Annotated in this window: 40 protein-coding genes, 1 pseudogene and 1 riboswitch (1 of these 42 running past the window's edge); of the genes and pseudogenes, 24 read left to right on the top strand and 17 right to left on the bottom strand. The window is 72.0% G+C overall.

The window, feature by feature from the left end:
• The 4 genes from ACFYPA_RS21205 to ACFYPA_RS21190 form a co-directional block, all read left to right on the top strand.
• Window positions 1-806 carry the 3' portion of an alcohol dehydrogenase catalytic domain-containing protein gene (locus tag ACFYPA_RS21205; protein ID WP_359085696.1) on the top strand. The gene continues 379 nt to the left of window position 1, outside the view, so only the last 806 of its 1,185 coding nucleotides appear in the window; its start codon lies off the left edge, out of view; its stop codon occupies window positions 804-806.
• A 233-nt stretch (window positions 807-1,039) separates the two neighbouring features.
• Window positions 1,040-2,026 (top strand): hypothetical protein, encoded by a 987-nt coding sequence (locus tag ACFYPA_RS21200; protein ID WP_359085697.1) that lies wholly within the window; start codon window positions 1,040-1,042, stop codon window positions 2,024-2,026.
• Between the two features lie 56 nt (window positions 2,027-2,082).
• Window positions 2,083-3,930 (top strand): HSP90 family protein, encoded by a 1,848-nt coding sequence (locus ACFYPA_RS21195; RefSeq protein WP_359319958.1) that lies wholly within the window; start codon window positions 2,083-2,085, stop codon window positions 3,928-3,930.
• Between the two features lie 3 nt (window positions 3,931-3,933).
• Window positions 3,934-6,870 (top strand): hypothetical protein, encoded by a 2,937-nt coding sequence (locus ACFYPA_RS21190; RefSeq protein ID WP_359319957.1) that lies wholly within the window; start codon window positions 3,934-3,936, stop codon window positions 6,868-6,870.
• Between the two features lie 60 nt (window positions 6,871-6,930).
• Here the strand turns inward: ACFYPA_RS21190 and ACFYPA_RS21185 are convergent, their stop codons facing one another.
• The 3 genes from ACFYPA_RS21185 to ACFYPA_RS21175 form a co-directional block, all read right to left on the bottom strand.
• The gene (locus ACFYPA_RS21185) at window positions 6,931-8,493 is read right to left on the bottom strand and encodes a mucoidy inhibitor MuiA family protein (protein ID WP_359319955.1); all 1,563 of its coding nucleotides are present in this window, start codon (window positions 8,491-8,493) and stop codon (window positions 6,931-6,933) included.
• 8 nt (window positions 8,494-8,501) lie between these two features.
• Window positions 8,502-10,562, bottom strand: a complete 2,061-nt coding sequence (locus tag ACFYPA_RS21180; protein ID WP_389133489.1) for a DUF4139 domain-containing protein — start codon at window positions 10,560-10,562, stop codon at window positions 8,502-8,504.
• A gap of 68 nt (window positions 10,563-10,630) precedes the next feature.
• The gene (locus ACFYPA_RS21175) at window positions 10,631-11,047 is read right to left on the bottom strand and encodes a Fur family transcriptional regulator (RefSeq protein WP_359085702.1); all 417 of its coding nucleotides are present in this window, start codon (window positions 11,045-11,047) and stop codon (window positions 10,631-10,633) included.
• A 163-nt stretch (window positions 11,048-11,210) separates the two neighbouring features.
• On the opposite strand from ACFYPA_RS21175, the gene katG reads away from it, so the two are divergent.
• Both katG and ACFYPA_RS21165 read left to right on the top strand, forming a co-directional pair.
• Complete coding sequence (gene katG / locus ACFYPA_RS21170) at window positions 11,211-13,442, top strand: catalase/peroxidase HPI (RefSeq protein WP_359085703.1); 2,232 nt, start codon at window positions 11,211-11,213, stop codon at window positions 13,440-13,442.
• Between the two features lie 133 nt (window positions 13,443-13,575).
• The gene (locus ACFYPA_RS21165; protein ID WP_359085704.1) at window positions 13,576-14,130 is read left to right on the top strand and encodes an FABP family protein; all 555 of its coding nucleotides are present in this window, start codon (window positions 13,576-13,578) and stop codon (window positions 14,128-14,130) included.
• A gap of 24 nt (window positions 14,131-14,154) precedes the next feature.
• On the opposite strand, the gene ACFYPA_RS21160 is transcribed toward ACFYPA_RS21165, so the two are convergent.
• The gene (locus ACFYPA_RS21160) at window positions 14,155-16,365 is read right to left on the bottom strand and encodes a helicase (protein WP_359085711.1); all 2,211 of its coding nucleotides are present in this window, start codon (window positions 16,363-16,365) and stop codon (window positions 14,155-14,157) included.
• A gap of 364 nt (window positions 16,366-16,729) precedes the next feature.
• Between ACFYPA_RS21160 and ACFYPA_RS21155 the strand changes: the two genes are divergently transcribed.
• From ACFYPA_RS21155 to ACFYPA_RS21120, 8 genes are all read left to right on the top strand, one after another.
• Window positions 16,730-17,134, top strand: coding sequence for a VOC family protein (locus ACFYPA_RS21155; RefSeq protein ID WP_359320625.1), 405 nt, complete (start codon window positions 16,730-16,732; stop codon window positions 17,132-17,134).
• Between the two features lie 208 nt (window positions 17,135-17,342).
• On the top strand, window positions 17,343-17,912 hold the full coding sequence (locus ACFYPA_RS21150; RefSeq protein ID WP_359085705.1) for a PadR family transcriptional regulator: 570 nt from the start codon (window positions 17,343-17,345) through the stop codon (window positions 17,910-17,912).
• Window positions 17,899-18,681, top strand: coding sequence for an SGNH/GDSL hydrolase family protein (locus tag ACFYPA_RS21145; protein WP_359320616.1), 783 nt, complete (start codon window positions 17,899-17,901; stop codon window positions 18,679-18,681). Before ACFYPA_RS21150 ends, ACFYPA_RS21145 begins: the two co-directional genes overlap by 14 nt.
• A 222-nt stretch (window positions 18,682-18,903) precedes the next feature.
• Window positions 18,904-19,374, top strand: coding sequence for a hypothetical protein (locus ACFYPA_RS21140; protein WP_359320615.1), 471 nt, complete (start codon window positions 18,904-18,906; stop codon window positions 19,372-19,374).
• The gene (locus ACFYPA_RS21135) at window positions 19,374-20,762 is read left to right on the top strand and encodes a hypothetical protein (protein ID WP_389133817.1); all 1,389 of its coding nucleotides are present in this window, start codon (window positions 19,374-19,376) and stop codon (window positions 20,760-20,762) included. Before ACFYPA_RS21140 ends, ACFYPA_RS21135 begins: the two co-directional genes overlap by 1 nt.
• A complete protein-coding gene (locus ACFYPA_RS21130) occupies window positions 20,759-22,189 on the top strand; it encodes a VWA domain-containing protein (protein WP_359320612.1) in 1,431 nt (476 codons plus the stop codon). The genes ACFYPA_RS21135 and ACFYPA_RS21130 overlap by 4 nt, the downstream gene beginning before the upstream one ends.
• Before the next feature lie 12 nt (window positions 22,190-22,201).
• Window positions 22,202-23,314 (top strand): AAA family ATPase, encoded by a 1,113-nt coding sequence (locus ACFYPA_RS21125; RefSeq protein ID WP_359085709.1) that lies wholly within the window; start codon window positions 22,202-22,204, stop codon window positions 23,312-23,314.
• Window positions 23,311-26,121 (top strand): hypothetical protein, encoded by a 2,811-nt coding sequence (locus ACFYPA_RS21120; protein ID WP_359320607.1) that lies wholly within the window; start codon window positions 23,311-23,313, stop codon window positions 26,119-26,121. The genes ACFYPA_RS21125 and ACFYPA_RS21120 overlap by 4 nt, the downstream gene beginning before the upstream one ends.
• A gap of 148 nt (window positions 26,122-26,269) precedes the next feature.
• Here the strand turns inward: ACFYPA_RS21120 and ACFYPA_RS21115 are convergent, their stop codons facing one another.
• Window positions 26,270-27,331 (bottom strand): YncE family protein, encoded by a 1,062-nt coding sequence (locus ACFYPA_RS21115; protein ID WP_359320604.1) that lies wholly within the window; start codon window positions 27,329-27,331, stop codon window positions 26,270-26,272.
• Window positions 27,332-27,467: 136 nt separating this feature from the next.
• Entirely contained in the window at window positions 27,468-29,255 is a 1,788-nt protein-coding gene (locus tag ACFYPA_RS21110; RefSeq protein ID WP_359320601.1) for a hypothetical protein, read from the bottom strand.
• 248 nt (window positions 29,256-29,503) lie between these two features.
• Between ACFYPA_RS21110 and fes the strand changes: the two genes are divergently transcribed.
• Window positions 29,504-30,772, top strand: coding sequence for an enterochelin esterase (gene fes, locus ACFYPA_RS21105; protein WP_359320598.1), 1,269 nt, complete (start codon window positions 29,504-29,506; stop codon window positions 30,770-30,772).
• Window positions 30,773-30,804: 32 nt separating this feature from the next.
• Here fes and ACFYPA_RS21100 read toward each other — a convergent pair whose 3' ends face one another.
• From ACFYPA_RS21100 to ACFYPA_RS21070, 7 genes are all read right to left on the bottom strand, one after another.
• On the bottom strand, window positions 30,805-34,740 hold the full coding sequence (locus ACFYPA_RS21100; RefSeq protein WP_359320595.1) for an amino acid adenylation domain-containing protein: 3,936 nt from the start codon (window positions 34,738-34,740) through the stop codon (window positions 30,805-30,807).
• The gene (locus tag ACFYPA_RS21095; RefSeq protein WP_359086872.1) at window positions 34,737-34,964 is read right to left on the bottom strand and encodes a phosphopantetheine-binding protein; all 228 of its coding nucleotides are present in this window, start codon (window positions 34,962-34,964) and stop codon (window positions 34,737-34,739) included. Before ACFYPA_RS21095 ends, ACFYPA_RS21100 begins: the two co-directional genes overlap by 4 nt.
• A gap of 5 nt (window positions 34,965-34,969) precedes the next feature.
• Window positions 34,970-35,602 (bottom strand): isochorismatase family protein, encoded by a 633-nt coding sequence (locus ACFYPA_RS21090; RefSeq protein ID WP_359086871.1) that lies wholly within the window; start codon window positions 35,600-35,602, stop codon window positions 34,970-34,972.
• Between the two features lie 33 nt (window positions 35,603-35,635).
• On the bottom strand, window positions 35,636-37,285 hold the full coding sequence (locus ACFYPA_RS21085; RefSeq protein WP_359320592.1) for a (2,3-dihydroxybenzoyl)adenylate synthase: 1,650 nt from the start codon (window positions 37,283-37,285) through the stop codon (window positions 35,636-35,638).
• A complete protein-coding gene (gene dhbC / locus ACFYPA_RS21080; RefSeq protein WP_359320589.1) occupies window positions 37,282-38,499 on the bottom strand; it encodes an isochorismate synthase DhbC in 1,218 nt (405 codons plus the stop codon). Before dhbC ends, ACFYPA_RS21085 begins: the two co-directional genes overlap by 4 nt.
• Before the next feature lie 61 nt (window positions 38,500-38,560).
• Window positions 38,561-39,349: a 2,3-dihydro-2,3-dihydroxybenzoate dehydrogenase gene (locus ACFYPA_RS21075; RefSeq protein WP_359320587.1), complete on the bottom strand. Its 789-nt coding sequence runs from the start codon at window positions 39,347-39,349 to the stop codon at window positions 38,561-38,563.
• Window positions 39,346-40,341, bottom strand: a complete 996-nt coding sequence (locus tag ACFYPA_RS21070; RefSeq protein ID WP_359320584.1) for an iron-siderophore ABC transporter substrate-binding protein — start codon at window positions 40,339-40,341, stop codon at window positions 39,346-39,348. The genes ACFYPA_RS21075 and ACFYPA_RS21070 overlap by 4 nt, the downstream gene beginning before the upstream one ends.
• Window positions 40,342-40,503: 162 nt before the next feature.
• Here ACFYPA_RS21070 and ACFYPA_RS21065 point away from each other — a divergent pair, with 162 nt between their 5' ends.
• The 6 genes from ACFYPA_RS21065 to ACFYPA_RS21040 all read left to right on the top strand — a co-directional run bounded on the left by ACFYPA_RS21065 (window position 40,504) and on the right by ACFYPA_RS21040 (window position 46,646).
• A complete protein-coding gene (locus tag ACFYPA_RS21065) occupies window positions 40,504-41,586 on the top strand; it encodes an iron ABC transporter permease (RefSeq protein WP_359086863.1) in 1,083 nt (360 codons plus the stop codon).
• Window positions 41,583-42,632: a FecCD family ABC transporter permease gene (locus ACFYPA_RS21060; protein WP_389133477.1), complete on the top strand. Its 1,050-nt coding sequence runs from the start codon at window positions 41,583-41,585 to the stop codon at window positions 42,630-42,632. The genes ACFYPA_RS21065 and ACFYPA_RS21060 overlap by 4 nt, the downstream gene beginning before the upstream one ends.
• A 29-nt stretch (window positions 42,633-42,661) precedes the next feature.
• Complete coding sequence (locus ACFYPA_RS21055) at window positions 42,662-43,495, top strand: ABC transporter ATP-binding protein (RefSeq protein WP_389133474.1); 834 nt, start codon at window positions 42,662-42,664, stop codon at window positions 43,493-43,495.
• A 296-nt stretch (window positions 43,496-43,791) separates the two neighbouring features.
• Window positions 43,792-43,977: riboswitch (cyclic di-AMP (ydaO/yuaA leader) on the top strand.
• Between the two features lie 5 nt (window positions 43,978-43,982).
• Entirely contained in the window at window positions 43,983-44,864 is an 882-nt protein-coding gene (locus ACFYPA_RS21050) for a transglycosylase SLT domain-containing protein (RefSeq protein WP_359320579.1), read from the top strand.
• Window positions 44,865-45,090: 226 nt separating this feature from the next.
• Window positions 45,091-46,170, top strand: a complete 1,080-nt coding sequence (locus ACFYPA_RS21045; RefSeq protein WP_389133470.1) for a dihydrodipicolinate reductase — start codon at window positions 45,091-45,093, stop codon at window positions 46,168-46,170.
• On the top strand, window positions 46,167-46,646 hold the full coding sequence (locus ACFYPA_RS21040) for a carboxymuconolactone decarboxylase family protein (protein ID WP_359086856.1): 480 nt from the start codon (window positions 46,167-46,169) through the stop codon (window positions 46,644-46,646). The genes ACFYPA_RS21045 and ACFYPA_RS21040 overlap by 4 nt, the downstream gene beginning before the upstream one ends.
• 95 nt (window positions 46,647-46,741) lie before the next feature.
• Here ACFYPA_RS21040 and ACFYPA_RS21035 read toward each other — a convergent pair whose 3' ends face one another.
• The gene (locus tag ACFYPA_RS21035) at window positions 46,742-48,385 is read right to left on the bottom strand and encodes a GMC oxidoreductase (RefSeq protein ID WP_359086854.1); all 1,644 of its coding nucleotides are present in this window, start codon (window positions 48,383-48,385) and stop codon (window positions 46,742-46,744) included.
• A gap of 197 nt (window positions 48,386-48,582) precedes the next feature.
• On the opposite strand from ACFYPA_RS21035, the gene ACFYPA_RS21030 reads away from it, so the two are divergent.
• Entirely contained in the window at window positions 48,583-48,771 is a 189-nt protein-coding gene (locus tag ACFYPA_RS21030; RefSeq protein WP_359086852.1) for an antitoxin, read from the top strand.
• Between the two features lie 166 nt (window positions 48,772-48,937).
• Here ACFYPA_RS21030 and ACFYPA_RS21025 read toward each other — a convergent pair whose 3' ends face one another.
• Window positions 48,938-49,108, bottom strand: coding sequence for a hypothetical protein (locus ACFYPA_RS21025; RefSeq protein WP_359356060.1), 171 nt, complete (start codon window positions 49,106-49,108; stop codon window positions 48,938-48,940).
• 79 nt (window positions 49,109-49,187) lie between these two features.
• Between ACFYPA_RS21025 and ACFYPA_RS21020 the strand changes: the two genes are divergently transcribed.
• Entirely contained in the window at window positions 49,188-51,764 is a 2,577-nt protein-coding gene (locus tag ACFYPA_RS21020) for a SpoIIE family protein phosphatase (RefSeq protein WP_359086848.1), read from the top strand.
• Between the two features lie 55 nt (window positions 51,765-51,819).
• Here the strand turns inward: ACFYPA_RS21020 and ACFYPA_RS21015 are convergent, their stop codons facing one another.
• Window positions 51,820-53,145 (bottom strand): geranylgeranyl reductase family protein, encoded by a 1,326-nt coding sequence (locus tag ACFYPA_RS21015; protein ID WP_389133465.1) that lies wholly within the window; start codon window positions 53,143-53,145, stop codon window positions 51,820-51,822.
• A gap of 625 nt (window positions 53,146-53,770) precedes the next feature.
• Here ACFYPA_RS21015 and ACFYPA_RS21010 point away from each other — a divergent pair.
• Complete coding sequence (locus tag ACFYPA_RS21010; protein ID WP_389133814.1) at window positions 53,771-56,362, top strand: SpoIIE family protein phosphatase; 2,592 nt, start codon at window positions 53,771-53,773, stop codon at window positions 56,360-56,362.
• A gap of 70 nt (window positions 56,363-56,432) precedes the next feature.
• On the opposite strand, the pseudogene ACFYPA_RS21005 reads toward ACFYPA_RS21010, so the two are convergent.
• Window positions 56,433-57,671 (bottom strand): annotated as a pseudogene (locus tag ACFYPA_RS21005) (coagulation factor 5/8 type domain-containing protein); the annotation flags it as partial.

Raw genomic sequence — 57,671 nt, 5'->3', positions numbered from 1 at the left:
AGGTGCCCGGCGGACAGGCCGAGTACCTGCGGGTGCCGTTCGGTAACACCCTGCCCATCAAGGTGCCCGACGGGCCGTCCGACGACCGCTTCGTCTACCTCTCCGACGTGTTGCCGACCGCCTGGCAGGGCGTGGAGTACGCGGCGGTGCCGCCCGGTGGCTCGCTCACCGTGCTGGGGCTCGGCCCGATCGGCGACATGGCGACGCGCATCGCCCAGCACCGGGGCGCGGGTCTCGTGATCGGCGTGGACCTCGTCAACGAACGCCTCGACCGCGCCGCCGCTCACGGGGTGAAGTGCCTGGACCTGCGCCGTCACGGGAAGGACCTCGGCGACGCGGTCCGCGACCTGACCGACGGGCGGGGCACCGACGCGGTGATCGACGCCGTCGGCATGGAGGCGCACGGCAACCCGGTGACCAAGGCCGCCCAGTGGGCGACCGGGCTGCTGCCCGACGCGCTGGCGCAGCCCTTCATGCAGAAGGCCGGACTGGACCGCCTGGGCGCGCTCTACGCGGCGATCGATCTCGTACGGCGTGGCGGTACGGTCTCGCTCTCGGGGGTGTACGGCGGGGCCTTGGACCCCATGCCGTTGCTGCGCATGTTCGACAAGCAGCTCCAGTTCCGGATGGGCCAGGCGAACGTCCTGCACTGGGTGCCGGACATCCTGCCGCTGCTCACGGACGACGACCCCCTCGGCGTGGACGGCTTCGCCACGCACCACCTGCCGCTGGAGGACGCGCCCCAGGCGTACGCGGACTTCCAGGCGAAGCGGGACGGGATGATCAAGACTCTGCTCCGTCCCTGACGGTGCCGCGGGGGCCGGGACCTCACCTCCCGACGGACCGGCCCCCGGCCGCCCTGATCCCACCCGAGGCACCCGGCCCGCCGGTGTCGAGTGGCCCGGCGGCCGGTAAAGGACGTAGAGGGCGGGTTCAGTGCCGGTTTCATGAAACAGCCGTGAAAACCCTGTGGAGCCGATGTCGGTGCGGCGCCTTATGCTGCACCCGATGATCACGCGGGACCAGGGGAGGGCGCGGCATGTTCGGCAAGCTGTTCGGGAGGGGTGGCGACGGGCCGGCGGTGGGTCCGCACGCGCTTCCGGCCCCACGCAGACAGAAGAACGGGATGTACCGACTGCGCGCGCTCGGGGACGTGCGGGTGCTCGCGCTGGTGGAAGCGGCCGATGCGGGTGACTGGGAGGCGGTCAAGGCGGCACTGACACCCTTCGATCTCGGCAGGGATCACCAAGTCCTCAGCGAGCTGGGGGAATTGAGTGGCGTAGAGGAATGGATCGGCCGGGCGGTCGAGGAGGACGGGGAACACCGGGCGACAGCCCTGCTGATATCCGGGACGCGCTACGTCGACTGGGGCTGGGAAGCACGCACCGCCGACCGCGCCGTGAACGTCACCCGGGAGCAGTGGCGGATCTTCCACGAGCGGCTTCACATCGCCGAGGAGCAGCTGTTCGAGGCAGCCGAACTGCGGCCGGAATGGGTCACGCCGTGGCGCCGGCTCCTCACCTCCGGCCGTGGCATGTCGCTGGGGCTCGCCGTCAACGAGGCCCGGTTCGACGCCGCCCTGCGCCGCGCCCCGCTCGACATGGAGACCCATCTCGCGTGGCTCTCGCAGTTGCAGCCCCGTTGGGGAGGCGAGCCGGGCCGGGCCATGGAGTTCGCCCGTGACGCGTTCGCGCGCGCCCCGCAGGGGGACCCGCTCGGCTGCGTCATCGCCATGGCGCACATCGAGGACTGGGTCGAGTCGGACGACGCGGGATGCCTCAGAACGCCCGAGATACAGGCCGAGTTGCGCCGGGCGGCCGACCACAGCGTCCTCCACCCCGCCTACGCGCGGCGTCCGGGGTGGCAGCACGACTTCAACGTGTTCGCCATGGCCCTGTCGCTGGCCGGGGAACGGCAGACCGCGGGGCGCGTCTTCCAGGCGCTCGACGGCGCGTACACCAGTTGGCCCTGGACCTACTTCGCGGATCCCGAGAAGCAGTTCGCCCGCCACCATCGCCGCGCCTGAGCACGCCGGCCCCGGCACCGCCCCCATCCGTCGCCTCTCCCACACCGGACTGCCCGATGACTCTCCCCGACACCGCCTCGCACCCGAGCGCCGCCGACCGCACCTTCCAGGTGGATCTGCGCGGTCTCGTCGACCTCCTCTCCCACCACCTCTACTCCAGCCCCCGCGTCTACCTGCGTGAACTGCTGCAGAACGCGGTGGACGCGCTGACCGCCCGGCACAACCTCGAACCGGACGCTCCCGCCGACGTGTTCGGGATCCGGCTGTACGCCGACGGCTCGGTCGTACGCGTCGAGGACGACGGCGTCGGGCTCACCGAGGACGACGTCCACACCTTCCTCGCCACGATCGGACGGAGCAGCAAGCGTGCCGAACGGATAGCCGAGCAACGCGCCGACTTCATCGGCCAGTTCGGCATCGGTCTGCTCTCCTGCTTCCTGGTCGCCGACGAGATCCATGTGGTGAGCCGCAGCGCCCGTACTCCCGACGCGCCCGCCGTGGAGTGGCGGGGGCGCGGCGACGGCAGCTACACCGTCCGCACCCTGCCGGTCTCCGCGCGCCCCCGCCCCGGCACCACCGTGACCCTGACGCCACGCGCCGACGCCGGCGAGTGGACCCGCCCGGCACAGGTCCAGGCGCTGGCCCGGCAGTTCGGCTCCCTGCTGCGGCACCCGGTCACCTTCGACGACGGCTCCGGGGGCCCCGGCGCACGAGTCAACCCCGAGCCCGCACCCTGGGCGCGTGCGTACCCCACGCCGGGAGCCCGTTCCCGCGCACTGGCCGCGTACGGCGAGGAGGTCTTCGGCTTCAAGCCGCTGGACACCATCGACCTGGACCTGCCGGCCGTGGGCCTGAAGGGCATCGCGTGCGTGCTGCCGGAAACGGTGCCGACCGGGCGCCGCCACGGCCACCGGGTGCACGTCAAGGGCATGCTGTTGTCGGAGCAGGCCGAGGAGATCCTGCCCGAGTGGGCGTTCTTCGTCCGCTGCGTCGTCGACGCGGAGAGCCTGCGCCCGACGGCGTCGCGGGAGTCCCTGTACGAGGACGACACCCTCGCCGCGGTCCGTGACGCCCTCGCCGAGCGGCTCCGCTCCTGGATATCCCGGGCGGCGGCCAGCGACCCGGACCTGCTCGCCCGCTTCCTCAGGGCCCACCACCTGGCCGTGAAGTCGCTCGCGGTGCACGACGACGAGATCCTGCGGATGCTGCTGCCCTGGCTGCCGTTCGAGACGACCGACGGATCGACCAGCCTCGACGAGTTCGCCCGCGCCCACCGCACGGTGCTGGTGACGTCCAGCGTGGAGGAGTTCCGTCAGGTCGCGGCGATCGCATCGGCCGCGGGGCTCGGCGTCGTCAACGGCGGCTACACGTACGACCGTGAACTGGTCCACCGGCTGCCCGAGATCAGGCCCGAGGTCAGCGTCGCCGACCTCGACCCGGCGACGCTCACCGCCCACCTCGACCCCGTCGACCGCGAGACGGAACTGGCCGCCGCGGCCTACCTGTCCCTCGCCCGTGACGCGCTCGCCGTCTTCGACTGCGACGTCGCGCTGCGTACGTTCCAGCCCGCTTCCGCGCCGGCCCTCCTCATCGACAGCCGCGAGGCCCGGCACGAGCGCACCCGCTCCCAGCTCGCCCGTGAGCAGGACGGCGGTGTGTGGGGCGACATCCTCGGCGCCCTGCGCCAGGAGGCCCCGCGGGCCCAGCTGATCCTCAACCAGCTCAACCCGTTGGTCCGTACGGCCACCGCCATCGACGAGCCCGAACTGGCCCGCACCAGCGCCGAAGCCCTCTACGGGCAGGCCGCCATGTTGTCCCGGCGCCCGCTCAGGCCCGCCGAATCGAGCCTCATCAACCGCTCCTTCCTCAACCTCCTCGCCCACGCCCTCCGCAAGGACAGCTGACCGATGCCGATCGCACCCGAGACCACCGACGAGCTGTACCAGGCGCTCCAGGAGAACCAGCGGCGCCCCTACGGCCGCACCCGCACCATCACCGCCGAGGAACTCGTCGACGCCGCCGAGCGGTTCGAGGAGCCCCTCCCGCTCGTCCGTACCCTCCTCGAACTCCAGGAGGCGTACGCGTACGGATCCGAGCCGCGGAAGTCGCCCGTCGTCTTCGCCCGCCTGCTCACCCTCTTCGACGAGCAGCCCGACGTCTTCGACGAACGACTGCGCCACTTGCTGTTCTGGCGGTTCAAGTGGGTGGCCAACGCCCTGCGCGCGCTGCCGGAGATCCCGCTGACCAGCCTGCGCCAGTGGCTCAGGGAGATGAGCGACCGGTACGAGAAGGCCGGCCTCGGGCTCCAGCCCTACTACGGACAGGCGTACCAACTGGCCGCCCACCTCGGCGAGGACACCTCCCTCGCCTACGAGCTGTGGGCGGGCCGCACCCGTACCCCGTTCAGCGACTGCGAAGCCTGCGAGATATGCGAACGCGCCCTCCACCACCTCACGGCAGGTGACGACGCACGTGCCCTGCGCGTCTGGGCGCCGGTCCTGGAGGGCAGGGAATCCTGCCAGGAGGAGCCGGCCCGCTCCCTCTCGTACGCGTTGCTGCCCCTGCTGCGCACCGGCAGTGCCGACCGGGCCCGCGAACTGCACCTCGCCGGCTACCGGGGCTGCCGCCGCAACCCCTCGATGGCCGGCGAGGTCGGCCGGCACCTGGAGTTCTGCGCGCTGACCGGCAACGAGGCACGCGGGCTGGAACTGCTCGCCGAGAACCGGACCCTGTTCGACGAGGTGGAGTCACCGCTGGACCAGTTCGACTTCCTCACCGGTGTGGAGGTCCTCCTGCGGCGCGTCGAGCTCCTCGGCCACGGCGAACTGCCCGCCGCCGGGTACGCGGGCCGCACCTGGACGGTGTCCGGACTGTGCGCCGAGGTGCACGGCCGTGCCGACGACCTCGCCACCCGCTTCGACGCCCGCAACGGAACGACAGCCCACACCGACCGCCGCGCGGCCCGCCTCCACCGTGCCCCGCTCCTGGACGCGCTGGAACTCACGCTGCGCACCCGCAGCCTCGACGATGTCGCCCCGCTGTCCCCGGTGCCGGCGACCACCGCCCGGAGGCCCGTGGCCCTTCCCGAGTCCGTACCCGATCTTGTGGTCCGGGCACGGGCGCTGGACGAGGATGGGCACCCCGACGCGGAGCCGTGCTGGGCGCGACTGCGCACGCTGACGGCCGCCCGCGACTACGTCCACCCCGACGACCCGGCCGTGGGGCCGCTCGTACGCCTGCGCGCGGACCTGCTGGCCGAAGAGGCGAACCGGGCCGGCGGCGAGAGGGACGAGTTCGCCGAGGCCGCTGCCCTCTACGAGGAGGCCGCGGGCCTGTACGACGATGCCGGCCGGCCGGCCGAAGCGGCGGTCGCCCGCGCGTGCGGATCGCTCGCCACCGCCGAGATCCCCGTCGAGAACGCGGACGGCAGGGAGCCGACGGGCGAGGCGATGACCGCCGCCCACACCGCCATCGTCCGCCTGCAGGAGGAGACGCCCGGCCTCCCGCCGCGTCAGGAGGGGCGCCTGCTGCGGCTGCGCGCCACCTCGCTCTGTCTGCGCGTGCAGACCACCGGGGACGCGGAGCACGTCGCGGCGGCGTTCGCCGAAGTGGATCTGCTGCACACGTTCGCCATCCGGCACGACCTCCGCGCGCAGGCCTCCGGGGCCGCCCTGCTCCGGGCAGGCACCCACGCGGTCTCCGGTGACCTGCCCGCCGCGGTCACCGAGCTCGACACCCTGCTCGTGCGGCTGAAGGAGCACGGTCCCGACTGGCATCTGCCCCGCACGTTCGGGCTGCGTGGCCGCATCAACCTCGGCCTGAGAGACGCGCAGGCGGCGCACGCGGACCTGGCCGAAGGAGTCCGGCTGGCTGCTGAGTGGCCGGCCGTCGTGGCCGACACCGGCCGCCTCCACGGTGACCTGGCCCAGGCCTGCATGCACCTGGGCCGCCCCGACGACGCGCTGCGGCACCTGACGCGCTCGGCGGAACTGGCGCTGCGCCGGGGCAACCGGACGGACGCGTTCTGCACCTACAGCAACGCCGCCGACCTCAGTCTCGACCTCGGCCGCGTCGAGGACTGCATCGCCCTGCTGGACTCCGTCCTGGCCGAACCGGATGTCGCCTCCGGGGAACTCGACGACCGGCTCGCCGCTCAACTGCGCCTGATCCGTGCGCGTGCGCTGCACGCGGGGGAGGACCTCAAGGCCGCCACCGCCGAGTTCGTCGACCTCGCGGCCGAGTCGGCCCGCTGGGACGACGATCCGGGCAGCCACGCCATGATCGCCGCCGAGACGGCCGTACTCCTCGGGGAGTCCGGCGACTTCGACCGGGCCGCGGAGGCCATCGGCCAGGCAGTCGCGGCGCACGCCAGGGCCCCACGCTACGAGCAGCTCAGCAACGCGCTGCGCGAACTCGCCCGCCTCCAGGCGGAGCGGCAGGGAGCCGACGGTCTGGCCGATGCCCTCGCCCACCTCGCCGAGGCGGGCCGCGTGGCCGACGAGGCCCGCGCCGCCGCATACGAGGCCCAAGGCCGCTCCCTGGACACCGCACTGGCCTACGAACACGGACGGGTCCACGCCTACGCCGGCGAGTACGAAGACGCCCTGACCGCTCTGGACAAGGCGCTCGCCCTGCTCGGCGAGCCGGGCGACGACCAGGACCACGCGGGCGAGTGGGCCGAGTGCACCCGTCTCGCGGGCGCGGTGGAGGGCATCTACCTGAAGCGCACCGCCGTCGCCCTCACCCGTCTCGGTGCGGCGGCCGCCCGGCTGACCGCCCTCGGCCACACCGCGGAGGCCGAGCCACTGACCGCGTTGGTGGCCCGTCTGCGCGACGAGGACTGAGACGGCCCGGCGATAGCCTTCCGTGCCGCCGCCCCGACGGGGTGCGGCGGCGCGGCGAACTCAGAGGCCGGTGACCTTGGCGCTCGCCGACAGCTCGTAGACCAGGGTCACCGTGCGGCGGCCGCCCGGCGGGAGCGTGACGTCCCAGCGGGCGATGCCGTCGGCGTCGACCAGGTCGGGCGCCGGGGAGCAGGCGTGCTCGTGCAGGCGTACGTTCACCGCCGAGACCTCGGAGACGGGGATGCGTTCCCGGAGGGTGACCACGCGGCCGCCGTGCTCCCCGGGGGCGGAGAACCGCGACAGGTGCAGCCGGACCGTGCGGGTGACCACGGTCCGCTGGGTGATGCCCGTGGAGTCGCGGGACTCCTCGGCGTCCCGGACCACCCGATAGTCGTCACAGCTGCCGAAGGCCAGCTCGACGGGGGAGCCCGGGGCGGTGAAGTCCAGCGTGCCGCGGCCACTGAACCCGCTGCCGCGGATGAGGTCCACGGGCCCGGCGAGCAGCACGTGGCCGGACAGGTTGTCGAACCGTACGACCTGGGTGACCAGGGGGGACAACTCCGGCGAGCAGGCGTATTCGCTCGCCGCCGCCGCGGTGAACGCGGAGAGCGGCACCCGGTGGGCGAGGCCGTCACCGGGGACGGAGACCGGTGCGGGGGACCTCAGTACCCGCGCCTCGCCGCCGTCGTCCACCCCGGGCAGACCGACCACCGGGGCCGGTCCGAGGGAACCGATCTCCTCCTCGCGCAGCTCGACGTCGACCGTCCGGCGCTCCGCCGCGGAGCGGTCCCTGAGCGTCAGCCGGTCCTCGTCCAGCCGCGGCGGATCGGTGGCCAGTGCCGAACGGGCCGTCGACAGGGTCAGCCGTACGCCGGACCAGTCCTCCCCGGTGCGCTGCCAGACCACCGCGTCGGACTCCAGCGTCAGGGACCCCCCGTCGGACACGGCCCGGTAGGCGGGCCGCCACAGCGCACACGGGGTGAGGTGGCTCAGACGCAGTCCGACGGGCCCGGCGGCCGCGGTCTCCACGGTCAGCTCGATATGGCCGACCAGTTCGGCCGGTTCCTCCTCCGACACGTTCAGCGCCCGTTGCACGTCCGTGAGTTCGGCAGTCAGACGGGTCAGCCGGTGCTGCACGGTCCGCAACCGCTCCGCGTGAGCGTCGCGTTCGGCGTCGACCCGGTCCAGCTCACGCGCCCAGCGGGACCGCTCGCTCTCCCCGGAGCCGGCGCCCTCGCCGATCTCCCGCAGCAGATCGGCGGCGAGGCGGCCCAGCAGGTCGAGGCGGGCGTGCAGCCGGTCGCGGCGCAGTTCCAGCTCCTGCCGCTCCTCCTCGAGGGCGTGCGCGCGACGGCGCACGGCGGAGTCGTCCTCTGCGGCGGCACGCGGCTCGCGCGGCGTCCAGGTCCGGACGATCCGCAGGTCGAGCACCGTCGCGGCGTGGTCCGCGCTCAACACGGCGTGCAGGGTCCGGTCGACCGCCAGCGCACTGACCGGCCCGAGACGCAGCCGCTGGACCCCCGCCTCCAGGTCGAGCACGACCGCGCGCTCGATGTGGGCACGGTCCTCCAGGCAGGTGACGGCGGTGACGGGCAGCGCGATCGGCTTCGGTTCCGTGGACATGGGGTGTGTCAGCTCCTGCGGTTGCCGTCGGCCAGGGCCTTGCCGGTCGGGATGCGGATCTCGTAACCGCCGTCGAGGGCGGCGGTGGCGCCTGGCGGCAGGTCCAGTCGCCAGACCCGGGTGCCCGCCGCGTGCCGATCGGGGCCCGCACCCTCCTCGGGTGCGGTCCAGTCGGCCCGTTCCTCGATCCTGACATCGGGTTCCGCTGTGACCGGAACCCGCTCGCGGACCTCCACGGTGACGGGCGCCGACAGCCGGTTGGCCAGCTCCACGTGGATGCGGTGGTCGAGCACGGTGGTGTTGTTGCGCAGGCCCGAAGTCGACTCGTGCAGGTTCGTACGGCGGGTCACGCGGATGCCCTCCGCCGGACCGAGCCCCACCCGGCGCACGCCGCCGGGCGCCAGCGTGGGCAGCGCGGTGGTCAGCAGGAAGTCGTCGTCGACGGTGATCTCCACCGGGCCGGCCAGCAGCGCCTGGTCGGTCGCGTTGGACAGCACCAGCGTGGCGTACACGACCGGCTCCACGGACGGCACGCAGAGGTACTCGGTGCGCAGGCCGACCGGGATCTCACCGACGGTGACGGTGTGCCAGGTGCCGTCCGACGGAATGTCGGCGCGAGCGGTGGCATCGAAACGGTGGTCGAAGGAGCCCGCCGACTCGCGGGGACGCACGGCCTGTCCGGGCAACCGCAGGGAGGCCACCGTTTCGGCGCGGCGGCGGTACTCCGCCGCCACCGGGTCGAAGGCGGAGCCGGGGAACAGCCGGCCCCGGCGGCCGGCCTCCTCCTCCGGGCCCGCCAGGGCGAGGGCGGCGTAGTCGAGCTCGGCGTCGCTCGGCTGGGGAGGGCCCGCCACCGGCGGCGGTGCGGCCGTGCCGGGGGCCGGGGGCGCCGCGGCGGCCGGGGCGCCCGCGCGGGACCTGCCGGCGGAACGCGTCCTGCTGTGCGCCGCTCCGGTCGGCGGCGCGGGGGCGGGCATCGCGCCGCCGAAGGCCTCAGGGGGAGCGCCGCCCACGCTGCCCGGCGGGGGCGGTGCGCCGTAACCCTGCGGCGCGGGCGGCGGAACGGGACCGGACGCGGAACCGTTCATGGAGCCGAGCCAGAGGCCGGCGGCCACGGCCCCGCTCGCGCCTGCCGGCGCGGGACCTGCCGTGTCGTATCCGGAGAACAGGCCGACGAGCCCGGCCGGGGGCTCGCGCCAGCCGGAAGGCGCGGGGGCGGGCTGGCCGCGGCCGATCCGGACCGAACGCAGCCTCGGCAGATCGGTGCGCCGCCGAAGATCGGCGGTGGCCAGGGCGATGCGTACACCGGTCCAGTCCTCGCCGGTCCGCTGCGCGACCGACGCACGCAGCACCAGACGGCCGCCGCCGTCGCCCTGACGGTGGGTGAGGCGGTACGCGGGCACCCAGACGGCGCCGGGCACCCCGTACTCCAGCTCCAGTTCCACCTCGGCGTCGCCCGTGCGATCCGCGCCGTCGAGGGTCACGACCGCGCAGACCGTGGTCTCCACGTGCGCTGACGGCGTGTCGGTGGAGGCGCGCTCCATCCTGTCCGTGACGACCGAGAGCTCGTGCGCGACGCCGCGCACCGCCTCCTCCAGCTCGACGAGGCGGTGGTGGAGTCCCGTCAGCCGCTCGTCGACGAAGTCGGCGAGTTCCAGCCACGCGTCGGCGGGGGTGCGTCGGTGCGGGTCATCGCGCTTGCGGGCGGGCGGGACCGGGTGGAGGGCCCTGACCTCCTCGATCAGGCTCAGCTGCCGGTCCCGGCGGCCCTGCGCCGCGGCGTGCGCGTCGCTCAGCCGCTCGTACTCGTGCCGCAACGTGTCCAGCACGTCCGTGCCGGACAGCTCGGCCTCGACCTCCACCCGGGCCTCGGTGACGCGTACCCCGGGCGCTCCGAGGACCTTGACCCGCAGTGATCCCGGGTCCAGGGAGCGGGGCAGTCCCGTCACCCGTACCCGTCCGTGGGCGGGCACGCCGCCCCGGGCAAGCCGGCTGCAGAGCGCGCCCTGCGCGTACACCACGACCGAATCGAGGGTCGACCCCCACCTCAGTGCTGACTCAGCCGTCATCCCGCTCCGCCCCCGCCGCGTTCATGGTGGGTGCAGCCTACGCCGGGACACTGGTGCGTACGCGTCGATCAGCCGGGTCCGCAGTCCGGGCACAGACCCCGGTAGGTCACCTCGGCCTCCGAGACGGTGAAGCCGAACCGTTCGGACTCCGGCAGCCCTGCGAGCAGGTCGCCGCGGGGGTGGACGTCCCGGATGGCGCCGCAGCGGGAGCACACCAGGTGCTGGTGGGGGTGGTGGGCGTTCGGGTCGTAGCGCTTGGCGCGGCCGTCGGTGGCCACCTCGATCACCTCGCCGAGCGAGACGAGTTCGCCGAGGGTGTTGTAGACGGTGGCGCGGGAAATCTCCGGCAGCCGGGAAGTGGCGCGGGCGAGTACTTCGTCCGCGGTGAAGTGGACGTGTTCACCGGCCAGTACCTCGGCGACCACCCGGCGTTGCGCTGTCATTCGCCAGCCGCGTGCGCGAAGCCGTTGCAGCAGGTCACTCATGCCCACCAGCCCATCTGTGCATTGTCCGACGAATGGATCCGTACACGCCTGTCGTTCGTATTGACTTGGACTATGTCCATCGTAGGATCGGTTCCGGTCGACAGCCAAGGGACAGGTACATAGTTCCTCAGCACCGTGATCCGCCCCGTCCGGAAGGATTTGCATGACTGAGAACCACGACGCGATCGTCACCGACCCGAAGGCGGAGGACGCCGGCGGCTGCCCGGTCGCGCACGGTCGCGCGCCGCACCCGACCCAGGGCGGCGGGAACCGCCAGTGGTGGCCGGAGCGGCTCAACCTGAAGATCCTCGCCAAGAACCCCGCCGTGGCCAACCCGCTCGGTGAGGAGTTCGACTACGCCGAGGCCTTCAAGAGCCTCGATCTTCCCGCGGTGAAGCGGGACATCGCCGAGGTGCTGACGACGTCGCAGGACTGGTGGCCCGCCGACTTCGGCAACTACGGCCCCTTCATGGTCCGGATGGCGTGGCACAGCGCCGGCACCTATCGGATCAGCGACGGTCGCGGCGGTGCCGGGGCCGGGCAGCAGCGCTTCGCGCCGCTCAACAGCTGGCCGGACAACGCGAGCCTCGACAAGGCCCGCCGGCTGCTGTGGCCGGTCAAGAAGAAGTACGGCAAGAACCTTTCGTGGGCCGACCTCATCGTGCTCACCGGCAACGTCGCCCTGGAGTCGATGGGCTTCGAGACTTTCGGCTTCGGCGGCGGCCGCGCGGACGTGTGGGAGCCCGACGAGGACGTCTACTGGGGCCCCGAGACCACCTGGCTGGGCGACGAGCGCTACACCGGCGACCGCGAGCTCGAGAACCCCCTCGGCGCGGTGCAGATGGGCCTCATCTACGTCAATCCCGAGGGCCCCAACGGCACTCCGGACCCGATCGCCGCCGCCCGCGACATCCGCGAGACGTTCCGCCGCATGGCGATGAACGACGAGGAGACGGTCGCCCTGATCGCGGGCGGTCACACCTTCGGCAAGACCCACGGTGCGGGCCCGGCGGACAGCGTGGGCGACGACCCCGAGGCCGCCCCGATGGAGCAGCAGGGACTAGGCTGGCGCAGCACGCACGGCACGGGCAAGGGCGCCGACACGATCACCAGTGGCCTCGAGGGCATCTGGACGGACACCCCGACCACGTGGGACAACAGCTTCTTCGACATCCTGTTCGGCTACGAGTGGGAGCTGTTCAAGAGCCCGGCCGGCGCCCACCAGTGGCGGCCGAAGGACGGTGCCGGCGCGGGTACGGTCCCCGACGCGCACGACTCGTCGAAGACCCATGCGCCGACGATGCTGACGACGGACCTCTCGCTCCGGCTCGACCCGGTGTACGGGGAGATCTCGCGGCGCTTCCACGAGAACCCCGGCCAGTTCGCCGACGCCTTCGCCCGCGCGTGGTTCAAGCTGACCCACCGCGACATGGGCCCGGTCGTCCGCTACCTCGGGCCGGAGGTCCCCGCGGAGACCCTGGTGTGGCAGGACCCGCTGCCCGCCCGGACGCACGAACTCGTCGACGCGGGGGACATCGCCTCCCTCAAGGCGCGGATCCTCGACTCCGACCTGTCCGTGTCCGAACTCGTCTCCACCGCCTGGGCGTCCGCCTCGTCCTTCCGCGGCAGTGACAAGCGCGGCGGCGCCAACGGTGCACGCATCCGCCTCGAACCGCAGAACGGCTGGGAGGTCAACGAGCCGGACCGGCTGGCGGGCGTGCTGCGTACCCTCCAGGGCATCCAGGAGTCCTTCAACTCCGGCGGGCAGGGCGGCAAGCAGGTCTCCCTCGCCGACCTGGTCGTGCTCGCCGGCGCGGCGGGCGTCGAGAAGGCGGCCAAGGACGCCGGCTTCGACATCGAGGTCCCCTTCACCCCGGGCCGCGTCGACGCGTCGCAGGAGCAGACCGACGTGGAGTCGTTCGTCGAGCTGGAGCCGAAGGCCGACGGATTCCGTAACTACCTCGGCAAGGGAAACCGACTGCCCGCCGAGTACCTGCTGCTCGACCGGGCGAACCTGCTGAACCTGAGCGCGCCCGAGCTGACGGTCCTTGTCGGCGGCCTGCGCGTGCTGGGCGCCAACTACCAGCAGTCGTCGCTCGGCGTCCTCACCGGGACACCCGGATCCCTGACCAACGACTTCTTCGTCAACCTGCTCGACCTGGGCACGACGTGGAAGGCGACGTCCGAGGACGCGAGCACGTTCGAGGGCCGCGACGCCGCCACGGGCGCGGTCCGGTGGACCGGCAGCCGTGCCGACCTCGTCTTCGGCTCGAACTCCGAACTGCGCGCGGTCGCGGAGGTCTACGCGAGCGACGACGCGAAGGAGAAGTTCGTGCGGGACTTCGTGGCAGCGTGGGACAAGGTCATGAACCTGGACCGGTTCGACCTCGTCTGAGCGTGATCCCGGGCCGGCCCCTGCCAGGAGCCGGCCCGGGCCCGTGTCCGCGGGGCGGTGCCCCGGCGCCCCGGCGCGACGGCCTAGGCTGCCAACCGGAACCGGCACCGGCCCCCATCCAGGAGCGCACCTCATGTTCGACCCCGCGACAACGCCCCCGTACCCCGATGCCTTTGGGCCGGACGAAGCCCCGGCACCGCACCCGCTGCTGGAACCGCTGACCGGGTACCTGGGCACCTGGTCGGGCCGTGGCCGCGGCGGCTACCCGACCCTCGCCGAGGAATTCGCGTACGCGCAGGAGGTCACTTTCAGCCATGACGGGCGGCCCTTCCTCCACTACGAGGCGCGCGCCTGGCTGCTGGACGCGGACGGACTCCCCCTGCGGCCGGCGGCGCGGGAGAGCGGCTGGTGGCGGATGCAGCCCGAGGGCCGGGTGGAGGCGCTGATCACCCAGCCCACCGGCATCGCGGAGATCCTGACCGGCCGCGCGGACGCCGGCGCGGTCGACCTCACCACCCATCAGGTCGCGGTCACCCCCACCGCCAAGGACGTCGAGGCCAGCCGCCGTCGCTACACCCTGGCCGACGACGACACGCTCGACTTCGTCCACGACCTCGCGGCAGTCGGTCACCGGCTTCGGCACCACCTCACGGCGCGGCTCCGGCGCGAGGTCCGAAGCCAGGTGTAGGGCGCGTCCAGTCGGCGGACCGGATCAGCGCAGCGCCTGCGGCAGCGCCTCGCGGTGGACGATGCCCAGGAGCTGAGTGGCCCGGGTCAGGGCCACGTACAGGTCACTGGTCCCGAACCGGGCGGGCTCCACCACCAGCACGTGGTCGAACTCGAGCCCCTTCGCCTGCCGGGGGTCGAGCAGGACCACCGGGTGCGTCAGGTCGGGCTCGGCGCCGGCGGTCGCACCGTCCACCGCTGCGGCGATCTCCTCGTGGAGCGCCCTGGGCGCGATCACCGCGAGACGTCCCTCGCCGGGGGCCAGCTCCAGGACCGCCCGCGCCACCGTGCCCGCCAGGTCGTCCCCGGCGTCGCGCACCCATGGCGCCTCGCCGGTCGACCGTACCGAGGCGGGCGGCTCGAACGTCGGATCGCCGACGCGCAGCACCCGGGCCGCCAGTTCCATGATCTCGGCGGGCGTACGGTAGTTGACCTTGAGCGCGACATGCTCGAAGCGGTCACCGACGTACGGCTTCAGGATCTCCTCCCACGAGCCGACGCCGGCCTCCTCCGAGGTCTGCGCGGGGTCACCGACCAGCGTCATCGAGCGGGTCGGTGAGCGGCGCATCAGCAGCCGCCATGCCATCGGCGACAGCTCCTGCGCCTCGTCGACGATGATGTGTCCGAACGCCCAGGTGCGGTCGGCGGCGGCGCGCTCGGCCGCACTGCGGTGATCGGCCTCCTCCTGCCGCTCCGCCATCCGCTCCGCGTCGATGATGTCGTGGGCGGCCAGGAACTCGGACTCCTCGTCCTCGAACTCGAAGGACTCCGAGCCCCTCGACAGCTCCAGCACGCCCTGGGCGTACGCGATCCGCTCCTGGCGCTCGGCCTCCGCGGCCGCCCGCTCGGCGCTGTCGTCGGCCCCGAGGAGCTCGGCCACCTCGTCGAGCAGCGGCACGTCGGCAGGGGTCCAGCGCGCCCCGTCGGGTGCGCGCCGGATCGCCTCGGCGTCCTCGGCCGGTACGTACAGGGGGTCGGCGAGGTAGCCGGTGAGGAACGCCTGCGGAGTGAGCGGCGGCCACAGCTCGTCGATGGCACGGTGCACCGCCCCGCTGACGGCCACCGCCTTGCCGAGCTGGGCGATGTCGTCCGGGCCCAGGAAGTTGGGGCCGCCGTACGGATCGGCCCCGATGCGCTCCGTCAGCTGAGCGGTGAGGGCGTCGATGACGCGGAACGCGAAGTGCGGGCGGGCGAGATTGTGGGGGAGGAGCGTGTCGCGGGCCGACTGGCGGGCCTCGTAGGCGATCTCCCAGTCGAGGATCAGGTCCCCGTCGTCGTGCGCGATGACGAGCGGCGCACCGGGCTCGGGCAGCAGTTGCCGGTCGCGCACGGCCATGGCGAGTGCCTCCGCCATCGGCTCACCGCCCTTGACCGCGGCGGCGCGTGGGGTGTCCGCACCGTCCGCGTGTACCCCGGGGAACAGCTCGGCCTGCGTGGCGAGCAGCACCCCGGTCTCGCCGAGTGCCGGCAGCACCTCGCCGATATAGCTCAGGAAGGCCGGGTTGGGGCCCACGATCAGGACGGCGCGCTTGGCGAGCAGCTCACGGTGCTCGTACAGCAGGAACGCCGCCCGGTGCAGCGCCACCGCCGTCTTGCCGGTGCCGGGGCCGCCCTCGACGACGAGCACACCGCGGTGCGGGGCACGGATGATGCGGTCCTGCTCAGCCTGGATGGTCCGCACGATGTCGCCCATGCGACCGGTGCGGGCGGAGTTCACGGCGGCGAGCAGCACGGCGTCGCCGCTCGGGTCCTCGAATCCGGTGCGCTGCCGGTCCCCGACGTCGAGGATCTCGTCGTGCAGCTCGGTGACGGTGCGGCCCTCGGTGGTGAGGTGCCTGCGCCGCCGCAGCCCCATGGGGGTGTGACCGGTGGCGAGGTAGAAGGGGCGGGCGACCGGCGCACGCCAGTCGATCAGCAGAGGGGTGTGCGCGCTGTCGTCCTCGCGGATTCCGATGCGGCCGATGTGGTGCGCGACGCCGTCGGAGAGATCGATGCGGCCGAAACACAGGGAGCCGTCCACCGCGTTCAGCGCGGCGAGCAGGCCCGAGCGTTCGGCGACGAGCACATCGCGTTCGAGGCGTGCCTGCAGTCCGGTCCCGACCGGCGTCAGCGCCTCCTCCACGTGCGCGGCGGCGACACCACGCAGGGCGTCGACACGGTCGTAGAGCCGGTCGATGAATTCCTGCTCCTTCTGCAATTCGGCGCTTTCCCGAGTTGACAACATTGCTCCCTGACGGATATGGTGCTTCTTAGTGGCCCCCCGTTCGGGGCCTTTTCTGTGGGCGCACAGAAGCTCTCAATATACTCGGGGAAATACCCGGTCCGCAATTGCGGACCGGGTATTTCCTTGTGCCACGGGCCGGCTGCGGACCGGTGCCATTGCCCGCGCCGACGGGCCCGGGCTCCGGGGTGTGAGGCTCTCGTGACGGCTTCGCGAGGTGCCGATCCCGCTCGACAGGCGGGCGACTTCGCTCATAGGATCGCGAGACGGCATCGCGTGCTGGTCACCGGCTGGGTGAGGCATGGAGGTGCTCGTGAGATGCCTTCGGAGGCATTCCACTTTGTCTGTCGAGTTGAATCACACGATCATCCACTCCCGTTCCAACCGCGAATCCGCCGAGTTCCTGGCTCATCTGCTGGATCTCGAAGTGGGCGCGGAGGCGGGCCCCTTCATCCCGATCTCGCTCAGTAACGGCGTCACGCTGGACTTCGCCGCCATTCCCGCCGAATCGATCACGCCGCAGCACTACGCGTTCCTCATCGGCGACGCCGGGTTCGATCTCGCGCTGCGGCGCATCCAGGAGGCGGGGATCACGTACTACGCGGACCCGCACCTCGAGCAGCCGGGCGAGATCAACCATCATCACGGCGGTCGCGGGCTGTACTTCATGGATCCCGCCGGCCATGGCATGGAAATCATCACGCGCCCGTACGGGAGTGACGAAGTGACGCCCGCGGCGTCGTAGGCCCGGCGCCTCCCGTCTTCCTGCGGCAGTGCCGTACGTCTGCCGGCCGCCGCGACTCCACCGGAGCCGCGGCGGCCGGCCTCGTCGACGACGGTGGGGCAGAGCTCGCATCGCGTACTCAAAGAGTTGAGTAGTCATATTCTTGAGTACGATGCATGGCGGCCGGTGCCACCGTGCTGATCCGTGATGACAGGGAGGGGCTGCTTCGATGGCCTTGCGACATGCCGTGCTGGCGGCGCTGCTGGACGGCGAGTACAGCGGATACCAACTGGCGAAGGCGTTCGACGTCGGCGTCGCGAACTTCTGGCACGCCCTGCCCCAACAGCTGTACACGGAGCTGGCCAAGCTGGAGAAGGAAGGGCTCGTCGAGGGCCGGCAGGTGGTGCAGGAGACCCGGCCCAACAAGCGCGTCTTCCGCGTCACCGGCGCGGGTCGCGACGAGTTGGAGAAGTTCGCCGCCACCGCGTCCAAGCCCTCGTTCATCCGCGACGATCTGCTCGTCAAGGTCCAGTCCGCCGACCGCATCGGCACCGTGCAGGTGATCGAACAGCTCGATGAGCGGGTGGCCGCGGCCGATGCGAAGATCGCGCTTCTCGACGACCTGCTGCGCAAGCTGCGCGGGGAGGCGGACGAGGAGGAGTTCCTCCGCCACGGCGAACGGATCGGGCCGTACCTGACGTGCCTGCGCGGCGTGGCGTTCGAGCAGGGACACCGGGACTGGTGCCTGCGGATCGCGGCAGTGCTGCGGGAGAGGCAGGCCAGTCATGCCGGGCGGTGAATACCTGCGTTACGTCGCACTGGGCGACAGCCAGACCGAAGGGGTCGGCGACGGGGACGACACCGTCGGCCTCCGTGGCTGGGCCGACCGGCTCGCCGAGCAGCTCACGACCGTCAACCCCGGTCTCCAGTACGCCAATCTGGCCGTACGCGGACGGGTCGCCGGTCAGGTCCGCGCCGAGCAGCTGGGACCGGCCCTGGCCCTGCGCCCCGACCTGGCCACCGTCGTCGCCGGGGTCAACGACCTGCTGCGGCCGCGCTTCGACGTCGTCGAGGTGGCCGGGCAACTGGAGGAGATGTTCGCCGCGCTGACCGCCGCCGGGGCGCAGGTGGCGACCTTGACCGTGCCGGATGTCGGGAAGATCGCGCCCCTCGCCCGGCCCGTCAGGTCGAGGGTGTCGGAGCTCAACGCCCACATCCGGGCCGCGGCGGCCCGTCACGGCGTCGCGGTCGCGGAGATCGCCCACCACCCCGTCTCCACCGACCCCCGTCTGTGGAGCGTCGACCGACTCCACGCCAGCCCCCTCGGTCACGCGCGGATCGCCGCAGCCGTCGCCCAGGCCCTCCACGTGCCCCGGAGCGACGACGCCTGGACGCACCCGCTGCCCCCACAAGTGCTCCCCTCCGGCTGGCAGTCCACGGGCGCCGAACTGCGCTGGGCGGCCGCCTTCCTCGGCCCCTGGCTCGGACGACGTCTGCGCGGCCGGTCGTCAGGAGACGGCCGCACCTCCAAGCGGCCGCAGCTCCTGCCACTGAGTGCCGGTTCCTGACGGCCGGGGCGCGAAGCCGCGGGTGCGCGGTGAGGCACCGCACGAGGAGGGGGAGGGACACCGCGGCGGTGCTCCGCGCGGCCGGCCCCGCGCACGTGAGCGACCGGCGTTGTCAGTGGTCGCACGTAGGTTCAGTGGTGTTCCGCCGTTGTGGCGCGGACGCCCCCTCGGTGCATAGGAGATGGTGCGTTGTCGGACTGGGAGAGGTCGAGCACAGCACGGGTGACAGCACCCGCGCGGCCGCGCAAACTGGCCAAGGTCCCGTTCGCCGAGCTGGCCGGCGGACGTCTGCAGGGCGTGGTGTCGAGCGGTTCGGACATCGGGCGGGTGTACGTCTCGTCGGTCGCGGCCGGCACGTACGCGTTCGCCTGCAGCACCAACAACAACCGGCCCTGCGGCGGCGCGCGGGGTGCGTTCTGCAATCACATCCGGGCCCTGATCAATGAGGCGGTGCTGCAGTACGGCGCCGATCGCGTGGCCCGCTACCTGAAGGTGGAGACCGCGGAGGGGGCGCCGAGCGCACCGGCCATCGAGGCCGGGATGAGCGGGACCCGCCCCTCACCGGCGGACACCAAGGACGCCGCCCCCGTCTTCAGCCGCTTCCTGCGGCACCTGGCCTATCTGGAACTCGCCCCGAGCGCGGCACCGTTGCCGGAGATGCACTGGTTCCCGCCGACCAGGACGGTGGCGTGATGCGTACCGATGCGCTCCTCGCGACCGTCCAAGGGCTCGACGAGGCCCTGACAGCCGTCGACGTCTTCGACCAGGCCCTCGTCGACGGACTGCTCCGGCCTCGCCCCGACCGGGCCGCTGCTCTGGCCGAGTTCGCGCACGCCGTAGCGGGCACACCACTGGCCGCGAGGGTCGCCGAGGCGGCCGGCAGGACCGTGGACGGCTCCGCGGGCGAGGACGACTTCGTCGCCCTCGCCGCCGCCCGCACCGCGCTCCTCGGCTCCGTCCACGACGCACTGATGAGCCGCGTGGAGGAAGCGACCGGCCGGCCACGCGGCGCGGCCGCCGCCGCGGCACCCGAGAGCCGGCCCGCGGTGAATCTGCTCACGGCCGCCCGCTCCTGGCTCGCCGACCTGGCGCGCGCCGGGTGGCGGGGAATGGACCACGACGTGGTCTCGGGGGCGGCGCCCGTCGTCTCCGCCATGCTCCCCGACCCTGCCCTGCGCCGCCTCGCCACCCTGCTCGACGGCTTCGCGGCCGAACTCGCCGCGTCCTGCCCGGGTGCCGCGCTGGAACGCGTTCCGGCGCGCCGCTGGGCCGACCTCTGGACCAGGGCGATGCTGCTGACGCTGCCCGGAGCCGCCGACGCGCCCGTGACGGGCACGGCCACCGGCCGCCTGCTGCCCCTGGGCGTCGACCTGCACGAACACGCCACCGCCGTACAGGTGCAGGTGCACGCGGTGTTCGAGCCCGCCGACGGCACCAAGGCCCGCCTGGTGCGGGCCGGCATGGCGGCGCCGAAGCCCGACACGGTGGTCGGAGCCGGCATCTGGCAGCTGCTCCGTCCCCACATGTCCCTTCTGGCGGCCGTGGGCGAAGGCCGCTCGATGGACCTGACCGACATGCCGGTCACCGGCGAGGGCGACCTGATCTGGAGCGACGCGCACGCGCGTCCGGGTGGGAGCGCCGACGCCTTCGTCACCGCCCGGGTCGCCCTGCCCGCCGCCACCGAGGCGGTCACCGCACCTCTGGACCGCCATCCGGCACGCATCGCCGTGCCGGTGTTCCTGGAGGGGTATGCCGTGCGACAGGGTGACGACGCACTGACCTTCACCGTGGCCGGCCATCCCCTTGAGGTCGACATCGACCGCGTCCCGGCCGCCGGGCCACTCACGCCCGAAGCCGTCGCCGCCTCCGGCGCCTGCATCGCGCTGCTCCGCTGGGACGCCGGCAGCTACCGCCTCCAGCCCCTGGCCGTCGAGACGACCGTTCGGAAGAAGGCTGTCGCGCTGCATGCCGGCGGCTGGGCAGGCGGCACGGCCGACAAGGCCGGCGCCAGGGCCGAAAAGGCCGCCACCGACGCCGTGGCCGTACTGAGGGAGCGCGCGGGAAGGCTGCTGCGGAAATGACGGAGCACATCACGGACCTGCCGGAGCCGTCCGCACCGGACCCGGCCACGTCCCCGCGCACCCCCGAGCCCGACCCGCACGAGAACCGCCGTCAGGTCCTGTACTGGCGCCTGCTCGCCCGGCTCTTCGACCCCGAGGAACAGCCCGCGCTGGAGTCGGCGAGCCTCGCCGTCGTCGAGGATCTCCGGCTGCCGTCCGCATTGCTGGACCCGCAGGCGTCCGTCGACTCGGTCGTGCAGCGCCATCCGGAGCTGGCCGACGAGTTCGACGGCCTGATGACTCCCGCGCCCGATGACGAGGGCGTACGGGACCGGGCCGCCGAGGTGCGGCGGGCGGCGCTGATGTCCAAGGTGCTCCTCAACGTCTTCGCCTCCGGCTCCGGCACGGTCACCGCCGGACAGCTGGCGCGGTGGCAGTCCGACGCGGGATGGCTGGAGCGCGCGCTCGGCTGCACGCCCGGCGAACTGCGGGGCGGCCGCACCGGGGGAGGAGCCTCGGGGCACGGCGCACAGCCCGACATCGCCCGGCTGATCCCGACGATCGGGCCGGAGCTCGGCGCCCTCGAAGCCGACCTCGTCCGGCGGATGCACCTGCGCGAGGTACTGGCGGACCCCGTCCTCGCGGCGCAGCTCACCCCCAGTATGTCGCTCATCGAGCAGCTGCTGCGGGACAAGAGCAACCTCTCGGGTGTCGCCCTCGCCAACGCCAAGGCCCTGATCCGCCGCTTCGTCGACGAGGTCGCCGAAGTGCTGCGCACCCAGGTGGCGAAGTCCACGGTGGGCGCCGTGGACCGCTCCGTCCCGCCCAAACGAGTGTTCCGCAATCTCGACCTCGACCGGACGATCTGGAAGAACCTCACCAACTGGAGCCCGGAGGAGGAGCGGTTGTACGTCGACCGTCTCTACTACCGGCACACCGCACGCAAGACGACACCCCAGCGGCTGATCGTCGTCGTGGACCAGTCGGGCTCGATGGTCGACTCGATGGTGAACTGCACCATCCTGGCGTCGGTGTTCGCCGGACTCCCGAAGGTGGACGTCCACCTGATCGCGTACGACACACAGGCGCTCGACCTCACCCCCTGGGTGCACGATCCCTTCGAGACCCTGCTCCGCACCAAGCTCGGCGGGGGCAACGACGGTCCCGTCGCGATGGCGATGGCCCGTCCGAAGATCACCGATCCGCAGGACACCGTGATGGTCTGGATCTCGGACTTCTACGAGTTCGGCCGCTCCCAGCCGCTCTTCGAGGGGATCGAGGCCGTACACCGCTCCGGAGTGAAGTTCATCCCCGTCGGTTCGGTCACCAGCTCCGGCCGCCAGGAGGTCAACCCCTGGTTCCGCGAACGCTTCAAGGCCCTCGGCACGCCGGTGCTCTCCGGCCACATCAGCAAGCTCGTCCACGAGCTCAAGACGTTCCTCGCCTAGAAAGGGCCTCTCATGTCCGACCTGTTGCGCGCCCCCGCCGAGATCAAGTACGCCGAGGAACTGGCGTGGCTCGAGTCCGTCGACGACAACCCCAAGCCCTTCTCCTGGCGACTCTCCCCGAAGATGGTCCGCCTGTTCATCCTGGGCTCCGAGCGTTCCGACGGCCTCGACCGGGAGATCACGCAGAAGTGGTACGGCGACCGCAGTTTCGTCGAGCGCTCCATCGTCACCCTGGCCTCCGACCGCGGTCTGCTGCTCATCGGCGATCCCGGTACCGGCAAGAGCTGGCTGGCCGAGCTGCTGTCCGCGGCGATCTGCCGCGACTCCACGCTGGTGGTGCAGGGCACGGCCGGCACCACCGAGGACCACATCAAGTACTCCTGGAACGTCTCCATGGTCATCGCCAAGGGACAGTCCCGGGATTCCATGATCCCGTCACCGATCATGACGGCGATGGAGACCGGCGCGATCGGCCGCTTCGAGGAGCTGACCCGCTCCACCAGTGACGTCCAGGACGCGCTCATCTCGATCCTGTCCGAGAAGTACATCTCCGTGCCCGAACTGGACAGCGACAACATCGTCTTCGCGAAGCCCGGCTTCTCCGTCATCGCCACGGCCAACAGCCGGGACCGGGGTGTCAACGACCTGTCCTCGGCGCTCAAACGCCGCTTCAACTTCGTGCGCATCCCGGTGGTGACGAACAAGAAGAGCGAGGCGGAGATCATCCGCTTCCGCACCGAGGAACTTCTGCGCCGCCACAGCATCGAGCTCGACGTGCCCCCGACACTCCTCGACGTTCTGCTGCGGAGCTTCGCCGACCTGCGCGCCTCCGCGGCCGCGGCCGGCAGCGACGACGAGAAGCTGGAGTCCGCCCTCTCCACCGCCGAACAGATCGGCGTGCTGGAGGACGCGATCCTGCACGGCAACTTCTTCGGCGCACGCGACCTGACCGCCCGGACCCTTGCTTCCTCGCTCGTCGGCTCACTGGCCCGGCGCGATCCCGAGGACCTGGCCATCCTCAACAAGTACCTGCACGGCGTCGTCGAGCCCCGCAGCAAGGAAGAGGGCGGCTCCTGGACCGAGTTCCTGGAGGGCGGCCGCGAGACGATCGCCACCCTGTCATGACCGCCGCGCACGAGCGGAGCTTCGAAGAGCTGCGCACGCAGTTGCAGGAGGCGGCCGCGACGTTCGCCGACGGGCCCGACGCCCTGGAGAGCATCCTCCTCGGCATCGTCGACGACGTGGACCGCGCCGTGCGTGAGCCGCTGGAGATCTTTCCCGTCTGCCACCACTCGCCCGCCTCGGCGCTCGCTATGGCACGCCGGCTGCGGGAGAAGCAGCCGAAGGTGGTCTACCTGGAGCTGTGCGAGGACATGGCGCCCCTGCTGGCGGAGCTGCGCAACTGCAGGCTTCCCGTGGCGGTCCAGGCGTTCGCGACCGAGACCGACGGCTTCCCGGCCGGCTGGGCCCCGCTCTCGGTGGTCGCCCCGATCACCGAGGCCTCGGCCGAATACCAGGCGATCTCCTACGCCCTCGACACACCGGGCGTCGAACTGGTCCTCGTCGACCGTTCCTCGGACCACGTCTACCAGTGGGACGCCCGAGCGGAACTCTCCGACGACGACGCCGATGGCGACGCCCCGGCACCGGGCTCCGACGCACGGGCCGCCGAGGAGGAGGCCGCGCTGCACGGCGACGCGGTCGGTGTCGGGATCGGTGATCTGCGACCCCGCTTCGCCGAACTGGAGGAGCACCTGCTGCGTCACGGCAAGGTGCGGCACTGGTCGGAGTGGTGGCACCAGTACGTGGAACTCCCCCTCGGCGAGGGGGATCACGACACCTACCGCCAGGTCATGCTCCTGATCGGCAGCCTCTTCCGGCACCTCGCACCGGGCGACCCGCACCGGGTGCGCGTGGACGAGGACCGCGAACGCCACATGTGGACGCGGATGCGCGAACACCTGGCGGCGACCGGAACAGCCCCCGCCGACGGTCTCTACGTCTGCGGCGCCTTCCACGCGGCCAGCCGTGTCGCCGAGTTCGGAGTCCACGGCAGCGACACCTTCGAGATCGTCCCGCGCACGGCCACGAAGTGGCAGCACGGGCTGATCCCGTCCAGCCACGCCGCGATCGAGGCGCAGTTCGGCCTCGCCGCGGGCTCGGTCTCGATCGCCGCGTCACTCTGGGCGAAGAACATCCGGCGCACCCGCGTGGAGCCGTTCCGCCTGGCCGGCCAGGCGGGCGGGAAGAAGCCGCGAGCCAGGAAGGCCGTTGCCGCACCCGTACCCGCACCGGCGGCCGAACCGTCCGACAAGCTGACCGGGTTTCTCCGGCAGCCGCCCGTCCTCGACCGCCTCGACGAGGCCGAACTGCTCGGCTGGTGCGTGGAGATCGTGCGCGCGGCCCGCCGCAACGGCTATCTCGCCTCCACCGCCGACGCCATCGCGGTGTTCGAGACGTCGATCCTGCTGGCCGGCCTGCGCGACCGGGCCAGGCCCACGCCGTACGACTTCCAGGACGCGGCCGTCACCTGCATCGAGAAGGACACCGTGCCCGGCCGGCGCGACGTGCGCCGGCTGGTGGAGATCATGATGGGCGGTGACCGGATCGGCCAGGTCGGCTACGACGCCCTGCCGCCGCTGGCCCGTGACGTGCACGACCGGCTCGCGGCCCTGGACCTGCGGCTCGAGCAGCGCGGTGTGCAGCGGGCACTCCTCGACATCGCGTCCCGGCCGGAACTGGAGCGCTGCTCCGACGTCCTGTGGATGCTGCGCCGGCTGATGCCGCCGGGCGCCGCCCGGCCGATCATGGGCGAGCGGAGCCTGGGGGAGCGCTCGATCCAGGAGTCCTGGGACCTGGCGCTGGGCACCCACCAGCGCGCCCTCATCGAGCTCGGCTACGAGGGCGTCAGCATCGAGCAGGTCCTGGAGCAGCGGCTGCGCCGCGCGGCATACGCACCTCAGGCCACCGCGGCGAGCGTCCTGGAAGCCGTCGAGGACGCGACCCTGTACCTGCGCAGCAGCCGTCTGGCAGACGAACTCGGGACGCGTGCGCTGGAGGTACTCGCGGCGGAACGCAGCGTCGACGGGGCGCCTGAGGTGCTGCGCCGGGTACGGCGGCTGCTTGCGTACTACCGTACCGGCGAGCCGGTCCTGCCGGCGTGGATCGAGTCCTTCGTCAAGACCGGGTACGCGCACTACTGCACGCTGCTGCCGATGTCGTTCACCGACGACGACGCCACCGTCCGTCAGGTGGCGGCGATGCTCGGCTTCCTGTTCAGCATGGAGAGCCTGGCGCTGTCGCTCGGCTGCGACCGCGCCCAGCTCCGGCTGGCCCTGGCCCAGTCGCATCCGCGGGAGCCGTCGAGGACGGCGCTGCTGTGGGCGGCGCAGGTCCAGCTCGGTCACCTCTCCCGCGCGGAGCTGCGGTCGAGGTGCGACGAGTTGCTGGCCAATCCCCTGGTCGTGCCCGCGTACCCGCGCTACCTCAGCGGCCTCGTGCACGCACTGGAACCCGTCCCGGGTCTCACGGACTTCGTCGTGGAGGCGGTGTCGCAGGCGTTCGGACGGCTGCCGGACCCGGTGCTCCTGCCCTGGCTGCCGACGTTGGTCACCACGTTGCGCGCGGGCGGTGCGGACCTGGCACCGCTGCTCATCCGTGAGGCCGGCCGCACCTTCCCCGGCCGCCTCGAGGCGCTCGACACGTGGATACCGCCGTGGCGGATGGGGCCGGCGGCGCCGTCGGCCGGTCGCCCGGACACCGGCCACGGCTGCACCCTGCTCGCCGACCACCCCGAGACCTGCGACGCGGTGGCGGCCCTGCTGGGCTGCGAGGGGCTATGGGAGAGCCCCGGGTCCGGCCGGGCGGGCGCGGCCCTGGCCGGCCGCCACCCGGACACCGCGCTGGCCCTGGACGCGCTGTTGGCGGGGTGAGGGCCGGGTGGACGGCCCGTCCACCGCCGTGGGGGGGGGGGGGGGGGCCGGCGGCGGGGGGGGGGGGGGGCCCCCCCCCCCCGCGGGGGGGGGGGCCCCCCCCGGGGGGGGGGGGGGGCCCCCCCCCCCGACGGAAGGTGGTGAGGCGTCAGCGGGCGAGGCGGATGCGGTGCAGCTGGTCCTTGCCGTCGGCGCCCGCGCCGGACTTGTCGACGACGTACGCGATGCCGTCGGTGACCTCGATGTGGTTGGGGTTGGCACCGGTGGCCACGGTCTCCACGACGGCGCCCTTGCGCGGGCTGACGACGGAGACGGAGGCGTCCGTGCGGTTGACCACCAGGACGTTGCCCGAGCGGCTGTCGGTGGCCACGGACAGCGGGCCCTGCCCGGTGGCCACGGACTTGGTGACGAGGCCCTTGCGGAGGTCGACGACCGAGACGTCACCGCCGGTCTGGTTGGCGGTGTACGCGGTGCGGCCGTCCTTGGACAGGGCGACCGAGATCGGTCCGTCTCCGGCGGGGATGAGCCGCGGGGTGGTGGAGCGCGTGGCGACCTGGATGAGCTGGTCGTTGGTGAGGTCGGCGGCGTAGACCGTGCCGGACTTCTCGTCCACGGCCAGGCCGGTCGGTCCCGAGCCCTCGACCGTGACGCGCTTCTTCTCCTTCAGGGTGCGGCTGTCGAACGCGACGAGCGTGCCGTCACCGAACCCGCTCGCCCACACGGTGTCGTGGCGCTCGTCGACGACGATCTCACGGGCGTGGTTCACGTTCGGGAGCGTGGCGAGGTGCTTACCGGTGCGCTGGCTGTAGACGGCGACCGAGTTGTTGCGGGTGTTGGTGGTCCAGACGGTGTTGTGCTCGTCGTCGACCGCGACTCCGTAGACCGCCTCGACCGCGCCGGTGGCCGCGTCCGTGACCGGCGGGGTGTAAGTGGCCTTCACCTTGAGCGTCCGAGGGTCCACCTTCGTCAGGGCGGAGTTCGTCACCGGGGGCCGGCCCACGGCGGACGTGGTCCACAGGACGTGGTTCCGCTCCGAGTAGGAGGACTGGTAGAGCCCGTTGGTGACCGGCGCGGTGGTGACGGCCGAAACGGCCGGCCGGGCCTGGGCGGACGCGGTGCCCGTCAGGGCCGCGGTGCTCCCGGCGGCGACAACGACGGCGATGGCCGCGCAGGTACCGGTGCGACGCGGGCTGCGGGTGGGTGAAGTCATGCTGAGGTCAACTCCTGAAGGGAAGTCATCAAGATCCTTACCTCTGAAACTTAGCTTAGGCTTACCTAACTAAAGTTCTTCAGGTGGTGTGATCTGGGTTACAACTCGACTGTGATGGTGGGGCGTTCTCTGTTCGTCACCCCTGGGCGGGTGCGGGCCTGCGGCGGCGGACCACGAACAGGGTGGTGCCCCCGGCGCCCACCGCTCCGCCCACTGCCGCTGCCGCGGCCGACCAGGCGATGGTCGCGTAGGACACGGAGTTCTCCGTGGACGCGGCCGTGGGGACGAGGGGCGCGGTCTCCGGCGTGACCGCGGCCGGCGCCGGGCCGCTGCCCGCGGCACCGTTCGCCCCGGTCACCTGGAAGTCGACCTTCAGCGTGGTGGCCGGGTCCGGGGCGAGGAAGCGCAGCCAGTGCGCTCCGACAGAGGTGTCGTCCGGGACGGTCACGTCACCCTGGTAGAAGCCCTTGGCGTCGGCCTTCCACTGGCCCAGGATCTCCTCGTCGTCGAGCTTGACGGTGACCGTCCTGCCTGCGGGGAACTTCGTCACCGTGAAGTGGAGCTTTCCGCCCGGCTGCACCAGGTCGGCTGTGATCTCGGCCCTGGCGCCACGGGAGTTGGACGCGGCGGCCGGTGCGCCCGACGCCGCGGGTGCCGGGGTCGCCGTGCTGCCGGAGGTAGGGGTCGTGGCCGCGTCGGCGGTGGTGCCCGAGGTGACAGTGAAGTCGGCCCTGAGGCTCGTCGACGGGTTCGGTGCGAGGAAGCGCAGCCAATGGGCACCCTTCGTCGCGGATTCCGGGACCGTCACGGACGCGGAGAGCGCGCCGTCGGCTCCGATGCCGTCCGGCCACTGCCCGATGATCTCGGAGTCGTCGAGCTTGACGGTGAGCTGCTGACCGGCCGGGAAGCCCGTCACCCGGAAGGAGACCTTGCCGCCGGCGGCGACCTGGGAGCCCGCGGTGATCGAGGCGGACGTCCCGGTGCTGCTGCCGGACCCGCCGCCGCTTCCGGCTCCGCCGCCCGAACCTCCCGTGGCCGCTGTGCCGCCCCCGCCGGATCCGCCCCCCGTGTCCGAACCGCTGGTGCCGCCCGTGCTCGCGGCGGCGACCGAGATGTCGGCGCGCAGGCTCGTCGACGGGTTCGGGGCGAGGACGCGCAGCCAATGCGCGCCGCCCGTGGTCGACTTGGGCAGGGTGACCGTGCCGGAGAAGGTGCCCGCCGCGTTCACGGCGGCCGTCCACTGCCCGATGATTTCGCTGTCGTCGAGCTTGACCGTGACGTTCTGCCCCCGGGTGAACCCCGAGAGGCTGAAGGAGACCTTGCCGCCCGCCGTCACCGAGGAGCTCTTCAGCCGGACTTCGGGCACCGCGGCCGGAGCGGTCACGGTCGGGGTGGGCTTCGGCGTGGGCGTGGGCGTGGGCGTGGACGTGGGAGTCGGCGTCGGGGTCGGCGTGGGAGTCGGGGCGTCGCCCGTAACTGTCAGGTTCTCGCTCCTGACGCTCGTCTGCGGTGCCAGGAACCGAAGCCAGTGCTCGCCGCCCACGGTGACGTCCGTGGGTACGGTCACCGTGCCGGTGACGCCGCCGTCGTCACCGACGGGAAACTGCTTGAGGAGCGTCTTGTCGTCGAACTTGACGCTCAGGGTCGCTCCCGCGGGGAAGCCGGAGGCCGTGAACGGCACCTCGCCGCCGGCCTCGACTGTCGTCGCGCCCAGGGTGACCGTGGGGGCGGTCGTGTCGGCTACGAGGGCGAGCGGGATCCCGGTGGGCGCTCCTGTGCTGCTCGCGCCGGCGAGCGGAATGGCGAGGGCGCCGAGGCCGAGCGTCGCACCCGCGGCGAGTGCGGCCACGCGGCCAATCCTGGTGCGGGAGGTGCGGGATGCGGGGGCGGGGACGGGGGTGCGCGAGGGTCTGTCGGGGGTCATGGTGAGCTGCTCCTGGCAGGCGGAAAGTGAGGCAGGCGGGGAGGGGAGCGGAACGGCGTGGCGCGATGGGGGGCTCGCGCCGGCGAAGCCCCGGAGGGCCGCATCGGCTCGTTAGTTTGGTGAGCCTAACCTAAGTTTCTGGCGGCGAACGCGCGGATCTCCGGCCCCGCGCACCGGCGCGGAGGCTTGCGCCACCCGAAAGGTAAGGTGACCCTAAGTCGATCGCCTCGTCATTCGGAGTCCCCTTCATGATCACGTCCATGCCGCCCCAGGACGCCCCCCGGCGACCGCCCAGGACGGCCCGGCCGGACCCGCTGTCCCGGCTCACGCGACCCGTGTGTGCCCTGCCGGACCCGGAGGGTGTCGAGGAGTTCTGGGCCGGGGTGGCGGACAGCGGCACGCCGCTCGTCGGGCCGGACCCCCGGGGCAGCGACGATCACGCCGCGGTGACCTTCCTCTGGCGCGCAGCCCCCGGCACCCGCGCCGTCCAGGTGCTGCCCAACAAGCTAGGCGACCCGCGGGCCCCCGAAGGCAACCTGATGGAGCACGTGCCCGGAACCGATGTGTGGCACTGGACGCTGCGGCTGCGCCACGACTGGCGGGGCACGTACGACTTCTACGTCGACGAGAGCGACGGTCCCGGGCCGGAGGCCGCCGACTACTGGCAGCGGCTGCGCACCCGGCGCCGCCAGGACCCCCTGAACCACCGTTCGCTGCCCCGTCGCTGGGGTGGCGAGGCGGTCTCCTACGCCGAGCTCCCGGCCGCCCCGAGCGCCCGGGACTGGCTGCCGCGGCCGGATGCCGTGCGGGGTGAGGTGTCCGTGCACGAGGTTCCGTCCGCACGCCTGGGCGGAGACCGGCGCGTGTGGACGTATCGGCCGGCCGGTGCGCACGGGGCGACGGAACTGCCCGTGCTCGTCCTCCTGGACGGAGAGCACTGGCAGCCGCACCTCGGGCTCGCGGACCTGCTGGACAACCTCATCGCGGACGGGCGCGTCCCCCCGCTGGTGGCCCTGCTGCCGGACTCCGTCGACGTGGCTTCCCGCTGGTCGGACCTCGCTTGCAGCCAGGACTTCGTCGCGTTCCTCGACGAGGAACTGCTGCCCTGGGCGGCCGCACGTCTCCCGGTCACGGACGACCCCGCGCGCACCGTCGTCGCGGGCCAGAGCCTGGGCGGTCTCACCGCCGCCTACGCCTGCCTCGTGGCGCCCCACCGCTTCGGCAACGCCCTTGCGCAGTCCGGCTCGTTCTGGTGGCCGGACGGTCCGGACGCCGAGTGGCTCACCGCCCGGATCGCCGAATCCCCGCGTCTGCCGGTCCGCTTCTGGCTCTCCTTCGGCGAGCAGGAGTGGGTGTCCCTGCCCGCCGCACGCCGGCTGCGCGACACCCTCGCGGACGCGGGCTACGAGGACGCCTCCTACCGGGAGTTCAACGGCGGTCACGACTACCTCTGCTGGCGGACGGAACTCGCGGACGGTCTCGTGGACCTGATGAGCCCGGGCGCCCCCTCCGCCTGACCGGGGGCGAAGGGGGCGCCCGGGCTCCCCGCTCAGGTGTCCAGTTCCGTCAGCCTGGCGGCCAGCACCTCCGCGATGGTGTCGAGGAAGCGGTCCTGCATCAGCTGCGGGTGTGTGGCGTCCAGGTCGTGATTCACGACGGCCCCGGACACGTGCTCGCGCCACGCCTCGCGGGTGAGCCAGTCCTCGGCCCGCGGAGCGGCAGCGGTGAAGAACAACAGGTCGCCGGTGTAGCCCCGGTGCACGTGCTCACGCATCATGCGGGCGTGGTTGGGCACGATGTCGACGATCTTCGACAGCGTCCCGTCGCCGAGCCCGGCCAGCGGACTGCCCGCCCGGCGCAACGTGGCCAGCACGTCCTCGCGGGTGCGTTCGCCGGTGCGCTCGAAGCCCGCCATGCGCAGCACCGCGGTGAGCGCGTCGCCCTCCTCCGGAGCCGGGCGCTCCCGCCACTGCTCGGCGGGGAACGCGTCCAGCAGCACCAGGAGTTCTACCTCCTCGCCGTTCTCCTGGAGCATCACCGCCACCGTGTGCGCGAGTACCCCGCCCACCGACCAGCCCAGCAGCCGGTACGGGCCGTGCGCCTGCACTTCCCGGATGCGCAGGACGTAGTCGGCCGCCTCGTCCTCCAGCGTCCGGGGCAGCGGTTCGTCGCGAACCAGGCCGCGTGCCTGGATGCCGTACACCGGCTGATCGGGCCCCAGCCGGGCGGCCAGCCCGGCGTAGCACCAGGCGATGCCGCCCGCCGGATGGATGGCGAACAGCGGAGTCCGCGCGGTGCCGCCGCGCAGTGGCAGGACGAGGTCCAGGGCGTCCTCGGCTGCCGGCCCGGCACCGTCGATCCGGGCGGCGAGCGCGGCAGGGGTGGACGCCTCGAACAGCGAACCGATCGTCAGCTCGGTGCCGAACTCCTCCCGCACCCGCGCCACGAGCCGGACCGCGAGCAGCGAGGTCCCGCCCAGATCGAAGAACGCGTCGTCCGGGCCCACCGCGGCAGCCCCGAGCACCTCCGCGAACAGCAGGCTCAGCGCCTCCTCACGTGCGCTCATCGCCCGCCGACCGGATCCGGCTCCGGCTCCGGTGAAGACGGGGGCGGGCAGCGCGCGCCGGTCCAGCTTTCCGTTGGGGCTCAGCGGGAAGGAGTCGAGCGCGACCACCGCCGACGGCACCATGTGTTCCGGGAGTTCCCGGGTCAGTGCCGCCCGTACGGCCGTGGGATCGGCGCCTCCCGTCACGTAGCCGATGAGCCGCTGTTCGCCGGGCCGGTCCTCCCGCACCAGGGCGCAGGCCCCGTCCACCAGCGGCCGGGCCGCCATCGCGGCCTCGATCTCGCCGAGCTCGATGCGCTGCCCGCGCAGCTTGACCTGGTGGTCGGTCCGTCCCAGGTACTCGACCTCGCCCTGCTCCGTCCAGCGCGCCAGGTCGCCCGTGCGGTACATCCGCTCCGACGGCCCCCCGAAGGGGTCGGCGACGAACCGGGCCGCGGTCAGGTCCGGGCGGCCCAGATAGCCGTCGGCGAGCTGCCGGCCCGCCAGGTACAGCTCGCCGGGCACCCCCGGCGGGCAGGGCCGCAGCGCGGCGTCGAGTACGTACAGCCGGGTGTTCCACACGGGCTGCCCGATCGGTACGGGCCCGCTCCCGTGCGCCGCGCACGCGTGGAAGCTGACGTCGACGGCCGCTTCCGTCGGTCCGTACAGATTGTGGAGTTCGGCCTCCGGCAGACCTCGCCCGAAGGCGTGCGCGGTCTCCCGGGGCAGTGCCTCCCCGCTGCAGAAGACGCGGCGCAGAGCGCCGCACGGGACCGGGTCCGCCTCCGCGAGGAAGACCTGGAGCATCGACGGTACGAAGTGGCAGGTGGTGACGTCCTGTTCGCGGATCAGCCGGGACAGATAGGCCGGGTCCTTGTGGCCGCCCGGCTCCGCGACGACCAGCGCGGCGCCCTCGCGCAGCGGCCAGAAGAACTCCCACACGGACACGTCGAACGACGAGGGCGTCTTCTGCAGCACCCGGTCGTCCGCCGTCAGCCCGTAGGCGTCCTGCATCCAGCGCAGCCGGTTGTCGATCGCACCGTGCGACACGACGACACCCTTCGGACGCCCGGTGGACCCCGAGGTGTAGATGACGTACGCCGGATGCGCGGGCGTCAGCGGGCGCGACGGATCGCACCACGGATACCCGGAGACGTCGAGGCCGTCCAGGACGACGTGCGCCGCCCCCGCGTCATCGGCGAGGCGGTCCGCACGGTCGGTGATCACGCAGACGGGTGCCGCGTCCCGCAGCATGTACGTGATCCGCTCCGCCGGGTACTCCGGGTCGAGCGGCAGATAGGCGGCCCCCGACTTCAGTACGGCGAGCAGCGAGACGATCAGTTCCACCGAGCGCGGCACCGCCACCGCCACCACGGCGCCCGGCCGGGCGCCGAGCGTCCGCAGGTGGCGGGCCAGCCGGTTGGCCCGGGTGTTCAGCTCCGCGTAGGTGAGGGAGATGTCCCCGTACACCAGCGCGGTCGCGTCGGGGGTGCGGGCGACCTGCGCCTCGATCGGGCCGATCAGCGTCGTCGGCGGAAGGTCGCGGTCCGTGCGGTTGAACTGCTCGATCACCAGGGTGTGTTCGGCGGGAGTCGCGATGCCGTGCGTGGCGAGCGGCGCGTGCGGATCCACCGAGGTCAGCCGGTCCACGAGGTGGAGGAACCGCTCCTGATGGGCGGCGAGGGCGTCCTCGTCGTACAGGGCCGGATTTCCGTCGTGGTCGATGCGCAGCCCGCCGCCGTCCGCGCGGTCGTAGACGTTGACGGTCAGGTCGTCGACCGGACCGGCGGACAGGTTACGGGCCCGGGCCGGGGCACCCGCGAAGTCCACGTCGTAGTCGAAGGGCATGACGTTGACGAGCGGACCCACCAGGCCGCGGTTCTCGCCGAGCAGCCGCAGATCGCGGCGGATGTCCTCGTAGCGGTAACGCTGATGGCGGCGCACCTCGCGGACGCCCAGCACGACCTGGCGCACCAGCGCGGCGAAGCTCGCACCGGGGGCGACGGTCAGCCGCAGCGGCAGGACGTTCATCACCATTGCGGGCACCCGCAGGGCGACCGACCCCACCCGGCCCATCATGGGGAGCCCGAGCACCACCTCGGAGCGGGCGGTGGCCCGGGAGGTGTACAGGGCCTGCGCGGCGATCAGCACCTCCGGCCAGGTCGCGCGCAGCCGCGTCGCGAGTTCCCGTACCCGTTCGGTGGAGTGCGGACCGAGGTGGGCGGTACGGCGCAGGAACGTACGGGAGGGCAGTGCGCCGCGTCCCGCCGGCCGGGGCGCCTCGGGCCGGTCGGCGAACGCGTCGGACCAGTGGGCACGGTCTGTCGCGAACGCCTCCGACGACCGGTAGCCGGCGTCCTGCGCGACGAGGTCGGTCAGTGTCCCGAAGGTCCTGGGCCCGGGATCCTGGCCCCGGACGAGTGCCGAGTACACCTCGGCCGTACGCCGGACGAGCAGCGAGTAGCCGAAGCCGTCCATGACGAGGTGGTGGATCCGCTGGTACCAGAGCCAGCGATCCTCCCCGATGCGGAAGAGCGCGTGCCGGAACAGCGGTCCGGCCGCGAGATCGCACGGCTCGGCGAGGTCGGCGCGCATCCACGCCCGCGCCTGCCGGTCCGCGTCGGGCGCATCGCGCAGATCGTGCACGGTGAGCGGGAGCGCGACCGAACCGGCGACGATCTGCCGCGGCCCCCGCGGCCCGTCCTCGACGCGGACGCGCAGCGCGTCAGCCTCCTCGGTGACCCGGCGCAGCGCCGAGGCGAACACCTCCGGGTCGAGCGGCCCGTCGATCTCCAGGCACTCCGCGGTGTTCAGCGCCGGACTCAGCGGATCGAGCGACTGGGCGTACCACATGCCCGACTGGGCGGCCGTCAACGGCAGTACGGTGTCCGGCTCGTCCGCCGTCGCCGTGCCGGCGCCCTCGGTGAGCAGGACCGTCATGAGACCCCCAGCAGCGGGGACCAGGCCTCGATGGAGGGCTGTTCGGCGAGATCGGCGAACTCTGCCCGCACCTCGTGCTCGCGGCGCCACCGTCCGAGCAGCGCCATGATGCGGACCGAGTCGAGCCCGTAGTCGAGGAGGTTCTCGTCGAGGGGGATGTCCGCGGGTTCCTCGCCCAGGGACTCGGCGACGTCGTTGCGGATCTGTTCCAGGGTGAGGGCCATGGTGTTCAGATCTCCTTCAGGAGGGCGTCGGTGGTGGTCACGACCGCGCAGCGGCCGGCCGCCCAGCGCAGGGCCAGGTCGTGGTCCTCGCGCGAGAAGTCGGCGACGGCATCGGCCACGACGAACGCCTGGATGTCCCGCATCCACGCGTCGGCGGCGCTCATGAGCACCCCGATGTGCGCGTACACACCGGTGATCACCAACTGGTCGCGGCCCGACTCCCGGATCAGGGACTCCAGTTCGGTACGGACGAACGCGCTGTACTTCCACTTGGTGAGCACCGTGTCACCGTCCGCCGGTGCGACGGACTCCGGCATGGCGAGGGCCTCGGCGTCATCGGCGGCGCCGGGGCCCCAGAAGTCGAGCTGGAGCCCGCGTTCCGCGGCACTCTGGCCGCCGCGCTGCGCCGAGTAGACCACCGGGACGCCGGCTTCGCGGCACTCCCCGATGATCCGGGCGGTGTTGCCGAGCATGCCGGTCAGCGGCTGTTCGCCGGAGCGGTAGGCACCGAGGAAATGGTTCTGGAGGTCGTGGACGAGCAGCACGGCGCGCGCCGGGTCGACGGTCCACGCGACCCGGTTCGCGGGGAGGTCGTCCGCGCCGGGCAGGGGATAGGGGGCGATGGCGGGAAGTGCCATGGGGAGGGCCTTTCGGTGCCGCGCGGTGCGGACTCAGTGCTGTCCTGCGGAGGTGGGAGCGGGAGCGGACGCGGAGCGCAGCCCCTTCTTGCTGACCTTGCCGATTCCGGTCTGCGGGAAGACGTCGACGAACTCGACCAGGTCGGGGACCTTGTACGCGGCGACTCCGCGCTCGCGCACATGCCGTTTCACCGCGACCGGCCTGAGCGGTTCGGCGCCCTCGCGCAGGATCACGTACGCGAGCGTGCGCTCACCCAGGAACGCGTCCGCGACGCCAACCACCGACACGTCGTGCACGGACGGGTGGGCGAGGATGATGTTCTCGATCTCCTCCGGGGCGACCTTCTCGCCGCCCCGGTTGATCTGGTCCTTCGCCCGCCCCTCGACGACGAGACTGCCGTTCGCGGTGCGCCGCACGATGTCGCCCGTGCGGTAGAAGCCGTCCTCGGTGAAGGCCGTCCTGTTGTGCTCGGGGGCCCGCCAGTAGCCGCGGATCGTGTACGGGCCACGGGTCAGCAGATGGCCGAAGTCCCCCTCGGTGACCTCCTGTCCGGCGTCGTCCACGATCCTGATCTCGTCGTCCGCGGAGATCGGCCGGCCCTGCGTGGTGACCACCGTCTCCTGGTCGTCGTCCAGCCGCGTGTAGTTGACGAGACCCTCGGCCATTCCGAAGACCTGCATGAGCCGGCAGCCCAGGGCGGGTTCCAGGCGGCGGGCCGCCGCCTCGCTGTACTTGGCCCCTCCGACGAGGACCAGCTCCAGACTCGACAGGTCCTGCTCCGCGTCCGGTGCGGCCTCGGTCCACACCAGCGCGAGCGGCGGCACCATCCCCGTCATGGTGACCCGCTCCCGTTCGACGAGCGCGAACGCCGTCGCCGGATCGGGCCGGGGGCAGAGGACGACCGTGCCGCCCGCGTACAGCGCACCGAGCCAGCCCGGTGAACTCATGGGGAAGTTGTGCGCGGCCGGCAGCACCACGAGGAAGCGGGTGTTCTCGTCGACACCGCAGATCTCGTTGGAGCCGCGCAGAGAGTAGATGTAGTCGTCGTGCGTACGCGGGATGAGTTTCGGTACTCCGGTCGTACCGCCCGACAGCTGGAGGAACGCCAGGTCGTGCGGCTGGGGCCCGTCGAGCGGACCGGACTCCTCGCACGGTACGTCGGACAGGGCCGTGTGCTCGCCCGGATCACCGGCGACGAACACGTGCCTGAGGCCCGGGGTACGCGCCTGCACGGCGGTCGCCAGCGCACGGTGGTCGAAGCCGGCGTGCCGGTCCGGGATCACATAGGCGACGGCCTCGGTGAACGAGCAGAAGAAGCCGATCTCCGTCTCGCGGTGGGCGGGCAGGGCGAAGACGGGCAGCGCACCGATCCGGAAGAGGGCGAAGACGACCTCGATGAACTCGGCGACGTTCGGCAGCTGGACGACGACCCGGTCGCCCTTCGCGATGCCCCGCGCCGCGAATCCCGCGGCCATCCGGGCCGCCCGCTCGTCCAGCTCACCGTACGTCCAGCTGCGGCGCCCCTCCGCGGGGTCGATGACCGCCACCCGGTCGTGGTGGGCGGCGGCGCGTGCCCGGAGCACGTCCGTGAACGTCTCCCCGCGCCAGTACCCGGCCGCGCGGTAGCGCTCGGCGACATCGGCGGGCCAGGTGGGGGCGTCGTCCTGCGGGGCGGCGCTCACAGCGCGGCCCCCACGGCGCTGAGGAAGGTGCGGAACTTTGCGCCCGTCTCCGCGGTCTCCGCCTCGGGTGAGGAGGCGGCCACCACACCGGCTCCGGCGAACAGCCGCAGCGAGCGGCCCTCGGCCTCGGCGCAGCGGATCGTCACGACCCACTCCCCGTCCCCGTCCGCGTCCTGCCAGCCGACCATGCCGGTGTAGGCGCCGCGGTCGAAGGGCTCCGACTCCGCGATGACGGCGCGGGCCGTCGCGGTCGGGGTGCCGCACACCGCGGGCGTGGGATGAAGAGCCGAAGCGAGGTCCAGGGAGGTGGTAGAGGAGTCCGCGAGCGTGCCGGTGACGGTCGTCGACAGGTGCCACATGGCCGCGGTCCGTACGAGCGTGGGGCGTTCGGGTACGTCGAGGCGCACGCAGAACGGGGCGAGGGCCTCCCGCACGGCGGCGACGACCACGGCGTGCTCATGGAGGTCCTTGGGGGACTCCAGCAGCGCGGCGGCGCGCCGCACGTCCTCGGCCAGATCGTCGCTGCGCGGCGCGGAGCCGGCCAGCGGGTTGGCCGTGAGCACGTTCCCGGCGCGGGCGACCAGGAGTTCGGGACTGGCGCCGATGAGGGTGCGGCCCGGCCCGCTGGGGACGGCGAAGGTGTAGCCCTTCGGGTCGTGCTGAGCGAGCCGGCGGAGCATGGCGGGCAGATCGAGGTCGTGCGAGGAGGTCAGCTCCAGGGTGCGGGCGAGGACGACCTTGTCGAACTCCCCGGCCCGCATCCGCCGCACCGCCGCCGCCACCGATGCGGCGTAGTCGGCGGCGGCCGGTACCTCACGGGTCCGCCAGGTGCCGGGCTCCGCAGACTGGCCGGGGAGTGCGATGAGCGGGTCCTCGCACAGGGCCGGCGCCCGGCGCACGAACTGCGGGACCGCAAGGGCGGCCGGGGCGTCCGGGGTGAAGGGCAGTGCGCCCACGACGATCGGTGCCGGGTCCCCGGCGTGCCGTCGGGCATCGAGCACCTCACGTACGCGAGTGGCCAACGGCCGTGTGTCGTGCGGGACGTCGGCCGCGGTGCCGGTCGCGAGCAGGGTGTGACGGGACGAGGCGAGGAAGCGGTCCGTACCGGGCCGGTAGGCCTCCAGCAGGGCGGTGGCCGCACCGGGGGAGGGAGGGGGAGAGGAGCGGAGGGCGGTCTGGGCCGGGGCGGTGGGTACGCGCAGTGAGGCGGACATGTCTTCTGGTCTCCAGTGGGGGAGGGCTGCGATCCGCTGGCGGGGTTCCGGGCGGGGCGGATCAGGCCCGCAGCGTGGCGCCGCCGTCGACGTAGAGGTCGTGCAGGGTGATGTGGCGGGCGCGGTCGGACACGAGGAAGGCGACGGCGTCGGCGATGTCGGACGGTTCGGCGATCCGGCCGAGCGGAATGCCGGTGCGGTAGCTCGCCCCGTCCCCGTCGATGACCTGCCGGGCGGCGGCGTGTTCGTCTCCGGCCGGCCACATGCCGCGCTGCATGTCGGTGAGGGTGGAGCCCGGCGACACCGTGTTGCAGCGGATGCCCAGGGGCGCCAGTTCGAGGCCGAGGCACTTGGTGAACATGACGGCCGCGGCTTTCGACGCCGCGTAGGCGGCCATGTTCGTACGGGGGATGCCCGCGGCATTGGACGCGACGGTGACGATGCTGCCGGCTCGGCGTCCGGCCATCCGGCGCGAGACGGACCGCGAGACGTGGAACACCCCGTCGGTGTTGACGGCGAAGGTGGCCGCCCAGTCCTCGTCCGTAAGCTCGGCGACCGCCGAACACCGCAGCACTCCGGCGACGTTGACCGCGATGTCCAAGGGGCCGAGTGTGTCCTCGGCCTCGGCGACGAGGGCCTCGACGGCCGCGGCGTCCGTGACGTCGAGCGTGCGGGCCGCGACCCGCTCGCCGTACTTCCCGGCGAGGGCGGCGACGCCCTCGGGTGCGAGGTCGGTGGCCAGGACGCGGGCGCCGCGTTCGACGAGGGCGTGCACCACTGCCTCGCCGATCCCGCGGCCCGCCCCCGTCACGAGGGCGAGCCGGCCGGTGAGTTCCGGTTCGGGATTCACTTGACCATGGCCTTGCGGATGTCGTCGAGCACCGAGACGGCCGCCTGCGCGCCGCCCAGACTCGTCCACTTCGTGCCGTCGATCACCGTCGCCCGGCCGTTGCGCACGGCACCCAGCTGCTTGTACGCGGGCTTCTCGGACAGCTCGCCCACGAGGGCCTGGTCCGATCCCGTGGAGGTGAGGGTGCCGATGAAGAGCCAGTCCCCGTCGATCTCCTTGAGGTTCTCGTCGCTGATCGGCGTGGAGTGGCCCTCGCCCTTCTCGTTCTGGATGCCGGGGCGGGTGAAGCCCAGGTCCCCCAGGACGTCGCTGATGAACACGCCCTGCTGCATGACGGCCGAGCCCTTGGCCGAGTAGCGGGCGACGGACACGCTCTTGCCCGCCTGCGCGCCAAGGTCCTTCCTGAGGGCGGCGGCCCGGGTGTCGTAGTCGGTGAGGAACGACTTGGCCTCGTTCTCGCGGCCGAGTGCCTTGCCGGTGAGGGAGAGCGCCTTCTTCCAGTCCTTGGTGCCGTCGATCGTGACGACCGTGGGCGCGACCTTGCGCAGTTGCTGCAGGACCTGTTCGTCGGCGAGCTGACCGGCGAGGATGACATCCGGCTTCGCCTGGACGACCTTCTCGATGTCGGGGCCGGTGACCGCGCCCACCACGGGGATGCCCTTCGCCCGGTCGGCGAGGTAGCCGGGGGCGCCCTTCTGGCCGCGGCCGGCGGTCAGGCCCACCGGCTTCACGCCCAGCGCGAGGGCCGCGTCCAGGTCCATCTCGCTGAGGACCACCACACGCTGCGGCGTCGAGGGGACCTTCACCGACGTCCCGGTCGCATCTGTCAGCTGGGCCGTCTTCGAGGACGTGGAGGCGGCCGTGCTGTCGGATGTGTCCGATGCCCCGGAGGATCCGCAGGCGGTCATCGCCAGGGCGCAGAGGCCTAGGAGCGAGGCGGTCACCGACGGGCGGACGAGGCCACGGGAAGAGAAGGTCGAATTCGGCGCCATGGCCTGGAATCTCCGTTTGCGTTCGAGTGATGAGGACGGTCCGGGCGGGTGTTCCGCCGCGCCGACGGGGGACGGGGCACGGCGATTGACGCCGTTTCAGGGCAGGGCGGAGCCCTGGGACCCGTCGCCGACCGTCCGGTGTACTTAGGTTAGGCTAACCATATGTCGATCGTGCAAGGGGGACGCCCCGTCACCGGAGCCCGCCCCGCCGAAATCCCGCCACGGGAGGGACGCGCCGCTGTGTGGGCGGCCACCGGTCTCGTGCTCCTGCTGCCGGCCCTCGTCCTGCTGTCCCTGCTCATCGGCACCGGGTCCAGTTCGGCGGGCGGAGCCTGGGACTACCTCGTCGGCGACCCGGCCGCCCGCGCGGACGCGCAACTGCGCCTGGCCGTCGTGGACGTACGCCTGCCGCGCACGCTCGCCGCGGTCCTGGTCGGAGCGTGCCTGGGGACGGCCGGGTGTCTCCTGCAGGCCGCCACCCGCAACCCCCTCGCCGAGACGGGGCTGCTCGGCGTCAACTCGGGAGCCGCCTTCGCCGTGGTGCTGGGGCTCACCTTCTTCGGTGCGGACTCACCCGCCTCGCTGCTGGTCTGGGCCCTGGCGGGAGGCATGGTCGCGAGCGCGGCGGTCCTCCTGTTCGCCGCGTCCGGACGCGGCGGCGGATCCCCGCTGCGGCTGGTTCTGGCCGGATCGGCGCTGGGCGCGACCTTCCACGGGCTCACCTCGTACGTCCTGCTGGGTACTCAGTCGACCTTCGACACCTACCGCTACTGGACGATCGGCTCGCTCGCCGGTATCGAGATCTCCGACCTGCTGCCCCTCCTGCCCCTGATCGCGGTGGGTCTGCTCACCGCCCTCGGCTGCGCCCGCCCGCTCGCGGCGCTCGGACTCGGGGACGACGGAGCCCGCTCCCTGGGCCACCACCCGGGCCGGATCCGGCTCGTCGTGGCGGGGGCCGTCTCGCTGCTCGCAGGCTGCGCCGTCGCCGTGGCCGGGCCCATCGCCTTCCTCGGACTGTTCGCGCCCTACGCCGCCCGGGCGCTGGCCGGAGCCCGGATGGCCGCACAACTGGTCCTGTCCGCCCTGATCGCGGCCGACATCATGATCATCGCGGACGTCCTCGCTCGGATCGTCATCCGGCCCTGGGAGACCCCGGTCAGCGTGCTGCTCGCCTTCGTCGGCGGCCCCCTGCTGGTGTGGATCGCCCGCTCCTCCCGGCTGTCCACGGCGGGAGTCCCGGCATGACGGACGTGACCCCGCCCGACAGCGTCGTGCTCCGCACCGGAACGCTGTCCTGGCTCCTCCCGCGGCGCAGCGCGCTCGCCGCCGCACTGCTGCTCCCGCTGCTCGCCGTCCTCATCACTTTGGGAGTCATGGCGAGTTCGACCGGCATGAGCCTGTCGCAGACCCTCTCGGGACTGCTCGGAACCGGCGATGCCGGCACCGTCATGATCGTGCGGGACTTCCGGCTGCCCCGCGTCTTCACCGGCCTGCTGGTCGGCGCCGCCCTCGGCATCGCGGGCTGTCTCACCCAGACCCTGGCGGGCAACCGGCTCGCCACGCCGGACCTGGTCGGTGTCAACGAGGGCGCCACCGCTGCCGTCGTCGCCGCCGCCGCGGGCTCCGCCACCGGCATGGTCGGCAACTGGTGGCTCGGTCCGATCGGTGCCGTGGGCGCGGCTGTCGTGGTCGTCCTGTGCGCCGGGGGAGCGGGCAGCGCGGGCTACCGACTGCTGGTGGCCGGGATCGGCGTCTCCACCTTCATCGGCGCCGTGAGCGACCTCATCATGTCGCGCGAGAACGACAACACGGCAGGCGGCGTGTTCCTCTGGGCCGTCGGCAGCCTCAACGGCCGCGACTGGGACGCCGGCATGCCACTGGCCGTGGCCCTGCTGTTCCTCGTCCCGCTCTCACTGGCGGCCGGCCACCGCCTTCAACTGCTGCGCTTCGGCGACGAGGTGGCGAGCTCCCTCGGAGTCGACCTGCGGCGGGTGCGTACCGTCGCGCTGGGCCTGGCCGTGCTGCTGGCCGGTACGGCCGTCGGGGTCGGCGGCCCCATCGCCTTCGTGGCGCTCGCTGCCCCGATCCTCGCCCAGCGGCTGACCGGTCCCACCCGCGTCCCGGTCACCGGCTCGGCGCTGACCGGAGCCGCGCTGATCGCCGCGGCCGACGCGATCGGACGTGTCGCCGCTCCGGTCGAACTGCCCGTCGGGGTCGTCACCAGCGTCCTCGGCGGCCCCTTCCTCCTGTGGGTACTGCTGCGGCCCGACCTGGCCGCCGGAAAAGCGTGAACCGTCATGACCGAGAAAGCGAGCCGCACATGACCGAGAACCCGACCGGTACGAAGGCGGGCCTCGAAGTCCGTGGCCTGCACGCCGGATACCCCGGCCGTCCCGTCGTCGAGAACGTCGACCTCACCGTCCCCGCCGGGCAGGTGGTCGCGATCGTCGGCCCCAACGGCTGCGGGAAGTCGACCCTGCTGCGGACCGTCGCCCGGCTCCACCGCCCCGAGTCCGGCACGGTCCTGATCGGCGGCACGGACATCTGGGAGACCGGCCGGCGCAGGGCCGCCCACCATGTCGCCCTGCTGCCCCAGTCGCCGCGCGCCCCCGAGGCGGTCACCGTCGCCGGTCTGGTGCGCTACGGCCGCAGCCCGCACCAGGGGCTGCTGCGCCAGTGGTCGCGCGAGGACGAGCAGGCGGTACGCGAGGCGCTCGCCGCCACCGGCACCACCGCACTGGCGGGGGAGCGCCTCGACCGGTTGTCCGGCGGTCAGCGCCAGCGCTGCTGGCTCGCGATGGTGCTGGCCCAGCAGACCCCGGTCGTCCTGCTGGACGAACCGACCAGCGCCCTCGACCTCGGGCATGCCGTCGAGGTCCTGGAGCTCGTGCGCGAGGTCGCGGCCACCGGCCGCACCGTCGTCATGGTCCAGCACGACCTCGCCGCCGCCGCCCGGTACGCCGACCTGCTCGTCGCCATGAAGGCCGGCCGCGTCATCGCCCGCGGCGCCCCTCGCGAGACGGTCGACGAGGCCCTGGTGAAGGAGCTGTACGCGCTCGACGCGGACATCCTGTCCGCCCCGGGCGACGGTTCTCCGGTCGTGGTGGCGCGCAGCCGTGCCGCCGTCACCACGCAGCCTTCAGCCGTTTCGTAATGTCCAAATAGAGTAATTTGTCGCATTAATTACAAGCGCAGGACGAGGGCTGCGCTCCTTCGGGTCACGCGTCCTTGAAACCGTCAAAACGCCCCTTTCGGACACAGTGGCCAGCGTCACGTTTCCCGGCCCGGACGCGGAACCGGAAGGGCCGGTTCCCAGATGTCCCAAGAAAGTCGGCCCGCGCCGATGTGACCGGTGTCGCACATTTCCTTTGATTGATCTTGCGCGTCAATTGTGATCACGAATTCCGGGCTTGTTTCGCTCTGCCTTTCTCGCTTACGGTCACCGTCAATCCGGATGGAACGCCGAATCCTGCCGCCGTCCGGTAACCCGACACCACTCACGTACGGCAGGAGCGGGGGACCCAGGTTTGCCGCCGGTCCGGAAATCCGGAGCGGCTAGGGGTGAAGTCGCCATGTGCGACCGGACATCTCCAGTCCGAACCCGACAGCTCACCTCGCAGGCGGCGGAGAGGAAAAGCGCCATGCCCATCAAGGGTCACCACCGTCGTTTCAAGTCCAGCACCCTGACGCGCGGTTTCATCGCCGTGAGCGCGGGCGGAGCCGTTCTCGCGCTCCCCCTGCTGACTGCCGGATCGGCTTCCGCCGCCCCGGTCAAGTCGGTCGTCGCGGAAAAGACCGCAGCGCCGACTTCCGTGGCCGGCAAGGAAATTGCCGCACAGAAGGCCGAGTCCACCACCTATTCCGTGGTCTCCGGCGATTCGCTTTCCAAGATCGCCCGGGGGCATTCCCTCAGTGGCGGCTGGGAGCAGCTGTACAAGGACAACCGGAACGTGGTCGGCGGCAACCCCGACCTGATTCACCCGGGCCTGAAGCTGACCATCGGCGCCAAGTCCACGGCCGCCGCCCCCAAGGCCGCGACCAAGAGCGAATTCAAGGCGGAGAACACGTCCGGCAGCGCCTCGCAGCCGTCGGCAGACCGGGCCGAGAGCACCGACCGCGCCGACCGCTCCCAGCGGACGACCGTGACGCCCGTCGCGGAGGAGACCGCCTCGACCGCCCCCGCGCAGACCGCGACGGCGTACACCGACGACCTCGACGGCTGGATCAAGGAGTCGCTCGCCGTCATGGCCGAGCACGGCATCCCCGGCAGCTACGACAGCATCCACCGCAACATCCTGCGCGAGTCCTCGGGCAACCCGCAGATCGTCAACAACTGGGACTCGAACGCCGTCGCGGGCACCCCGTCCATGGGGCTCCTCCAGGTCATCCAGCCCACGTTCGACGCCTTCCACGTGCCCGGCACCTCGCTGGACATCCTGGACCCCGTCGCCAACATCACCGCCGCGTGCAACTACGCCGCCGCCACGTACGGCTCGATCGACAACGTCTTCGGGGCGTACTGACCCCACCGCGGTCCCGCCGCGCGGGGAGCCGTGAACAGGGGTGGAAGGGAGCTGACCCGCTCCCTTCCACCCCTGTTGTCATGCCACGCGGGCCCTGCCCCGCACGGGCCGGCTCCTCCCGGTCCCGGACCCGCGTACTGCGGACGCGAGGTCATCGCCGGCCCACTCCCAACCCGGTGCGCGATGGCACTATGAACCTTTCATCCCGCGCGCTACCCTCCGCCGCATGATTTCCACGGTGGTCTGGGGTACCGGCAATGTCGGCCGCGCGGCCATCCGCGCGGTCGAGGCCCATCCGGCCCTGAAACTCGCGCACGTACTCGTCCACGACCCCGCGAAAGTGGGCCGCGACGCGGGCGCCCTCGCCGGGCTGGACCGCGATCTGGGCGTCACCGCGACCGACGACGTCGACGCGGTGCTCGCCACCGCCCCGCGCGCCGTCGTGTACGCGGCCTCCGGCGACATCCGCCCCGATGAGGCCCTGGCCGACATCACCAGGGCCGTGGCAGGGGGCGCCGTCGTCGTCACCCCCGCCCTGTACGCGCTCTACGACCAGCGGAGCGCCCCGGCCGAGCTGCGCGAACCGGTGCTCGCCGCCGTCACCGGTGGCGGCGGCTCGCTCTTCGTCTCCGGCGTCGACCCCGGCTGGGGCAACGACGTCCTGCCCCTGCTCATCAGCGGACTCGGCACCACGATCGACGCGATCCGCTGCCAGGAGATCTTCGACTACTCCACGTACGACCAGCCCGATTCGGTCCGCCACCTCATCGGCATGGGGCACCCCATGGAGTACGAACCCCTCATGCTCGCGGCCTCCGTCCCGACCATGGTGTGGGGTGGGCAGATACGCCTGATGGCCCGGGCCCTGGGCGTGGAGCTGGACGACATCCGCGAGACCATGTCCCGCCGGGCGCTCGAGACGACCGTCACCACCAGGACGATGGGCGCGTTCGAGGCCGGCACCCAGGGCGCGGTCCGCTTCGAGGTCCAGGGCATCGTCGAGGGCGAGCCCCGCATCGTCATCGAGCACATCACCCGTATCCATCCGTTGTGTGCCCCGGACTGGCCGTCGCCGCCCGACGGCGCCGGTGCCCACCGGGTGATCATCGAGGGGCGCCCACGCATCGAGGTCACCGTCGAGGCCACCGACGAGGGCGAGAACCGCTCGGCGGGCGGCAACGCCACCGCGGTCGGCCGGCTGGTGAACGCCATCGACTGGCTGGTGGAGGCGGAACCCGGACTCTACGACGCGCTCGACGTCCCCCTGCGCCCCGCAGCCGGCCGACTCGGAAGGAAGCAGTCATGATCATCGACATCCCCGAGGGCCAGGAGCCGATCGGCTACGTATGGGGCGACATGGTCCCCGGCATCGGCATGGCCGCCGCCGGCTTCTCGCTGTCGGTGTACGAGCACACGACGCTCGGGCTCCGCGAGTTCGAGGCGGCCAGGCTGCGCATCGCGCAGATCAACGGCTGTCTCTTCTGCCTGGACTGGCGCACCGAACGCGACGGTCACAAGGTCGAGGAGGAGTTCGCCGCGGCGGTGAGCGACTGGCGCACCACCGGCGCCTTCGACGACCGGACCCGGCTGGCGGCCGAGTACGCCGAGCGGTACGCCCTGGACCACCACGGCCTGGACGACGCGTTCTGGGCCCGGATGACCGCGCACTACAGCCAGCACGAGATCGTCGAGCTGAGCATGAGCATCGGCTCCTGGCTGGCGTTCGGCCGGCTCAACCACGTGCTGGGACTCGACGCCGTGTGCGTGCTGCCGGGGCACTGAACGCGCCGCCCGACGGGGCCCGGTCGCTGCGCGCGTCCAGTAGGAGGCCTGCCCGCCGCCTCCTACTGGAAGGTTCGCTCCTTCGGCCAGCGCCGTCACAGGTCGGTGGCGATGATCTTCTCGATGTTCCGTTCGGCGAGGGCCGTGATGGTGACGAACGGATTGACGCTGGTGTTGCCGGGGATCAGCGAGCCGTCGATGACGTACAGGCCCGTATAGCCGTGAAGACGGCCGTAGTTGTCGGTGGCCCTGTCGAGGACCGCGCCGCCGAGCGGGTGGTAGGTGAGGTGGTCCCCCCAGATCTTGTGGACACCGAACAGGTCGGTCCGGTAGATCGTCCCCTCCTTGGCGTTGATCTTGTCGAAGATCGTTTTCGCCATGTCGATGGAGGGCTGCTTCCAGGCCGTCTGCCAGTCCAGGTCGACCTTGCCCGTGGCGGCGTTCCAGGAGAACCGTGCGCGGTGCGGGTTCTTCGTGATCGACAGGTAGAACGAGGCGAAGGTCTCGATCCCGGTCGGCAGTGGTGCGACTTCGGCGAAAGCACCCCCGGCGTCCCAGTTGTCGATGCCCCCGCACGGGATGCTCGACTGGACCGCGCCGGTCGGGTCCCACAGGTGGTTGGCGCGGCCGCACATGACGTTGCCGTTGTCGCCCCAGCCCCTGCCGACCTCGTCGCTCAGACCGGGCAGCGCGCCCGTGGCCTTCAGCCGGGTCAGCAGCTTGCTGGTGCCGACGCTGCCCGCGGCGAAGAACACCTTGTCCGCGGTGACGGTCTTGGCGGCCACGACGCTCCCGTCGGTGCGGAGTTCGTCGATGGCGACCGTATAGCCGCCGCCCGGCGCGGGGGCGACGGACGTCACCTGGTGCAACGCCGAGACGGTGATGTTGCCCGTCGCCGCGGCCTGGGCGAGGTAGGTCTTCTGCAGCGACTTCTTGCCGTAGTTGTTGCCGTAGAGGATCTCACCGGCCAATGCCGACTTGGGTACGGTGCCGGCCGCCTCCTTCTCCATGTAGTCCCAGTCGTACACGTCGGGCACGAAGACGAACGGGAAGCCGGAGCGCTGGGCGTGCTTGCGACCGACGCGGGCGTACTGATAGCAGTCCACGCTGTCGAACCACGCCGGGTCGACCGTGCCGACCCCGAGGCCGGCGTTGGCGCGCGGGTAGTAGGTGCGGTACATCTCGTCCGCGTCCACCGACGGGAGGACGGCACCGAAGTTCTCACGCCTGGGCGTGACCGCCATACCGCCATTGACCAGGGATCCGCCGCCGACGCCGCGCCCCTGGTACACCGTGATGCCGCTGAAGTCCTCGGCGTCCAGGATGCCGGTGTAGCGGGGGATCGCCCGGTCGATGGGGAAGCCGAGGAAGTTGCTGAGGGGCTGCTTGCTCTTCGTGCGGAGCCAGTACGAACGGCCGTCGGGCTTGGTCGTGTTCGCGAAGATCTTGCCGTCCGCCCCGGGAGTGTCCCAGGCCATCCCCATCTCGACGAGATGGACGTGGACACCCGCGCGGGCGAGGCGCAGGGCGGCGACCGAGCCTCCGTAGCCGGTGCCGATCACCAGGACGGGGACATGGTCCCCACTGCCGATCACGGCGGCCGCCGCGGAGGTCCGGGCCTGAGCGGCCGTGGCGCGACCGGCGAGGGCTGAGGCTCCCAGAATGAAACCTGTTCTCGCCATGAATCCGCGACGCGAGACACCGCTCGATCCCTTGTGGGGTAAGCTCGAATCCGTCATGTGACGTTCCTCACTCTCTGATCGAATGGGAACGAGTTCTACTGGCGCTCGCGTGAGAAGTCACTACATACCTCTGGGTAATTTCCCCGAGCCCCCGGCCGTTCGTCGTCGGTAGCGGGGCCGCCCTCGTCCCGGGGTGCGGCGCCGGGGTATCGCATGGATGCTGGGATGGTCAGCGTTCCATGAGGAGGAAAGTCATGAGCATGCTCGACAAGATCAAGGACCTGATCAAGGGGCATCCCGACCAGGCCCGCAAGGGAGTCGAGAAGGGTGGCGACGTCGTCGACAAGAGGACGGGCGACAAGTACAGCGGCCAGGTCGATTCCGCCCAGCAGAAGCTCAGTGACCAGTTCGGTGACCGCCGTCCGCCCACCGGCGAACGGTAGGGCGCCGCACCCTCCGCAGGGCCTCCGCCCGTTCGGGTGCGGGCCCTGCGCCGCGCCGTGGAGGCGCCGGGATGCCGCATGACGCGGGAGCGGCGGCCACCCTGTTCACGGTGGCCGCCGCTCCCGCGTCATGTCGTCGTGCGGTGGCGCCCGGGTAGCCGGAAGCTCAGTTGTGACCGAACTTCCGCTCGCGCTTGTGGGACACCTGCTCGGAGATCGCCTTCACCGCATCGGGTGCGGACGCCGCGCTCGTCTGCTCCTTGGACTCCGTGGCCGTGGACTGCTCATGGCCTCCGGAGCGGGCGCCGCGGTTGTGCCGGCTCTGCTTCTTGCCCATGATCGTGCCTCCTCGCGGACGTCGGACGATGGGCCGCCTTCAGAGTTGCACACAAGCACGAAGGGTGCATTTCGGTCGGATGCGTCGAACGCTCGAAGTGCGCGGCACAGCGCCGGGGGAGCATGCTGACTGTGTGACCTGGTACGGCGCGGTCCGGCGCAAGCCGCTCAGTGAGGGTGGCAGTGTGTCCGGGAGACTCAGGAACGGCCGGGCGCCGGACGAACTGTCGCTGGTGCTCTCCCAGGCTGTCGTGAGTGCGATCGAATCCGCCGGCGGACAGGCCGGCGGCGTCTACCTGACCTCCGCCACCCCGGGGCTCCTGCGGCTCGCGGTGCTGGCCGGACTCCCGGGACCGCTGTTCCGCCCCTGGTGGCGGATGCATGTGAACCGGCCGTTCCCGGTCGCCGAGGCGTTCCGCTCGGGCCGGGCCGTGTACCTGGCCGACGCGGAGGAGGCGATGCGCCGCTTCCCCCAGCTGATGGCGGGACTGCCGTTCCCCTTCGGCTCGCTGTATGTGCCGGTCGTCAGCAACGGCAAGCCGGTCGGCGTGCTGGTCGTGCTGCGCGCGGCGACCCCCGGAAAGCCGGTGGAGAGCACGGACCGGCGCCGGCTGCGGACCGTCGCCGAAGGACTCGGTGCTTCGCTGGGCCGCCTGGAGTCCCCGGGGACGGTGCTGGAATGGGACGAGGAGCCACTCCCCGTCCAGCTGCCGGCGGGCAGCTCGCCGCCGGTACGCATCGGCCGCTTCGACTGGAACCTCGACAGCGGAACCGTCGGCGCGGACGACGAACTGTGCGCCATCCTCGGAACCGGACGGAGCCGGTTCCCCGGCACCATCGACGCACTGGCCGCGCGGCTGGCCCCGGAGGACGTGTACGGGCTGTGGGCCCTGGCCCGGCAGGCGGCGGACTCGGGCGGGCCCGTCGTCCGCAGGATGCGCCTGCGCGGTCCCGACGGGCGCTCGCACCTGCTGGAGGTCTCGGGCCGCCGGAACAGCGGTGCGGACCACGGCGCCGCGACCCATCTGACGGGTTTCCTCGTCGACCTCGGTATCGGCCCGGTCGTCGCCGAGGCGGCCGACCGGCTGCCGCGCGGCATCTTCTCCCTCGACCGCTTCGCCCGGATCACCTACATCAACCACCTGGCCGAGGAGATCCTCGGCCGGCCCCGGTCGGAGCTGGTCGGGCGGGTGCTCTGGGAAGCCGTGCCCTGGTTCGCGAACCCGGCCTACGAGGACCACTACCGCGCCGCGATGCTCTCCGACGCCCCGGTCCACTTTCTCGCCAGGCGCCCCTCTCCGCCCTGGCTGTCCGTCTCCCTGTACCCCGGCCACGACGGCCTGACCGTGGTGCTCGACCCCGAGGAACAGCCGGCCTACGCGCCCGGGTCCGTCGTCTCACCCGGGCTGGGGCTCGGCTCCCCGGCCGACCGTTCCGCCGCGCTCTACCGGCCGGTCGCCCTGGCCATCGCCCTCACCGAGGCCGTCACCGCCCGCCAGGTGTCCGCGGTGGTCACCGAGGAACTGCTCCCCGCCTTCGGTGGCCGCCAGCTCGCGATCTACCTGCTGAAGGAGGGCCACCTCTACCTGGAGTGGGAGACCGGCTTCCCGCACGGCTTCCTGAACCGCTTCGACGGCGTCGCCCTGGACGCCCGCATCCCCGGCGTCGAGACGCTGACCACCGGGCGCCCCATCTTCTTCGAGTCCATGCAGCGGCTGGCCGCCGCGTACCCCGGAATCCCCATGGATACCGACGTCGGCGCGCGGGCCTTCCTCCCCCTGATCGCCTCCGGACGGCACGTCGGTTCCTGCATCCTCGGCTTCGACCAGCCGCGCGGCTTCAGCCCGGAGGAGCGTACGGTCCTGACGGCCCTGGCCGGCCTCATCGCGCAGGCACTGCAACGAGCCCAGCGGTACGACGCCGAGGCAGCCCTGGCCCGCGGACTGCAGGACGTCCTGCTTCCCCACGGGCTGCCCGTCGTCGTCAACGGTGTGGACACCGCGGGCCGTTACCTCCCCGGCACCCAGGGCATGGACGTCGGCGGCGACTGGTACGACGTCATCGAGACCGGCGAGAAGCTGGCCCTCGTCATCGGGGACGTACAGGGCCACGGCGTCCAGGCCGCCGCCACCATGGGGCAGCTGCGCAGCGCGTTGCGTGCCTTCGCGCTCAGCGGACACGATCCGCAGGAGGTGATGAGCGGCACCAACCGGCTGCTCATCGATCTCGACCCCGGCCAGTTCGCCAGCTGCTGCTACATCGTCCTGGACCCGGCCACCGGCGTCACACGGGCCGTGCGGGCCGGTCATCCGCAGCCCGTGCTGCGCCGGCCCGACGGCACGGCCGAGGTCATGGACCTGCCCGGCGGCATCGTGCTCGGCATCGACGCCGAAGCGACCTACCCCGTCACCGAACTGCACCTGGCCCCGGGCGCCCTGCTCGCGCTGTACACCGACGGCATGGTCGAGGAGTCGGGAACGGACATCGACGTCGGCATCGAGCGGCTGCGCAGGACGATCGCCGGTTTCACCGCGGCCGCCACCCTGGCCGAAACGGCGGATCATGTGATCGGTCGTGCCAGGCAGGCTGCGGACCGCCCCGACGACATCGCCCTGCTCCTCGCCGCCCGATGGCCCGACGCGTCCGGTACTCCTTAGCCGGTGCCCGCGACGCCCCGCGCTCCCTGGCGGGCCCCGTCACCGGGAGGGCGGCTCAGCGCCTGCGCGCGGCCGGGGCGGGGACGAGACGCACCGCGGTGTTCAGGACGTGGTCGATCACATCGCGCGAGGGCTTGTCCGTGAGGTTGGTGAGCAGGCGGGCCAGGGTGTTGAGGAGGAACGGGGAGTTCATCACGTAGCGGTTGAGCACGGGCTGGAACCCCGACCGGCTGAAGACCAGGTCGGCGGCCGTGTTGCCGAGCCGGTAGTAGCTGCCCCAGCGACGGTTCATCTCGACCGGGTAGTGGTGGAGCGCCCTCTCACGCCTCGGACCGGACGGCAGGGCCAGCGCGAGTGCGGCCGTCTCGGCCGCGACCTCCCCGGCCTCCATCGCCTGGCCGATGCCCTCACCGTTCCACGGGCTGATCATCCCTCCCGAGTCCCCGACCAGGAGGAGGCCCCGGGTGTACAGCGGATGCCGGTTGAAGCCCAGCGGCAGCGCGGCGCTGCGTACGGGCCCCTCGGCGTTCTCCTCGCGCAGCCCCCACGCCTCGGGCGTCCGGGCCAGCCACCGGTCCAGGGTGGCCCGCAGGTCGGCCTTGCCGTGGCGGCGGTGGGGGATGGCGCCGAGACCCACGTTGACGCGGCCGTCACCCATCGGGAAGATCCAGCCGTACCCCGGCAGATAGCGGTCGCTCCGGGGGTACCGGAGGTCGGCCCAGAGCTCGAGGAACTCCTCACGGGAACGCTCGGGACTGCGGTAGTAGCGGCGGGCCGCCGTGGCGATCTGCCGTTTCGCGTCCCGCTGCAGCCCCATCGCGAGCGCGAGCCGCGCCGAGGCGCCGTCAGCGGCGATGACGACCGGCGCCCGGTGCACCACCGGATCTCCCGCCCCCAGGACGGCCCTGACCCCGGTGATCCGGCCCGCCCGGTCGGTCACGGGCTCCGTCACCTTCACGCCGGTGCGCAGCCGGGCCCCGGCAGCCACCGCGTGGCGGGCCAGGATGTCGTCGAAGTCGTGCCGGCTGCGCGTGAGACCGAAGTCCGGGTAGCCGCCCAGCGCGGGCCAGTCGATCTGCACCTGCCGCTTGCCGGCCACCCAGCGCATCCCACGCGAGCGCGTCCAGCCGGGGGCGCTGATGTCGACGCCCATCCGGATGAGCTGGTGCACCGCGCGCGGGGTGAGGCCGTCCCCGCACACCTTCTCCCGGGGGAACACGGACTTCTCCAGCAGCAGCACGTCGACGCCCGCCCTGGCGAGGTGGAACGCGGCGGACGAGCCGGCCGGCCCCGCACCCACCACGATCACCTGCGCCTCCTCGGACGCGTCGGCGGCGGAGCGTTCGTCCGGGGTGGACTGGTCTGCGTGCGCTTCCCGCATGGGAACCCTTTCCTGGGACGGCCGGCGCCGCCCGCGGACGGCGACCCTGTACACCGACATCCTGCCGGTTCGCGCTGCTGCGCGGCAGGCTGATCAACGCCTCGGAGTACACGGGGAGACGGGCAGGCGGCCCTCCGAACCTCGCTCCGAACGCGCCTCGGGGCCGCACGGCGTGCGGCCCCGAGGGCAACGGATGAGTGGCGCGGGAGTCAGTACGGCAGTGGGCGCCCGGACGGCGTGCGCAGATCGAGCGGCGGCGGCCGGGACGGAAGCTGGGGACGTCGGACGATCCTGATGCGGCCCACTGACACCACCTCCTGTCGTTAACCCGTCATATGCCCTGGCGGTGCTCCGTTCACACGTCCGGCGCCCATGAACGCCGCCGGGCCCCGAAAGGGCGGCCACGGCGAATCGTGTTAAACCTGAAGATGTGGGTGGTACAGGTCGGTTCCGGACGCGGTTTCGCCACTCCGCCCGGCAGCCGCATCGGCACGATCACGATGACGGACGCCCGGGCGGTGACGAGTCGGCGCCCTCCGGCCCCAGCCGGGGGCTGTCCTCGCGGGGCCGCCGGCTGCGCGCCCTCTTCAGCCCCCACACGGTGGCCGGCCAGGTCTTCTTCCTCATGCTCGGGATCGTGACGCTGCTCGTCGCCACGGCCGTCGTCGCCCTGGTGGTCCAGGGCAGGCACGACAGCAAGAACGTGGCCCGGGCCAGGTCGCTGAGCGTCGCCGAGACCTTCGCCCACGCGCCCGGCATCGCCGCCGCCCTGGACAGCAAGGACCCGACCGCCCTGCTGCAGCCACGGGCCGAGGAGATCCGGCGGAGCACCGGCGTGGAATACGTCGTGGTGGCCGGGACCAATGGCATCCGCTACACCCACCCCGACATCGCATTGATCGGGAAGCGCATCCTCGGCCCGTACAAGGAGGCGCTGGAGGGCGAGGCCAGTACGCGGACCATCACCGCCAGCCGCGGCCTCGCCATCAACTCCGTGGTGCCCGTGCAACGGCCCGACGGCACGGTCGCCGGCCTGGTCTCCGTCGGCATCAAGGTCGACACCGTGAACAGGCTCGCCTATCCGAGCATCCCGCTCGCCATCGGCGCCGCCGTGGTCGCACTCGCCCTCACGGCGGGCGGTGCGGCCCTGGTGAGCCGTCGCCTGGGCCGCCAGACGCGAGGCCTCGGACCTGCCGAGATGACCCGAATGTACGAGCACCACGACGCGGTGCTGCATTCGGTCCGCGAGGGCGTCCTCATCATCGGCGCCGACGGCCGGCTGGCACTGGCCAACGACGAGGCCCGCCGGCTCCTGGAGCTGCCCGCCGACGCCGAGGGCCGCGCCGTGACGGAGCTGGGACTGGAGCCCCGAATCGCGGAGCTGCTCGCCTCCGGGCGGGTGGCCACGGACGAGGTGAGGCCCGCCGGGAAGCGGCTCCTGGCCGTCAACCTCCGCCCCACGGACGAGCGCGGCGGACCGCCCGGTACCGTCGCCACCCTGCGTGACACCACCGAACTCCAGGCCGTCACCGGCCGTGCCGAGACCGTACGCGAACGCTTGCTGCTCCTGTACCGGGCGGGAGCACGCATCGGCACGACCCTCGACGTCACCACGACCGCGCGGGAGCTGGCGGAGGTCGCCGCGCCCGGGTTCGCCGACTGCGTGACGGTCGACCTCGCCGACTCGGTACTGCGCGGGGAGGAGCCGGAGCCGCCGGCGGGTGAGGTGATGGACATGCGGCGCACCGCCGCGGGCGGCGTCGGCCCGGATCATCCGCTCTACCCACTGGGCCAGGTCATCGGCTTCGTGCCGACCAGCGCCGAAGGCATCGGCAGCAGCGGCGGCCACACCTGGGTGGTGCCCGATCTGGCCGCGTCCGAGCAGTGGCGCCTGCCCGACCCCGAACAGGCCGCACGCATCCTGGAGTACGGATTCCACTCGCTGCTCTCCGTGCCCCTGCACGCCCGCGGGGTCATCCTCGGCATGGCCAACTTCTGGCGCGCCCGGAACCAGGCTCCGTTCGACGCCGAGGACCTGTCCTTCGCAGAGGAACTGGTGGCACGGGCCGCGGTCAGCGTCGACAACGCCCGGCGCTACACCCGGGAGCACGAGATGGCCGTGACCCTGCAGCGCAGCCTGCTCCCGAGCGGGCTACCCGAACAGAACGCCCTGGACGTCGCCTACCGGTACCTGCCGGCGCAGGCGGGCGTGGGCGGGGACTGGTTCGACGTGATCCCGCTGTCCGGCGCCCGGGTCGCACTCGTCGTCGGCGACGTGGTCGGACACGGTCTGCACGCCGCGGCCACCATGGGCCGGCTGCGCACCACGGTGCACAACTTCTCCACGCTGGACCTGCCGCCGGACGAACTCCTCGGCCACCTCGATGAACTCGTCGCCAGGATGGACCAGGACGAGGAGGCCGGCGGCGGGGCGATCACCGGGGCCACCTGTCTGTACGCGATCTACGACGCGGTCTCCGGGCGCTGCTCGGTGGCCCGGGCCGGCCACCCCGGACCCGCCCTCGTCCTGCCCGACGGGACCGTGGAATTCCCCGAGATCCCGGCCGGTCTGCCGCTCGGCATCGGGGGCATGCCCTTCGAGGCGACCGAGCTCCACGTGCCGGAGGGCAGCCGTCTGGTGCTGTACACGGACGGTCTGGTCGAGCGCCGCGACCGGGACATCGACGACGGCCTGGAGGAACTGCGCAACGCCCTGGCCGGCCGCGACCGCTCACCGGAGGAGACCTGCGAGGACGTGCTGGAGGCCATGCTGCCCAACCGCCCGGGCGACGACGTAGCGCTGCTCGTGGCCCGCACCCGCACCCTGGATCCGGCCCGCCGCGTCCAGTGGGACGTCGCGCCCGACCCCGCGGCCGTCGCCGGCGTCCGCAAGGAGGCCACCCGGTGGCTCACCGACCAGGGCCTGGACGAGGAGGGGTTCGTCACCGAACTGATCCTGAGCGAACTCGTCACCAACGCGATCCGGTACGGCTCCGAGCCGATCAGCGTGCGGCTGCTGTACGACCGGGCCCTGATCTGCGAGGTGTCGGACTGCAGCAGCACCTCCCCGCACCTGCGCTACGCCGCGACGACGGACGAGGGCGGGCGAGGCCTGTTCCTGGTCGCCCAGTTCGCCGAGCGCTGGGGCACCCGCTACACCGAGCGAGGCAAGGTCATTTGGTCCGAACAGACGCTCGGCGGGCCGCCGTCCGCGTAGAGGTGCGCCGACGGGGCCCGGCAGTGACTGCCGGGCCCCTCGGTGCAACCGGGTCACCTCGGACGTGGTGTCAGGGGAACGACACCACGTTCGACGGGACGGTGGATGTGCCGGACGTGGGTGAGCCGGTGTTGTTGATGACGTGTTCGTACTGGCCCTGGCCGCCGAGGGAGACGACGAGCAGGTCGTGGAACTTGACTCCGGGTTTCACGGGGGCCTGGAAGCCGTGGTCCTGGCGGATGGTCGGGTCGACGTTGAAGTAGCAGTAGCTGCCGAGTCCCCAGCCTTCGTGGGTGGTGACGGAGTCGTCGACCTTGTAGGCCGCGTATCCCTTGGTGCTGCCGTTCTGGATGGCGGCCTGGTTCGGTGCGTCGTACGCCTTCTCGTTCTGGAAGAAGATCGTCCTGCCCCTCTCCCCGGACCAGCGGACGTCGTACTTGTTGAAGTGTTCGACGAACAGGCCGGTCGCCAGCACGTCGTCGCCGTTGACCTGGAGGCCGTAGTCGGCCCGGTTGGTCTCCCAGCCGACGCCCTCGCCGTGGTCGGCGCGCCACAGCCAGGTGTGGTCGATGATCGTGTCGTCGTTGTTGATGACCATGCCGGTGGTGGCCTTGCCGGCGCCCGCGCCACCGACCCGGATGAACACGTCCTGCACGGTGGTCGGGTTCGCCGCGTGGTCGGCCGAGGCGCCGTCGGGGCCGACCTGGACCAGGACCTGCGAGTTCTGCGGACCGGCGTCGACGAGCAGTCCGGCGAGCTTCACGCCGTCCACGTCGCCGACCTTGATGGCCGTGACTCCGTTGTCCGGGATGATCGTGGCGAGGCCGAGTCCCAGGACGACCGTGTTGGCGCGGTCGATGTTGATCGTCTGGTTCACGTGGTAGACGCCGGGCGTGAACAGCAGGTGCAGGCCCTGCTGCACGGCCGCGTTGATGGTGGCCGCGGTGGCGCCGGGCTTGACCACGTAGAACTGGCTGAGCGGGATGGACTCGCCCTGTGGTGTGCCGTTCCATGAGACGCCGCGGGCGTTGGTGCGCTTGGCGGGGACGAAGACCTTGTAGTCGTTGCCGTCGAGGTAGAGGAAGGGCTTCTCGCGGGAGACCGGGGTGGTGTCCAAGGTGGTGTAGGGGGGGTTGGGGAAGCTCTGGGCGGGGGCGCCCTCGACGCCGGAGAACGTCATGTTCCAGACGCCGTTGCCCCAGCCGCCGATCGAGCTGTCGCGGGTGTACCACTGCTGTTGCGAGTACGGGCCGACCTGGCCGTCGATCTTGCTGTCGGCGATGTATCCGCCGCTCGCCCAGCCGTAGCC

Origin of the sequence: Streptomyces sp. NPDC005775, assembly GCF_042871565.1 — a bacterium.
In the GTDB taxonomy this organism is placed as follows: Bacteria; Actinomycetota; Actinomycetes; order Streptomycetales; family Streptomycetaceae; genus Streptomyces.
The sequence above is the reverse complement of the archived record's forward strand: the minus strand, read 5'-3'. Positions and strand labels throughout refer to the sequence as shown.

Bases quoted from the DNA above. Each gene is read 5' to 3' on its own strand.
- ACFYPA_RS21200 (WP_359085697.1), top strand. From the start codon at position 1,040: ATGTTCGGCAAGCTGTTCGGGAGGGGTGGCGACGGGCCGGCGGTGGGT.
- ACFYPA_RS21195 (WP_359319958.1), top strand. From the start codon at position 2,083: ATGACTCTCCCCGACACCGCCTCGCACCCGAGCGCCGCCGACCGCACC.
- ACFYPA_RS21190 (WP_359319957.1), top strand. From the start codon at position 3,934: ATGCCGATCGCACCCGAGACCACCGACGAGCTGTACCAGGCGCTCCAG.
- ACFYPA_RS21185 (WP_359319955.1), bottom strand. From the start codon at position 8,493: ATGTCCACGGAACCGAAGCCGATCGCGCTGCCCGTCACCGCCGTCACC.
- ACFYPA_RS21180 (WP_389133489.1), bottom strand. From the start codon at position 10,562: ATGACGGCTGAGTCAGCACTGAGGTGGGGGTCGACCCTCGATTCGGTC.
- ACFYPA_RS21175 (WP_359085702.1), bottom strand. From the start codon at position 11,047: ATGAGTGACCTGCTGCAACGGCTTCGCGCACGCGGCTGGCGAATGACA.
- katG (WP_359085703.1), top strand. From the start codon at position 11,211: ATGACTGAGAACCACGACGCGATCGTCACCGACCCGAAGGCGGAGGAC.
- ACFYPA_RS21165 (WP_359085704.1), top strand. From the start codon at position 13,576: ATGTTCGACCCCGCGACAACGCCCCCGTACCCCGATGCCTTTGGGCCG.
- ACFYPA_RS21150 (WP_359085705.1), top strand. From the start codon at position 17,343: ATGGCCTTGCGACATGCCGTGCTGGCGGCGCTGCTGGACGGCGAGTAC.
- ACFYPA_RS21145 (WP_359320616.1), top strand. From the start codon at position 17,899: ATGCCGGGCGGTGAATACCTGCGTTACGTCGCACTGGGCGACAGCCAG.
- ACFYPA_RS21135 (WP_389133817.1), top strand. From the start codon at position 19,374: ATGCGTACCGATGCGCTCCTCGCGACCGTCCAAGGGCTCGACGAGGCC.
- ACFYPA_RS21130 (WP_359320612.1), top strand. From the start codon at position 20,759: ATGACGGAGCACATCACGGACCTGCCGGAGCCGTCCGCACCGGACCCG.
- ACFYPA_RS21125 (WP_359085709.1), top strand. From the start codon at position 22,202: ATGTCCGACCTGTTGCGCGCCCCCGCCGAGATCAAGTACGCCGAGGAA.
- ACFYPA_RS21120 (WP_359320607.1), top strand. From the start codon at position 23,311: ATGACCGCCGCGCACGAGCGGAGCTTCGAAGAGCTGCGCACGCAGTTG.
- ACFYPA_RS21115 (WP_359320604.1), bottom strand. From the start codon at position 27,331: ATGACTTCACCCACCCGCAGCCCGCGTCGCACCGGTACCTGCGCGGCC.
- ACFYPA_RS21110 (WP_359320601.1), bottom strand. From the start codon at position 29,255: ATGACCCCCGACAGACCCTCGCGCACCCCCGTCCCCGCCCCCGCATCC.
- fes (WP_359320598.1), top strand. From the start codon at position 29,504: ATGATCACGTCCATGCCGCCCCAGGACGCCCCCCGGCGACCGCCCAGG.
- ACFYPA_RS21100 (WP_359320595.1), bottom strand. From the start codon at position 34,740: ATGACGGTCCTGCTCACCGAGGGCGCCGGCACGGCGACGGCGGACGAG.
- ACFYPA_RS21095 (WP_359086872.1), bottom strand. From the start codon at position 34,964: ATGGCCCTCACCCTGGAACAGATCCGCAACGACGTCGCCGAGTCCCTG.
- ACFYPA_RS21090 (WP_359086871.1), bottom strand. From the start codon at position 35,602: ATGGCACTTCCCGCCATCGCCCCCTATCCCCTGCCCGGCGCGGACGAC.
- dhbC (WP_359320589.1), bottom strand. From the start codon at position 38,499: ATGTCCGCCTCACTGCGCGTACCCACCGCCCCGGCCCAGACCGCCCTC.
- ACFYPA_RS21070 (WP_359320584.1), bottom strand. From the start codon at position 40,341: ATGGCGCCGAATTCGACCTTCTCTTCCCGTGGCCTCGTCCGCCCGTCG.
- ACFYPA_RS21065 (WP_359086863.1), top strand. From the start codon at position 40,504: ATGTCGATCGTGCAAGGGGGACGCCCCGTCACCGGAGCCCGCCCCGCC.
- ACFYPA_RS21060 (WP_389133477.1), top strand. From the start codon at position 41,583: ATGACGGACGTGACCCCGCCCGACAGCGTCGTGCTCCGCACCGGAACG.
- ACFYPA_RS21055 (WP_389133474.1), top strand. From the start codon at position 42,662: ATGACCGAGAACCCGACCGGTACGAAGGCGGGCCTCGAAGTCCGTGGC.
- ACFYPA_RS21050 (WP_359320579.1), top strand. From the start codon at position 43,983: ATGCCCATCAAGGGTCACCACCGTCGTTTCAAGTCCAGCACCCTGACG.
- ACFYPA_RS21045 (WP_389133470.1), top strand. From the start codon at position 45,091: ATGATTTCCACGGTGGTCTGGGGTACCGGCAATGTCGGCCGCGCGGCC.
- ACFYPA_RS21040 (WP_359086856.1), top strand. From the start codon at position 46,167: ATGATCATCGACATCCCCGAGGGCCAGGAGCCGATCGGCTACGTATGG.
- ACFYPA_RS21035 (WP_359086854.1), bottom strand. From the start codon at position 48,385: ATGACGGATTCGAGCTTACCCCACAAGGGATCGAGCGGTGTCTCGCGT.
- ACFYPA_RS21030 (WP_359086852.1), top strand. From the start codon at position 48,583: ATGAGCATGCTCGACAAGATCAAGGACCTGATCAAGGGGCATCCCGAC.
- ACFYPA_RS21025 (WP_359356060.1), bottom strand. From the start codon at position 49,108: ATGGGCAAGAAGCAGAGCCGGCACAACCGCGGCGCCCGCTCCGGAGGC.
- ACFYPA_RS21020 (WP_359086848.1), top strand. From the start codon at position 49,188: ATGCGTCGAACGCTCGAAGTGCGCGGCACAGCGCCGGGGGAGCATGCT.
- ACFYPA_RS21015 (WP_389133465.1), bottom strand. From the start codon at position 53,145: ATGCGGGAAGCGCACGCAGACCAGTCCACCCCGGACGAACGCTCCGCC.
- ACFYPA_RS21010 (WP_389133814.1), top strand. From the start codon at position 53,771: ATGCTCGGGATCGTGACGCTGCTCGTCGCCACGGCCGTCGTCGCCCTG.